At 69.9% G+C, this 57671-nt stretch carries 44 protein-coding genes (2 of these 44 running past the window's edge); 25 read left to right on the top strand and 19 right to left on the bottom strand.

Annotation, left to right across the window (positions count from 1 at the left end):
• The 3 genes in view from ACODR1_RS11230 to ACODR1_RS11220 are tightly spaced (at most 9 nt apart) and all read left to right on the top strand, a layout consistent with a single transcriptional unit that may run on beyond the window.
• Positions 1–1808 carry the 3' portion of a beta-glucosidase family protein gene (locus ACODR1_RS11230; RefSeq protein ID WP_488880514.1) on the top strand. Its footprint begins 382 nt before the window's first position, so the window shows 1808 of its 2190 coding nt (coding positions 383–2190); its start codon lies off the left edge, out of view; it ends in the stop codon at positions 1806–1808.
• A 9-nt stretch (positions 1809–1817) separates the two neighbouring features.
• Complete coding sequence (locus ACODR1_RS11225) at positions 1818–3410, top strand: carboxylesterase/lipase family protein (RefSeq protein ID WP_488880513.1); 1593 nt, start codon at positions 1818–1820, stop codon at positions 3408–3410.
• Between the two features lies 1 nt (position 3411).
• Positions 3412–3636 (top strand): hypothetical protein, encoded by a 225-nt coding sequence (locus tag ACODR1_RS11220; RefSeq protein ID WP_488880512.1) that lies wholly within the window; start codon positions 3412–3414, stop codon positions 3634–3636.
• Positions 3637–3746: 110 nt separating this feature from the next.
• Here the strand turns inward: ACODR1_RS11220 and pip are convergent, their stop codons facing one another.
• Complete coding sequence (gene pip, locus ACODR1_RS11215) at positions 3747–4838, bottom strand: prolyl aminopeptidase (protein ID WP_488880511.1); 1092 nt, start codon at positions 4836–4838, stop codon at positions 3747–3749.
• Between the two features lie 141 nt (positions 4839–4979).
• Here pip and ACODR1_RS11210 point away from each other — a divergent pair, with 141 nt between their 5' ends.
• Together ACODR1_RS11210 and ACODR1_RS11205 are read left to right on the top strand one after the other, a co-directional pair.
• On the top strand, positions 4980–5405 hold the full coding sequence (locus tag ACODR1_RS11210; protein ID WP_488880510.1) for a hypothetical protein: 426 nt from the start codon (positions 4980–4982) through the stop codon (positions 5403–5405).
• Complete coding sequence (locus tag ACODR1_RS11205) at positions 5402–6082, top strand: HTTM domain-containing protein (RefSeq protein ID WP_488880509.1); 681 nt, start codon at positions 5402–5404, stop codon at positions 6080–6082. Before ACODR1_RS11210 ends, ACODR1_RS11205 begins: the two co-directional genes overlap by 4 nt.
• Here the strand turns inward: ACODR1_RS11205 and ACODR1_RS11200 are convergent.
• A complete protein-coding gene (locus tag ACODR1_RS11200) occupies positions 6079–7230 on the bottom strand; it encodes a lactonase family protein (RefSeq protein ID WP_488880508.1) in 1152 nt (383 codons plus the stop codon). The genes ACODR1_RS11205 and ACODR1_RS11200 overlap by 4 nt on opposite strands.
• 162 nt (positions 7231–7392) lie before the next feature.
• On the opposite strand from ACODR1_RS11200, the gene ACODR1_RS11195 reads away from it, so the two are divergent.
• The 4 genes from ACODR1_RS11195 (at position 7393) to ACODR1_RS11180 (ending at position 13283) form a co-directional block, all read left to right on the top strand.
• A complete protein-coding gene (locus ACODR1_RS11195) occupies positions 7393–7974 on the top strand; it encodes an RNA polymerase sigma factor (RefSeq protein WP_101719111.1) in 582 nt (193 codons plus the stop codon).
• On the top strand, positions 7949–8899 hold the full coding sequence (locus ACODR1_RS11190) for a FecR family protein (protein ID WP_488880507.1): 951 nt from the start codon (positions 7949–7951) through the stop codon (positions 8897–8899). The genes ACODR1_RS11195 and ACODR1_RS11190 overlap by 26 nt, the downstream gene beginning before the upstream one ends.
• Positions 8900–9032: 133 nt before the next feature.
• Positions 9033–12092 carry a TonB-dependent receptor gene (locus ACODR1_RS11185; RefSeq protein WP_488880506.1) on the top strand — a complete coding sequence of 1020 codons (3060 nt, stop codon included), beginning with the start codon at positions 9033–9035 and terminating at the stop codon, positions 12090–12092.
• 90 nt (positions 12093–12182) lie between these two features.
• A complete protein-coding gene (locus ACODR1_RS11180; protein WP_488880505.1) occupies positions 12183–13283 on the top strand; it encodes a pectinesterase family protein in 1101 nt (366 codons plus the stop codon).
• A 4-nt stretch (positions 13284–13287) separates the two neighbouring features.
• On the opposite strand, the gene ACODR1_RS11175 is transcribed toward ACODR1_RS11180, so the two are convergent.
• Entirely contained in the window at positions 13288–14709 is a 1422-nt protein-coding gene (locus tag ACODR1_RS11175; RefSeq protein ID WP_488880504.1) for a helix-turn-helix domain-containing protein, read from the bottom strand.
• Positions 14710–14859: 150 nt separating this feature from the next.
• Between ACODR1_RS11175 and ACODR1_RS11170 the strand changes: the two genes are divergently transcribed.
• The 5 genes from ACODR1_RS11170 to ACODR1_RS11150 all read left to right on the top strand — a co-directional run bounded on the left by ACODR1_RS11170 (position 14860) and on the right by ACODR1_RS11150 (position 22952).
• The gene (locus tag ACODR1_RS11170) at positions 14860–16482 is read left to right on the top strand and encodes an isocitrate lyase (protein ID WP_488880503.1); all 1623 of its coding nucleotides are present in this window, start codon (positions 14860–14862) and stop codon (positions 16480–16482) included.
• Positions 16483–16543: 61 nt separating this feature from the next.
• On the top strand, positions 16544–16780 hold the full coding sequence (locus ACODR1_RS11165) for a hypothetical protein (protein ID WP_425267054.1): 237 nt from the start codon (positions 16544–16546) through the stop codon (positions 16778–16780).
• 246 nt (positions 16781–17026) lie between these two features.
• Positions 17027–18607, top strand: coding sequence for a malate synthase A (gene aceB, locus ACODR1_RS11160; protein WP_488880502.1), 1581 nt, complete (start codon positions 17027–17029; stop codon positions 18605–18607).
• Between the two features lie 142 nt (positions 18608–18749).
• Positions 18750–21074, top strand: a complete 2325-nt coding sequence (locus ACODR1_RS11155) for an acyl-CoA dehydrogenase (protein WP_488880501.1) — start codon at positions 18750–18752, stop codon at positions 21072–21074.
• Positions 21075–21110: 36 nt separating this feature from the next.
• Positions 21111–22952: an acetyl-CoA hydrolase/transferase C-terminal domain-containing protein gene (locus ACODR1_RS11150; protein ID WP_488880500.1), complete on the top strand. Its 1842-nt coding sequence runs from the start codon at positions 21111–21113 to the stop codon at positions 22950–22952.
• Between the two features lie 4 nt (positions 22953–22956).
• Here ACODR1_RS11150 and ACODR1_RS11145 read toward each other — a convergent pair whose 3' ends face one another.
• Positions 22957–23538 carry a helix-turn-helix transcriptional regulator gene (locus tag ACODR1_RS11145; RefSeq protein WP_488880499.1) on the bottom strand — a complete coding sequence of 194 codons (582 nt, stop codon included), beginning with the start codon at positions 23536–23538 and terminating at the stop codon, positions 22957–22959.
• A gap of 337 nt (positions 23539–23875) precedes the next feature.
• Here ACODR1_RS11145 and ACODR1_RS11140 point away from each other — a divergent pair, with 337 nt between their 5' ends.
• The 10 genes from ACODR1_RS11140 to ACODR1_RS11095 all read left to right on the top strand — a co-directional run bounded on the left by ACODR1_RS11140 (position 23876) and on the right by ACODR1_RS11095 (position 32585).
• Positions 23876–24547: a hypothetical protein gene (locus ACODR1_RS11140; RefSeq protein ID WP_133149277.1), complete on the top strand. Its 672-nt coding sequence runs from the start codon at positions 23876–23878 to the stop codon at positions 24545–24547.
• Positions 24548–24664: 117 nt separating this feature from the next.
• Positions 24665–25252: a hypothetical protein gene (locus ACODR1_RS11135; protein ID WP_488880498.1), complete on the top strand. Its 588-nt coding sequence runs from the start codon at positions 24665–24667 to the stop codon at positions 25250–25252.
• Between the two features lie 25 nt (positions 25253–25277).
• Entirely contained in the window at positions 25278–25841 is a 564-nt protein-coding gene (locus tag ACODR1_RS11130; protein ID WP_488880497.1) for a hypothetical protein, read from the top strand.
• A gap of 16 nt (positions 25842–25857) precedes the next feature.
• Positions 25858–26445, top strand: a complete 588-nt coding sequence (locus ACODR1_RS11125; RefSeq protein ID WP_488880496.1) for a hypothetical protein — start codon at positions 25858–25860, stop codon at positions 26443–26445.
• 3 nt (positions 26446–26448) lie between these two features.
• On the top strand, positions 26449–27015 hold the full coding sequence (locus tag ACODR1_RS11120) for a hypothetical protein (protein WP_488880495.1): 567 nt from the start codon (positions 26449–26451) through the stop codon (positions 27013–27015).
• Between the two features lie 13 nt (positions 27016–27028).
• Positions 27029–27643 carry a hypothetical protein gene (locus ACODR1_RS11115; RefSeq protein ID WP_116489833.1) on the top strand — a complete coding sequence of 205 codons (615 nt, stop codon included), beginning with the start codon at positions 27029–27031 and terminating at the stop codon, positions 27641–27643.
• Positions 27640–28215 carry a hypothetical protein gene (locus ACODR1_RS11110; protein ID WP_488880494.1) on the top strand — a complete coding sequence of 192 codons (576 nt, stop codon included), beginning with the start codon at positions 27640–27642 and terminating at the stop codon, positions 28213–28215. The genes ACODR1_RS11115 and ACODR1_RS11110 overlap by 4 nt, the downstream gene beginning before the upstream one ends.
• A gap of 42 nt (positions 28216–28257) precedes the next feature.
• Positions 28258–29067: a fimbrial biogenesis chaperone gene (locus tag ACODR1_RS11105; protein ID WP_488880493.1), complete on the top strand. Its 810-nt coding sequence runs from the start codon at positions 28258–28260 to the stop codon at positions 29065–29067.
• Positions 29033–31588, top strand: coding sequence for a fimbria/pilus outer membrane usher protein (locus ACODR1_RS11100; protein WP_488880492.1), 2556 nt, complete (start codon positions 29033–29035; stop codon positions 31586–31588). Before ACODR1_RS11105 ends, ACODR1_RS11100 begins: the two co-directional genes overlap by 35 nt.
• 1 nt (position 31589) lies before the next feature.
• Positions 31590–32585, top strand: coding sequence for a hypothetical protein (locus ACODR1_RS11095; RefSeq protein ID WP_488880491.1), 996 nt, complete (start codon positions 31590–31592; stop codon positions 32583–32585).
• 93 nt (positions 32586–32678) lie between these two features.
• Here the strand turns inward: ACODR1_RS11095 and ACODR1_RS11090 are convergent, their stop codons facing one another.
• The 15 genes from ACODR1_RS11090 to ACODR1_RS11020 all read right to left on the bottom strand — a co-directional run bounded on the left by ACODR1_RS11090 (position 32679) and on the right by ACODR1_RS11020 (position 45538).
• A complete protein-coding gene (locus tag ACODR1_RS11090) occupies positions 32679–33083 on the bottom strand; it encodes a hypothetical protein (RefSeq protein WP_488880490.1) in 405 nt (134 codons plus the stop codon).
• Positions 33084–33561: 478 nt separating this feature from the next.
• Entirely contained in the window at positions 33562–34188 is a 627-nt protein-coding gene (locus tag ACODR1_RS11085) for a helix-turn-helix transcriptional regulator (RefSeq protein ID WP_101713267.1), read from the bottom strand.
• A 291-nt stretch (positions 34189–34479) separates the two neighbouring features.
• Complete coding sequence (locus tag ACODR1_RS11080; RefSeq protein ID WP_488880489.1) at positions 34480–34986, bottom strand: A24 family peptidase; 507 nt, start codon at positions 34984–34986, stop codon at positions 34480–34482.
• Between the two features lie 22 nt (positions 34987–35008).
• Positions 35009–35524, bottom strand: a complete 516-nt coding sequence (locus tag ACODR1_RS11075) for a tetratricopeptide repeat protein (RefSeq protein ID WP_488880488.1) — start codon at positions 35522–35524, stop codon at positions 35009–35011.
• Positions 35525–35526: 2 nt separating this feature from the next.
• Entirely contained in the window at positions 35527–36486 is a 960-nt protein-coding gene (locus tag ACODR1_RS11070; RefSeq protein WP_488880487.1) for a type II secretion system F family protein, read from the bottom strand.
• A gap of 9 nt (positions 36487–36495) precedes the next feature.
• Complete coding sequence (locus ACODR1_RS11065; RefSeq protein WP_488880486.1) at positions 36496–37491, bottom strand: type II secretion system F family protein; 996 nt, start codon at positions 37489–37491, stop codon at positions 36496–36498.
• A 4-nt stretch (positions 37492–37495) separates the two neighbouring features.
• Positions 37496–38842, bottom strand: a complete 1347-nt coding sequence (locus ACODR1_RS11060) for a TadA family conjugal transfer-associated ATPase (RefSeq protein ID WP_488880485.1) — start codon at positions 38840–38842, stop codon at positions 37496–37498.
• A 3-nt stretch (positions 38843–38845) separates the two neighbouring features.
• The gene (locus ACODR1_RS11055) at positions 38846–40063 is read right to left on the bottom strand and encodes a CpaE/TadZ family protein (protein WP_488880484.1); all 1218 of its coding nucleotides are present in this window, start codon (positions 40061–40063) and stop codon (positions 38846–38848) included.
• Positions 40060–40653, bottom strand: coding sequence for a TadE/TadG family type IV pilus assembly protein (locus ACODR1_RS11050; protein ID WP_488880483.1), 594 nt, complete (start codon positions 40651–40653; stop codon positions 40060–40062). Before ACODR1_RS11050 ends, ACODR1_RS11055 begins: the two co-directional genes overlap by 4 nt.
• A complete protein-coding gene (locus ACODR1_RS11045; RefSeq protein WP_488880482.1) occupies positions 40650–41150 on the bottom strand; it encodes a TadE/TadG family type IV pilus assembly protein in 501 nt (166 codons plus the stop codon). Before ACODR1_RS11045 ends, ACODR1_RS11050 begins: the two co-directional genes overlap by 4 nt.
• Positions 41143–42627, bottom strand: coding sequence for a TadE/TadG family type IV pilus assembly protein (locus ACODR1_RS11040; protein WP_488880481.1), 1485 nt, complete (start codon positions 42625–42627; stop codon positions 41143–41145). Before ACODR1_RS11040 ends, ACODR1_RS11045 begins: the two co-directional genes overlap by 8 nt.
• A 2-nt stretch (positions 42628–42629) precedes the next feature.
• Positions 42630–42920 (bottom strand): hypothetical protein, encoded by a 291-nt coding sequence (locus tag ACODR1_RS11035; RefSeq protein WP_488880480.1) that lies wholly within the window; start codon positions 42918–42920, stop codon positions 42630–42632.
• A complete protein-coding gene (locus ACODR1_RS11030) occupies positions 42907–44292 on the bottom strand; it encodes a type II and III secretion system protein family protein (protein WP_488880479.1) in 1386 nt (461 codons plus the stop codon). Before ACODR1_RS11030 ends, ACODR1_RS11035 begins: the two co-directional genes overlap by 14 nt.
• 71 nt (positions 44293–44363) lie before the next feature.
• Positions 44364–45257, bottom strand: a complete 894-nt coding sequence (cpaB, locus tag ACODR1_RS11025) for a Flp pilus assembly protein CpaB (RefSeq protein WP_488880478.1) — start codon at positions 45255–45257, stop codon at positions 44364–44366.
• A 98-nt stretch (positions 45258–45355) separates the two neighbouring features.
• Positions 45356–45538 carry a Flp family type IVb pilin gene (locus ACODR1_RS11020; RefSeq protein ID WP_058347900.1) on the bottom strand — a complete coding sequence of 61 codons (183 nt, stop codon included), beginning with the start codon at positions 45536–45538 and terminating at the stop codon, positions 45356–45358.
• Between the two features lie 593 nt (positions 45539–46131).
• Between ACODR1_RS11020 and ACODR1_RS11015 the strand changes: the two genes are divergently transcribed.
• A protein-coding gene (locus tag ACODR1_RS11015) for a hypothetical protein (protein ID WP_488880477.1) crosses the window boundary here: on the top strand, positions 46132–57671 show its 5' portion. It continues 751 nt past the right edge of the window; only the first 11540 of its 12291 coding nucleotides appear in the window; the start codon lies at positions 46132–46134; its stop codon lies beyond the right edge, outside the window.

Raw genomic sequence — 57671 nt, 5'->3', positions numbered from 1 at the left:
ATGACGGCGGGGCGGTGGTCGGCCGCGAGGCGCGCGCCAAGGGCTTCAACGTCCAGCTGGCCGGCGGCGTCAACCTGGCCCGCGACCCGCGCAACGGCCGCAACTTCGAATATCTGGGCGAAGATCCCTGGCTGGCCGGCAACCTCGTCGCCGCCCAGATCAACGGCATCCAGGCCCAGGGCATCGTCTCGACGATCAAGCACTTCTCGCTGAACGGCCAGGAGACCAGCCGCCACTTCGCCAACTCGGTGATCGATGAGGCCGCCCATCGCGAAAGCGACCTGCTGGCCTTCCAGATCGCCATCGAAAAGAGCCAGCCGGGCTCGGTGATGTGCGCCTACAACCTCGTCAATGGCGACTACAGCTGCGGCAACCCCCACCTGCTCAACGACGTGCTGAAAGGTGACTGGGGCTACAAGGGCTGGGTGATGTCGGACTGGGGCGCGGTCCATGCCACCGACTACATCGTCAAGGGCCTGGACCAGCAGTCGGGCGAGCAACTGGACGCCAAGATCTGGTTCGGCGAGCCCTTGAAGGCCGCTGTCGAGAAGGGCGAGATCCCGGCCGCGCGCCTGTCGGACGCCACGCGCCGCATCCTGCGCTCGATGTTCGCCGCCGGCCTGTTCGACAAGCCGGTGACCCCGGGCGGCGCCATCGACTATGACGCCAATGCCGAGATTTCGCGCACGGCGGCCTCGGAAGGCATCGTGCTGCTGAAGAACCGCGAGGGCCTGCTGCCGCTGGCCAGGAGCGCCAAGACCATCGCCGTGATCGGCGGCCATGCCGACGCCGGCGTTCTGTCGGGCGGCGGCTCCTCGCAGGTCGTGCCGCCGGGCGGCGCCAAGCGCGTCGTGCCGCTGGGCGGCGAGGGTATGATGGGCGCCTTCCGCAGCCAGTATTTCAACGGCTCCTCGCCGTTGGCCGCCATCCGCAAGGCCGCGCCGGACGCCAAGGTCACCTTCGACGACGGCCGCTATGTCGCCTCGGCCGTCGCTGCGGCAAAAGCCGCCGACGTGGTGGTGGTCATGGGCAACCAGTGGATGGGCGAGGGCGAGGACGCCTTCGACCTGTCGCTGCCAAACGGCCAGGACGAACTGATCGCCGCCGTGGTCGCCGCCAACCCCAACGCCATCGTCGTGCTGCAGACCGGCGGACCGGTGTCCATGCCGTGGCTGAACGAGGCCGGCGCGGTGGTCGAGGCTTGGTACGGCGGCGCCAAGGGCGGCGAGGCCATCGCCGACGTGCTGTTCGGCGCGGTCAATCCGTCGGGGCGCCTGCCGGTGACCTTCCCGGCTTCGCTGTCGCAGTACCCGCGCGAGGCCCTGCCGGGCCGCGGCGTACCGGAGAAGACGAAGTTCGACGTCAACTACACCGAGGGCGCCGACGTCGGCTACCGCCGCTTCGCCGCCACCGGCGACAAGCCGTTGTTTCCGTTCGGCTACGGCCTGTCCTACACCTCGTTCGCCTATTCGAACCTCAAGGTCGAGGGCGGCCAGTCGGTCACCGTCAGTTTCGACGTCGCCAACACCGGCAAGGTCGAGGGCAAGGATGCTCCGCAGGTCTATCTGACCGGCGCGGCCGGCAGGCCGTTGCAGCGCCTGATCGGCTTCGACAAGGTGTCGCTGAAGCCTGGCGAGACCCGCCGCGTGACCCTGACCGCCGATCCGCGCCTGCTGGCCAGCTTCGACGCCAAGGGCCGTCGCTGGGTCGTCACGGGCGGCGACTATCAGGTGGCGGTCGGCGCTTCGGCCACGGACCTGGCCCTCAAGGGCGGGGCCAAGGTCAAGGCCCGGACGCTGAAGCCGTAAGGGAAGGGCATGGCGATGAGATCTCTGGTTTCGGGCCTGGCCCTCTCGCTGGCCATCGGCCTGCCGGCCCTGGCCGCCGGCCCGGTGGTCAAGACCACCGCCGGCCCCGTCGAGGGCGTCGAGAGCGGGACGGTGGCGGCGTTCAAGGGCGTGCCCTTCGCCGCTCCTCCCGTCGGTCCGCTGCGCTGGCGCGCGCCCCAGGCCCCCGCGGCCTGGACCGCCGTCCGTCCGGCTGCCGAATACGGCCCCGACTGCGCGCAGAACCCGTTCCCGGGCGACGCCGCGCCCCTGGGCGTCAAGCCGGCCGAGGACTGCCTCTATGTGAATGTCTGGACGCCGAAGGATGCGATCAAGGCCAAGGCTAAGAAGCCGGTCATGGTCTGGATCTACGGCGGCGGCTTCGTCAACGGCGGTTCCTCGCCCTCGGTCTATGCCGGCGATAGATTCGCCCGCGACGGCGTGGTGCTGGTCAGCTTCAACTACCGCGTCGGGCGCTTTGGCTTTTTCGCCCACCCGGCGCTGTCGGCGCAGAACGCCGACGGCGGCCTGCTCGGCAACTACGCGTTCATGGACCAGATCGCGGCCCTCAAATGGGTGCAGGCCAATATCGAAGCCTTTGGCGGCGATCCTGGCAACGTGACGATCTTCGGGGAGTCGGCCGGCGGCATGTCGGTCAACGCCCTGCTGACCACGCCCCTGGCGCAGGGCCTGTTCCACAAGGCCATCATCCAGTCGGGCGGCGGCCGGCCGCGCCTCTTGCCGTCGCTGCCGATCAAGGCCGCGCCGGGCGAGCGCTCGGCCGAGAGCGTCGGCGTCGCCTTCGCCGCCAAGGCCGGCGTGACCGGGGAGGGGGCCGAAGCCTTGGCCGCCCTGCGCGCGCTACCGGCCGACGCGGTGGTCGACGGCCTCAACATGGCCACCTCCGGCGTGCCCACCTGGAACGGCGGGCCGATGGTCGACGGCAGGATCGTCACCAAGCCGGTGCTCGACGCCTTCGCCGCAGGCGAATGGACCAAGATGCCGGTGATGGTCGGGGCCACCGGCGCTGACGGCTTCTTCTTCGGCGGCACGCGCGACCAGGTCTTCGCTCCGTTCGGCGAGCAACGGGCCGAGGCCGAGAAGCTCTACGACCCGACCGGCGACGGCGACATCAAGGTCTATGGCTGGAAGGCCGCCGGCGACCGGATGTTCATCGAGCCGGCTCGTGAGGTGGCGCGCACCCTGTCGGCGCAGGGCGCGCCGGTGTGGTCGTTCCGCTTCTCCTACGTGGCCGAGAGCCAGCGCAAGGAGTGGTGGAGCGCCCCGCACGCCACCGAGATCCCGTTCGTGTTCGATACGGTCGACGCCCGCTACGGCGCGGCCCTGACCCCAGCCGACCAGGCCGCCGCCAAGGCCGCCCACGCCTACTGGATCGCCTTCGCGGCCAAGGGCGCGCCTGAGGCTGCGGGACTGCCGGTCTGGCCGAAGTACGACGCGGCCGGCGATGCGATCATCGACTTCACCAACGACGGGGTGAAGGCGGGGCCGGATCCGCTGAAGGCGAGGCTGGATCTGGTCAAGGCCACCACGCCGCAGTCGGCGGGCCAGATGGCGAGGAAGTGACATGGCCGCCCGCCTTGCCGACGCGGTGATCGACCGCGACACCTTCCAGGCCCTGCGCCGGGCCCTGCCGGCCGCCACCAAGGCCTGCCTGCAGGAGACCTTCGGCATCAGCGAGACCACCTGGGTCAAGCTGCGCGACGGTCGTCCGGTCAAGCAGGCGACCCTGGAGCGGCTGCTGGAGCGCTATCGGCGGATGTGCGGGGAGATGGCAAGGCGGGCGGCGTAGGTGTTTGGCCCTCGTCCTTCGACAAGCTCAGGATGAGGGCCATTGATGCGGCGGCTACCTAGAAAACCTCACCCTGAGCCTGTCGAAGGGCGAGGTTTTCGTTTCTGCCGTCAGCCGCTGATCTTCGGCAACCCGTCCATGATCGCCGTGAGCGCCAGCACGGTCTGGCCCTCCATGGCGCTGTGGCCCGCATCCGTCTTCACGTAGCTGGCCGGCGGGGCGCCGATCTCGTCCAGGGCCGCGACCAGCCGCGAGGCCTGCGACAGCGGGCAGACCTGGTCGAAACGGCCATGGACGATGTGGATGTCCAGGTCCTGAAGCTTGTCCACGTTCTTCACGATGTAGTCCGGCTCGAGGAACAGGCCGTTGGCGAAGAAGTGGGCCTCGATCTGGGCGAAGCACAAAGCAAAGTCGGCCTCGCCGAACTTACCCGCGTCGGCGTTGTCGGGGATCATGTTCGAGATCGTGCCTTCCCAGACCGACCAGGCCACGGCCGCCTCGAGCTGGCGCTGACGCTCGGCCTGGCTGGTCGGCGTCATGTCGAAGATCGTCTTGTAGGCGCCCATGATGTTGCCGCGCTCTTCGACCGGGATCACCTCGACGAAGGCCTTCCACTCGTCGGGATAGGCGATGTAGGCGCCCGGCTCGGTCAGGGCATAGGGCGTGTTGGTGAAGGCCGCCGCATTGCCCTGGTACATGTAGAGCAGGTCTTCGGTCGCGCCCAGGAAGATGCCGCGCAGGATCAGCGAGGCCACCTTGTCGGCGTGGCGGATGGCGTAGGTGAGGGCGAGCGTGCTGCCCCAGCTGCCGCCGAACACGTGCATGCGGCCGGTGACGCCCAGCGCGTCGCGCAGCTTGTTGATGTCGTCGACCAGGTGGTCGGTGGTGTTGTTGGTCAGGGCCACCTGCGGGCCGGCCGAGGCAACGGTGGGCTCGCTCTTTCCGCAGCCGCGCTGGTCGAACAGGATCACGCGATAGCGCTTGGGATCGAAGAAGCGGGCCATCGGCGGGGCGCAGGCGCCGCCGGGGCCGCCGTGCAGGAACATCACCGGCTCGCCGTCGGGATTGCCGTATTCTTCCCAGTAGAGCTTGTGGTCGGGCGCGGTGTCGACCTGCAGCAGGCCGCTCTTGTTGGCGACGGGCTGATCGTACTTCCATTCACCAGTGACCTTGCTGGTGATCCGCAACCGCGAGAAATTCATAACTCGACCTTTCGTGAGGCTGTTCGCCCGTGCCGTTTAGATGCGCTCGTCACCAGCGACCGCAAGTCAAAATCGGCGGCTCTCGACAGGATCGGAGCGTCCGCGTACCCCACCGCTTCGCCCCAGCCCGAAGGAGGGACCATGGCCAATCCCTTCTCGCTGCTGCTGCCGGCGCTGGTCCCGTCCTGGAACTTCTTCGACGTCATCGCCGCCTCGCCGCGTGTCGAGTACGCCCTGGCCGGCGCCCGCGATGCAGCCCTGGACGCCTGGACCGAATTTCGTCCGCGCCCCCAGCGCCTGTCGCCCGCCGCCATGCTGGGCCGGCTGTTCTGGAACCCGCGCTGGAACGAGAGCCTCTATCTGGTCAGTTGCGCCGAGCGCCTGGTCGAGGAGCCGACGGCTCACGTCGAGGACGAGGTCTTCCGCCGGATCGCGGCTGATCTGGCGGTCCAGCCCGACGCCGCGCCCTGGCTGTCGTTCAGGCTGCTGTTCATTGATCCGACGGGCGAGCGCGAGGTGCTCTACCAGGCCGCGCCGCGGCTATTGGCGGACATCGACGTCCGATGAGCTTCGACCATGCCCTTCGCCTGACCGAGGTGCTTCTGGTCCTGGCGCTGATTCAGCAGAGCCTGGAGCACCTGCGGGCCTTTCGGCGCGAGCGGCTGCTGTTCGGCGCGCGCATCCTGCTTTGCGGTCTTGTCGTCGCGGGTCTCGCCTCGCCCTGGCCGCTGGTCGGCCTGGCGGGCCTGTCGCTGCTGATCCTCCAGCGTTTCCAGGGACCCTACAACGGCGGCAGCGACCGGCTGGGCCTGCTGGCCCTGTGGTGCGTGACCCTGGCGCGCGTGCTGCCCGTCGATCAGTGGCGCGAGCTGGCCTTCGGCTATCTTGGCGTGCAGCTGATGCTGTCCTACTTCATCTCCGGCTGGGTGAAGATCGTGAACCCCGATTGGCGCAAGGGCGTGGCCCTGCGCCAGGTGTTCGCTTTCTCGGCCTATCCCGTCGCCGAGGACCTGCGCGGCTGGGCCGACCGGCCGCGTCTGCTGCTCGTGATGTCCTGGGCGGTGATGCTGTTCGAGCTGGCCTTTCCGCTGACCCTGATCTCGCAGCCGTCGCTGATGGTCGGGCTCGTCGTCGCGGCGACCTTCCACCTGGCCAACGCCCGCCTGTTCGGCCTCAATCGCTTCTTCTGGACCTGGCTGGCGGCCTATCCGGCCATTCTCTGGCTGCAACTGCGCCTCTTCTAGCCCCAGGCGGGGAAGACCACGCAGGTGGGCCGATCGACGGTGATCGTCTGGCCGTTGGCGTGCAGGCGGCCCGACGCGTTGTTGCGTCCAAGCACTGTCACCGTTCCCGATCCCTGGTTGGCCGCCAGCAGCCAGCGGCCGGTCGGATCGAGGGCGAAGCTCCACGGCGTTTTGCCGCCGGTGGGGATGCGCTGGATCTCTCGCAGATCGCCCCTGACCTCGTCGACCTGGTAGACGACGATGACGTGCTCGACGCGGATCGAGGCGTAGACGAAGCGGCCGTCGTGGCTGACCGCCACCTCCGCGCCGTTGATCGGCGGCTCGCCGCCCGCGCGCAGGGTCTGCAACAGCTCCAGCCGGCCGCCCCGCAGGCGGTAGGCGCGCATCTCCGGCACGATTTCGCTGAGCAGGTAGAGGTAGCGGCCGCTGGTATGCAGCGCCATGTGGCGAGGGCCCGTTCCCGGCGGCAGCACGGCGGAGGCCTCGCCCGCCGGACCCAGCGTCCGTGTCGCCTCGTCGTACGGATGGACGAAGACCCGGTCCGCGCCGAGGTCGGCGACCAGCGCTTGCCGTCCCGTCGGGTCGACCATCACCGCGTGGGCGTGCGGTCCCTGCTGCTGCGGCGAGGGTCCCGAGCCAGTGTTGGCTTGAACCGAGGCCGGCGCTTCCAGTCCGCCGTCGCTGCGGACGGGCAGGGCGGCGACGTGGCCCGTGCCATAGTGCGCGACCAGGAGGCCGCCGGCCTTGTCGTCCAGCGACATGTGCGCCGGGCCGCCGCCGCCCGAGGCGACCGTTGAAATCGCGCTTAGGGCGCCCGTCGCAGGATCGGCCTTCAGGGCGTGGACCTGGCCCTGCTCGCCCGGGCCGTAGCCGGTTTCGCTGAGCGCATAGACAAGCGGGCGGTCGGGATGGGCGACGAGCCAGGTCGGTCGTTGAAGGGGCGCGACGACGCCGATCGCAGACAGGTCGCCAGTCCTGGTGTTCAGCCGGGCGGCGAAGACGCCCTGGCCGTCCTTGTCGGCCTGGGTTCCGACATAGACCAGTCGTTCTTCCCGCGTGGCCGCCTGCGCCGCCTGGGCGGCCATCAGGCCCAGTGCGCCGGCGGCGACCGCGCGGCGGGTGGGCAAGCCGTGTGTGGAATCGGTCATCGGCGTCTCCTCCATCCACGCTTGTCAGGCTTTGCAGGAGGCGTCGATAAGACCACTCGGGTTTCTTCCCCGAAGAAAATCGCATCGGGTTTGACGGAAGTTTCGTGCCCGTGCATCGCTCCCTCCAGAACAACTCGAACAATGAGTGGTGGGACGGAAACGGTGTCGGAGGGGCGTGCGCGCGTCGTGGCTTGGATAGGGCGGGAGATCCTGCCCCACGAAGCCGACCTGCGCGCCTGGCTGCGGCGAGCCTTCGCCACGGCCGGCGACGTCGACGACATCGTGCAGGAGACCTATTGCCGCCTGGCGGGGCTCTCCCACGTGGACCACATCGGCGAGCCGCGGGCCTATCTGTTCCAGGCCGCCCGCAGCGTCGCGCTGGAGCAGTTGCGGCGGGCGCGGGTGGTGCGCATCGACACGGTGACGGAAATCGACGCGCTGAACATCGAACTGGACGAGCCTTCGCCCGAGCGCATCGCCGGTGGGCGGCGCGAACTGGAGCGGGTGCGGCGGCTGATCGCCGCCTTGCCCGACCGCTGCCGTCGGATCTTCGAGATGCGCAAGATCGAGGGCCTGCCTCAACGCGAGATCGCCCGCCGCATGGGCGTGACCGAGAACGTGGTCGAGAACGAATCCGTGAGGGGGCTGCGCGCCATCCTCGCCGCCCTCGCCGAGGGTGAAACCGAAGAAACCGCGGCCGCGAGGAGGCCGAGTACGCATGACCGAACGCGAAAGCGCCGCTGACATCGAGGCGGCCGCCGCCCGATGGGTGGTGCGCGCCGATCGCGGGGATCTGGACCCGGCCGAGCTGGAGGCCTGGCTGGCCGGCGACACGCGCCGCCAGGGCGCCTTCGTGCGCGCCCAGGCCGCCTGGGGCCTGCTGGATCGTGGTCGCGCGCTGGACGTCGAAGAGGCGCCGCAGCGTCGCGGGGTCGATCGCCGGAGCTTGCTCGCGGGTCTTGGTATGGCGGCGGCAGCCTGCGTCGCCGTGATCGTGGCGCCGCGCCTGCTGGCCGCCCGCTATGGCACCGCCGTGGGCGAGATCCGCCGCGTGCCGCTGGCCGACGGTTCTTTGGCCGCGATCAACACCGACACCGCGCTGGAAGTGGCGATGAAGCCGCGCAAACGCGAGGTGCGCCTCGATCGGGGCGAGGCCTGGTTCCAGGTCGCCAAGGACGCCGAGCGGCCGTTCGTGGTCGAGAGCGGCCCGGTGCGGGTGAGGGCGGTCGGCACCGCCTTTTCGGTGCGTCGCCGCGACGGCGGCTGCGAGGTACTGGTCACCGAGGGCGTGGTCGAGGTCTGGTCGGAAGGGGCGGGCGAGGCCCCGCGTCGCGTGACCGCCGGCGAACGGGTTTTCGCCTCCGACAGCGCCGGCGCGGCCCGGCCCGTGCCGGCGTCGCTGGAGATCACCCGCGAGCTGGCCTGGCGCGAGGGCCAGATCGTGCTCGACGGCGAGGCCTTCGGCGCCGCCGCTGAGGAGTTCAACCGCTACAACGCCCGCAAGATCGTCATCGCCGATCCTGCCCTGGCCGACCAGAAGCTGGTCGGCTGGTTCCGCACCAACGAGCCCGAGAGCTTCGCCCGCGCCGCCGCCGCCAGCTTCGGCGCGCGTGTGACGGTGCGCGGCGACGCGATCCTCGTGCAGTCGGTCGCGCCCCTGGCGGAATAGGGATTTTGCCGTCCACGGAGGATGGCGCTCGAAAATTTTCGCCGAGCTCTGACGGAAACCGGTTTCCCGCCCATCGCTCAAGACAGGCGCTCCCAGAAGCGCCGTGCGAAACAAACAATAGGGAGGGCGCGGAATGGGTTATCCGCGAGACGTCTACGGAAAATCGGCCCTGATGCTGGCGGCGGGCGCCGCCGCGGTGCTGGCCAGCAGCCAGGCCCAGGCCCAGACGCGCAAGTTCGACGTGCCGGCCCAGGCCGCGGCCACCGGCATTCCCCAATTCGGCAAGCAGGCCGACCTGCAGATCCTGGCCCCGCAGGCGGCCGTGCAGGGCAAGCGGGTCAACGCCGTGCGCGGGACCTACACCGTCTCCGAAGGGCTTTCGCGCCTGCTCGACGGCGCCAACCTGACCGTCGTCTCCAACGACGGCCGCACCGCCGTGTTGGGCCAGAAGGGTTCGGTGCAACTGGCCTCGACCGCGCCGGTCGCCATCCCGCAGCAGTCGGATCCGGTCGGCGACACCATCGAGGAACCGGCCGCCGTCGAGGAGGTGGTCGTCACCGGCTTCCGCGCCAGCCTGGGCAGCGCGCTGAACATCAAGAAGCGCACCAGCGGCGTCGTCGACGTCATCAAGGCCGAGGACATCGCCGATTTCCCGGACGCCAACCTCGCCGAGTCCATCCAGCGCGTGCCGGGCGTGTCGATCGCCCGCGACGCCGGCGAGGGCCGCCAGATCACTGTCCGGGGCCTGGGGCCGCAGTTCACCCGCGTCCGCATCAACGGCGTCGAGGGCCAGAGCACGGCCAGCGGCACCGACAGCTCGGGCGGCGCCAACCGCAACCGCTCGTTCGACTTCAACGTCTTCGCCTCGGAGCTCTTCAACAGCATCACCGTGCGCAAGACCGCCTCGGCCTCGACCGAGGAGGGCTCGCTGGGCGCCACGGTCGACCTGCAGACCGGCCGACCGTTCGACTACAAGGGCGCGACCCTCGTGGTCTCGGCCCAGCAGGGCTACAATGACCTGTCGGAAAGCTGGGATCCGCGCTTTGCCTTGCTGGCTTCCAACACCTGGGCCGACGGCAAGCTGGGCGCCCTCTTGTCGGTGGCCTACACCGAGCGCAACCTGCTGGAAGAAGGGCACGGCTCCGGCGGCTGGCTGAACGGTACGGAGGTCGGCGGCTTCAGCCCGGCCTCGACCTTCACCCAGGCCAGCTCCGCCAGCGTCTTCACCCCGCGCTTCCCACGCTATGGCCGCCTGACGCACGACCAGAAGCGTCTCGGCGTCACCACCTCGCTGCAGTTCCGGCCCGACGAGAAGACCCTGGTCACGGCCGACTTCCTCTATTCGGACTTCAAGGCCACCCGTACCGAGAACTGGCTGGAAGCCCTGTCCTTCGCCCGTAACGCCGCCCAGGGCGGCCGCCCGGAGATCATCGTCCGCGACGGCGTGGTCAACGCCAAGGGCGACATGGTCTATGGCCTGTTCGACGACGTCGACGTCGAGAGCGAGACCCGCTTCGACAAGCTCGACACCAAATACACCCAAGGCACCTTTACGGTCGAACACCGCTTCTCGGACCGATTCAAGGTGACGAGCCTGGTCGGCTTCTCGAAGTCTGACTTCGATAATCCGATCCAGACGACCGTCATCCTCAACCGCGAGAACGCCGACGGCTTCTCGTACGACTATCGGGGCGACGCCAAGCTGCCGGCGATGAACTTCGGCTTCGATGTCAACGACCCGCTGGCCTACAACTTCGGTGCGGCGCGGTCGGAAATCCGGCTGCGGCCGCAGGGCGTGACCAACACCATTCAGACCGCCCAGCTCGACGGCGACTACGAACTGAACGACACCTTCCGCCTGAAGGCCGGGGTGAACCTGAAGAAGTACGAGTTCGACTCCTGGGCCTTGGCGCGGGTCAACGAGTCCATTGTGCCGACCCTGCCGGCCGGCGTTACCCTGGCCGGCCTGACCAACCTGGTCAGCGGTTTCGGCAAGAACCTCGGCGGTTCGGGCTATCCGACCAGCTGGGCCGCGCCGAACCTCGACGCCTTCGCCAAGCTGTTCGACATCTACAGCGGCACGGGCCTGTTCGAACTGTCGGGCGCCAGCAACTCGGCCGCGCGCGGCAACATCCGCAGCGTCGAGGAGAAGGACACCGCCGCCTACGTGCAGCTGGACTTCAACTCCGACCGCTTCGCCTGGCCGATCCGCGGCGACGTCGGCGTGCGCTACGTCAAGACCGAGCAGAGCTCGACGGGCTACCAGCTGGTGTCGGGCGCGGCCCAGCAGGCCACGGTCGACCGCGACTACGAGGACGTGCTGCCGGCCCTGAACCTGACCGCCGAGGTCACGCCCGACTTCCTGCTGCGCTTCGGCGCGGCCAAGGTCATGACCCGTCCCAACCTGGGCAGCCTGACGCCGGGCGGCAGCCTCAGCGTCGTGGGCGTGTTCAGCGTCAGCTCGGGCAACCCGTATCTCGACCCGATCCGGGCCACGACCTACGACCTGTCGGCCGAGTGGTACTTCGCCAAGGACGCCCTGCTGTCGGTCGGCCTGTTCTACAAGGACATCGACAGCTACATCCAGACGCAGCGGATCTCGCAGACCTTCGCCGCCTCGGGCCTGCCCACCAGCCTGCTAGACGGCCTGGCCGGCGTGTCGGCCAACGACACCTTCCTGTTCAGCAAGCCGGTCAACACCGAGGGCGGCCCGCTGAAGGGCATCGAGATCAGCTACCAGCAGCCGTTCAGCTTCCTGCCCGGCCCGCTGCGCCACACGGGCGCGATCTTCAACGTCACGATCGTCGACTCCAAGATCGACTACATCTCGTCGCGCTCGGCCACCGGCTTCGTGCAGAACGACCTGGTGGGCCTGTCGAAGAACGCCTTCAACGCCACCCTCTACTACGAGGACAGCAAGTTCAGCGCCCGCGTCTCCGGCGCCTATCGCGACAAGTACCTGACCGCCGTGCCCAGCGGCACGTCGACCAACGACATCGACGGGGTGCGTGACACCTTCACCGTTGACGCCTCGGCCTCGTACCAGATCAACAAGCGCCTGAAGGTCACCTTCGAGGGCTTGAACCTGACCGACGCCTTCAACGAGCAATACACCGACAGCGTGCGCGACAGCATCTACGTCTATTCGCACACCGGCCGGCAATACAACTTCGGCCTGAGGTACTCCTTCTAGGGCCGCAGCAAACCTTCCTCCTCCCAGGGGAATGTTGGGCGTCGGCCGTCCCTCCCGGCCGGCGCCCGTTCTTTTCTTTTCGAGGCTTCGATGACGATGGTTTCGCGACGGGCCGTGGCGGTCGGGCTCCTGCTGCTTCCTGGCGTCGCCTCGGCCGCGCCGCGCTATGACGCCGTGCTCAAACGCCCCGACGATCCACGTCGGTTTTCGGCTCCGACCTACGACAAGCTTTCGGCGGCCGTAGCCGCCGCGCCGGCCAGTGGGGCGCGGCCCTTCCGCATCCTGGTGGCCAAGGGCGCGTTCGACGAGCAGGTGGTCATCGACAAGCCGTTCGTGCACCTGATCGGCGAGAGCCGCACGGGCTCGATCATCACCCACCTGGCCGCCTCGGGCCTGACCGCGCCAGACGGCAAGCGCTGGGGCACGTTCCGCACGCCGACCCTGTTCGTCCGCGCGCCGGATTTCTCGGCCCGTAATCTAACGATCCGCAACGCCTTCGACGGCCTGGCCGAGATGACCAAGCCGGGCGGCCTGCACTCGCACGACGGCGGCGGTCCGCAGGCCGTGGCCCTGATGCTCGACAAGGGCAGCGACCGGGCGCGGTTCATCAAGGTCGACGTCCTCAGCTACCAGGACACCCTGTTCCCGGACGCCGGCCGCAGTCTGTTCGAGCGCTGCCTGATCGCCGGCAGTTACGACTTCATCTTTGGGGCGGGCAGGGCGTTCTTCCGGGGCTGCGAGATCCGTTCGCTGCCGCGGCCGGTCGATCCGGTCGACGGCTATGTCGTCGCGCCCAGCACGCCGATCGACCAGCCGTTCGGCTTCGTGTTCAAGAACTGCCGTCTGACCAGGGCCCGGGGCACGGCCAAGCACTCGGTCTATCTGGGTAGACCCTGGCGGCCGTCGAGCCAGTTTCCGGACGGGCGCTACGGCGATCCGAGGTTCGTCGGAGCGAGCGCCTTCATCGACTGCTGGATGGACGACCACGTGGCCCCGGAGGGCTGGACGCAGATGTGGTACACCGGCAAGGACGGCAATCCGCGCACCATGCTGCAGCCGGAGGACGCTCGTTTCTCGCAGTACGGCTCCAAGGGCCCCGGCGCGGCCGCGTTCCGGCGCGGTCGAGCCTTGAGCGCCGCCGAGGCCAGGGCGATGAGCGTCGACGCCGTGCTGGCCGGTTGGCGCGTCTGAAGCCTCAGCGCGCGAACGGGAAGGGGGTCACCGACTTGCTGGCCTCTTCCACCAGCAGGGTGCGGTTGATCGGGGCGGCGGCGCGCTGCGGACAGGCCGGCCGTTCGCAGATCCGGCACGAGGGCCCGATCTCCACAGCCAGCGGCGAGGCGATGTCGAGCCCCCGGGAGGCCGCCAGCTTGCCGGCGAACTTCAGCTCGCAGCCCAGGCCGATGACCAGCTCGTCCTCCAGCCCCGCCTGCAGGCCCGAGGTCCGCCGCACTGTGCGCGACAGGGTGAAATAGCGTTCGCCGTCGGGCGTCTCGATCACCTGGGTGACGATGCGGCCGGGGGTCTTGAAGCTGTCGTGGACGTTCCAGCGCGGGCAGGCCCCGCCGAAGCGCGAGAACGGGAAGGGGCCGGCGGCGAAGCGCTTGGAGATGTTCCCCGCTGCGTCCAGCCGCATCATGAAGAACGGAATGCCGCGGGCGCCGGGGCGGCTCAGCGTCGTCAGCCGCTGGGCGGCCTGTTCGTAGCTGACGCCGAAGCGCGGTCGCACCCGCTCGATGTCGTAACCGCTGGCCTCCATGGCCGCGTGGAACGGCTCGTAGGGCATCATGATCGCCGCGGCGAGGTAGTTGTCGAGGAATACCTTCAAGAGCTGGCGCGTGGCGCGGTCCGGCGCTGTGAAACGGTCAGCCAGGCGCGACAGGGCCTCGGGCGCCTCCATCAGGCCCAACTGGTAGCACATGGCGAAGATGCGGCTGGCCGGGGCCAGGGTCTCCGACACCATCAAGCGCTTGCGGTGGTGGTCGTAGCGGCGCAGCGAACCGGCCATGACCTCGGCCGGCATGACCCGGGTCTGGATGCCGTGGCGGGCGACCAGGCGCTCCCGCACGGCCGGTCCCAGGTCCTGCAGGTCGGCGTCCAATTGGGCGACGATGGCCTCGGCGGCCGTCTCCAGCTCGGCGAAGTGGTTGCGCTGCGAGCCGACCAGGTCGCGCACCCAGTCGGTCGGCGAGGATGAGGCCGCAGGCGTGCCGTCGGGACGCTCGAAGGCGCCCAGGTCGATCATCCTGCCGCGATCGAGATAGGCGCGGTAAAGGCGGGCCATGGCCTCGGCCAGGCCCGGCGACAGTTCGGCCACCTCGGCGGCCTCGTGGCGTCCGACGCCCAGGTCGGCGAACATCTTGTCGGCCAGCACCTCTTCCAGGCCTGCGCCGCCGCCGGGGTCGTCGGCCGACAGGGTGCGCAGATCCAGGTCGTAGGCCTCGGCCAGCCGCAGCAGCATCTGGGCCGTCACCGGTCGCTGGTTGCGTTCCAGCAGGTTCAGGTAGCTGGGCGACACGCCCAACTCGTCGGCCATGCGGCTCTGGGTGACGCCCAGGTCGCGGCGGAGGCGCTTGAGGCGGCCGCCCAGGAACAGCTTTTTGTCGGTCGTGACCATGGCTGTCACGTTGTCACGAATTTACAAAATACACAAAGTCGATTTGTGACAAATCGTCTTCAATAGGTTCGACCGCCTTGCCGCATCGGCGTTAGCTCCCTGTCACAGCTTACAGCCCGCCTCCCAACAAGCGGGCCCCGATGGGGAAGAATGACGACCATGCGCAAGACCTACGCCGAGCACCGCCAGGACCTTATCGCCCGCTATCCGCAAGGCGTGACGCCCGGCGGCGTCGCCATCGACGACATCATCCAGCTGAAGCTGCAGAACACCTTCAATACTCACCTGGACATCGCTCGCGAGATGGCCGTCGTCATGCGCGCCGACATGGCCGCCTATGACGCCGACGCCAGCAAGTTCACCCAGTCGCTGGGCTGCTGGTCGGGCTTCCACGCCCAGCAGATGATCAAGTCGGTCAAGCGCCTGCGCGGCACGACCAAGGGCGCCTACGTTTACCTGTCGGGCTGGATGGTCGCGGGTCTTCGCAACCGCTTCGGCCACCTGCCGGACCAGTCGATGCACGAGAAGACCTCGGTCGTCGACCTGATCGAGGAGATCTACGTCTCGCTGCGCCAGGCCGACGAAGTGGCGATCAACGACCTCTTCAAGGCCCTGAGGACCGCCCGCGACGCCGGCGATCAGGTCGCCGAGCAGGCCGCGATCAAGGCCATCGACACCTTCGAGACCCACGTCGTTCCGATCATCGCCGACATCGACGCCGGCTTCGGCAACGAGCACGCGACCTACCTGCTGGCCAAGGAGATGATCAAGGCCGGCGCCTGCTGCCTGCAGATCGAGAACCAGGTCAGCGACGCCAAGCAGTGCGGCCACCAGGACGGCAAGGTCACCGTGCCGCGCGAGGACTTCATCGAGAAGCTGCGCGCCTGCCGCCTGGCCTTCGAGGAACTGGGCGTCGACGAGGGCGTCATCGTCGCCCGCACCGACAGCCTGGGCGCGGGCCTGACCCAGAAGGTGCCGGTCAGCCAGGGCGCGGGCGATCTGGCCGCCGAATACATCAAGTGGCTGAAGACCGAGGCCATCACGCCCGAGAACCCGCTGCGCGACGGCGAGATGGCGATCATGAAGGACGGCGCCTTCTTCAAGCCGGTGCGCATGGCCAATGGCCTGTTCGCCTTCCAGGACGGCACCGGCCGCGCCCGCGTCATCGAGGACTGCATCGCCAACCTGACGCAAGGCGGCGCCGACCTCCTCTGGATCGAGACCGACACGCCCAATGTCGACGAGATCGCCTCGATGGTGGCCGAGGTCCGCAAGGCCGTGCCGAACGCCAAGCTGACCTACAACAACTCGCCGTCGTTCAACTGGACCCTGAACCTGCGCAAGCAGGTCCGTGCCCAGTGGATCGCCGAGGGCAAGATCCACGAGGACTCCTATCCCGACGGCAACGTCCTGATGTCGGCCGAATACGACGCCACCGATCTGGGCCGCGAGGCCGACGATCGCCTGGCCCGCTTCCAGGTCGACATCTCGGCCCGCGCCGGGGTGTTCCACAACCTGATTACCCTGCCGACCTTCCACCTGACCGCCAAGAGCGTCGACGAGCTGTCGCGCGGCTACTTCGGCGACCAGCGGATGCAGGCCTACGTCAATTCGGTGCAGCGCGAGGAGATCCGTCGCGGGGTCTCGGCCGTGAAGCACCAGCACGAGGTCGGCTCCGACCTCGGCGACACCTTCAAGGAGATGGTCGGCGGCGAGCGGGCGCTGAAGGCCGGTGGCCACGCCAACACCATGAACCAGTTCGCCGCCGAATAGTTCGGCGTCCGAAAAACACCCGCTTCACCCCCACTGGCGAAAACCTACAGGAGAGAACGCCATGACCAACGTCACGCAATTCGCTCCGGCCGCGATGCCGGACTCGACGGCCCAGGATCGCGCCGTGGATCGCCTCGCCGAGGCCTCGCACCGCCTCAACGAAGCCGTCCGCCGCGCCATCGAGGCCGGCTACTCGGTGGAACTGGTGCGCACCTCGCGCCACCATGACGGCTCGGGCAACTGGGGCGACCAGATCGTCCCGACCATCCGCGCCAACGAAGCCCCCAAGAGCGCTTAAAGACGCTCGGGCGCCTGCGGGCGAGGGGAGGCGCCTGCTTCCTCCTCTCGCCCGCCACACTGCAATCGTCATCCCGGAGGGCGCGCAAGCCCCATCCGGGACCCAGGGCCGTCGTGCGGCGTCGAGGCTTCTTCGCGGTGGCCGGCGCAGTACGGCGGTCCCTGGGCTCCGGCTTCGACTTGGGTGCGCAGACCGCATCCGATAGACCTCTCCCCAAGTCCGCGTCCAAACACCACGGAACACGCCATGCCTCTCGACATCGCCGCCAACGTTCAGATCCTCGGCCCGATCGAGGGTCGTGCGGTAGAGATCCTCACGCCTGAGGCCGTGGCCTTCGTGGCAGACCTGCACCGCCGCTTCGACGGCCGCCGCCGCGAGCTGCTGGCCGCTCGCCAGGCGCGCCAGGCCCGCTTTGACGCCGGCGAGCTGCCTGATTTCCTCAGCGAAACCTCGCACGTCCGCGCCGCCGACTGGCGCGTCGCCCCGATCCCGGCCGACCTGCTCGATCGTCGCGTCGAGATCACCGGGCCGGTCGACCGCAAAATGATCATCAACGCTCTGAACTGCGGGGCGAAGGTGTTCATGGCCGACTTCGAGGACGCCACGGCCCCCACCTGGGCCAATGTCGTCGAAGGCCAGGTCAACCTGAAGGACCGCTGGAACGGCGTCTTGGACCACGTCGATCCGAAGTCCGGAAAGGCTTACGCGCTGGGAGCCAACCCGGCCGTCCTGAAGGTCCGCCCGCGTGGCTGGCACCTTCCGGAAAGCCACCTCGAAGTCGACGGCGCGCCTGTCGCCGGCGCTCTGTTCGACTTCGGCCTCTATGTGTTCCACAACGCCAAGGCGGCCCTGGAGCGGGGCTCGGGCCCATACTTCTACCTGCCCAAGCTGGAGAGCTGCCTCGAGGCGCGTCTCTGGAACGAGGTCTTCGTCCGCGCCCAGGAGGCGCTGGGCCTGCCGGTCGGCACGTTCAAGGCCACGGTGCTGATCGAGACCATCCCGGCCGCCTTCGAGATGGACGAGATCCTGTTCGAGCTGAAGGACCACATCGTCGGCCTCAACTGCGGCCGCTGGGACTACATCTTCTCGTTCATCAAGCGCCTTGGCCGCCGCCCTGAATTCCTGACGCCGGACCGTTCGGCCATGGTCATGGGCAAGGCCTTCCTCGGCGCCTATTCGCTGAAGCTGATCCAGACCTGCCACCGTCGCGGCGCCTTCGCCATGGGCGGCATGGCCGCCCAGATCCCGGTCAAGGGCGACGAGGCCGCCAACCAGGCCGCCTTCGCCAAGGTCCGCGCCGACAAGGAGCGCGAGGCCGGCGCCGGCCATGACGGCACCTGGGTCGCCCACCCCGATCTCGTGCCGGTGGCCATGGAGGTCTTCGACCGCCTGATGCCCACGCCCAACCAGCTCGACAAGACGCTGGAGGGCCTGGAGATCACGCAAGCCCAGATGCTGGAGTTGCACGACGGCGCCTGCACCGAGGCCGGGGCCCGCGAGGCCGTCCGCGTCGGCGTGCGCTACACCCAGGCCTGGCTGGAAGGCCGCGGCGCGGTGCCGCTCTACAACCTGATGGAGGATGCGGCGACCGCCGAGATCTGCCGCACGCAGCTGTGGCAGTGGGTGCGCCTGGGCGCCGAGCTCGACGACGGCCGGGTGCTGACCTCGGAGCTGTTCGTCAGCCTGTTCACCCAGGAAATGGCCGACCTGCGACGCGAGTTCGGCTCGCCGCGGCTGGAGGAGGCCGCGCATCTCTTCACCCGCATGGTGCTGTCCGACACGCTGGAGGAGTTCCTGACCCTTCCGGCCTATGAGCTGATCGGCTGACACCGGCACGGCGGCGGCGCTCCATCCCCCCGGAGCGCCGCTGCTTGCGTCGTCTTACCGACGCTTAAGGCCCCCAGAAGCTGGAGCCATGCGAGCCCCGGCGCGTTTGACGCTCGACCAGTAACAAGGCGGGCGTCTCGTCATGACCATCTCCTCCCTGCGCCGGGATCTTCTGACCCGACCGATCTTCCAATGGGCCCAGGGCGTGCTGCCGGCCCTGTCCCAGACCGAGCGCGACGCCATCGACGCCGGCGACGTCTGGTGGGACGCGGCGCTGTTCACCGGCGATCCGGACTGGAACGAACTGCTGTCGTTCCCCAAGCCCCAGCTGCGTCCCGACGAGCAGGCCTTCATGGACGGCCCCGTCGAAAAGCTCTGCGCCATGGTCGACGAATGGACCATGACCTGGGAGACCCGCGACCTGCCGCCGGAAGTCTGGACCTTCCTGAAGGAAAACAAGTTCTTCGGGATGATCATTCCCAAACAGTACGGCGGCCTGGGCTTCTCGGCCTACGGCCACGCCGAAGTGGTGCGCCGCATCGCCAGCCGCTCGGTCTCGGCGGCGGTGACGACGATGGTCCCCAACTCGCTCGGCCCAGGCGAACTGATCATGCGGTTCGGGACCAAGGCCCAGCAGGACCACTGGCTGCCGCGCCTGGCCGACGGGCGCGAGATTCCGGCCTTCGGCCTGACCAGCCCCGAGGCGGGCTCCGACGCCTCGGCCATGGTCGACGAGGGCGTCGTCTGCCGCGGAACCTGGGAGGGACGTGAAGTCCTGGGCATCCGCCTCAACTGGCACAAGCGCTACATCACGCTGGGGCCCGTCTGCACGGTGCTGGGCCTGGCCTTCAAGCTGCGCGACCCCGACCGCCTTCTGGGCGAGGGGGAGGACATCGGCATCACCTGCGCCCTGGTGCCCGCGACCACGCCAGGCGTCGAGATCGGCCGCCGCCACCTGCCGGCCTTCCAGACGTTCCAGAACGGTCCCAACTGGGGCAAGGACGTCTTCATCCCCATGGACCTCGTCATCGGCGGCGCCGAACGGGTGGGGCAGGGGTGGAAGATGCTGATGACGGCGCTCGCGGCCGGGCGCGGGATCTCGCTGCCGGCGCTGTCGGGCGCGGCCGCCGCCTTCAGCGCCCTGACGACGGGCAGCTATGCGCGGGTTCGCCAGCAGTTCGGCGTCCCGATCGGCAAGTTCGAGGGCGTGCAGGAGCGCCTGGCCCGCATCGCCGGCAACGCCTATCTCGTCGACGGCGCCCGCCGCCTGACCTGCGCGGGCCTGGACATGGGCAAGCACCCATCGGTGATCTCGGCCTTGCTGAAGTCCGGCGCGACCGAACGGATGCGGGTGGTGGTCAACGACGCCATGGACGTCCACGGCGGCAAGGCGATCATCGAGGGGCCGCGCAACTACATGGGCGCGCAGTACCGGGCGATCCCGGTCGGCATCACCGTCGAGGGCGCCAACATCCTGACCCGCAGCCTGATGGTCTTCGGCCAGGGGGCGATCCGCGCGCACTCCTACATGCTTCGGGAAATCCTGGCCCTGGGCGAGGCCGATACCGAGAAGGGTCTGGCGGACTTCGACGAGGCGTTCTGGAGCCATGTGGCCCACGCCCTGCGCAACGGCATCCGCACCTTCGCCCGCAGCTGGACGAACGGCGCCCTGTCGCCGGCGCCGGCCGCCGGCCGCGCCAGGCGCTTCTACCGCCAGGCCGGCCGCTACAGCGCCGGCTTCGCCCTGGCCTCGGACATCGCCCTGCTCACGCTCGGCGGCGACCTCAAGCGCAAGGAGATGCTGTCGGCGCGCCTGGGCGACATTCTCTCCGAACTCTACTTCCTGTCGGGCGCGCTGAAGCGCTGGGAGGACGAGGGGCGGCAGGATGCCGACTTCCCGCTGCTGCAATGGTGCGCCGACACCGCCTTCGCCACGATCGAGCAGCGCTTCGACGAGGTGTTCGCCAACCTGCCCAACCGCCCGGCCGCCTGGCTGCTGCGTGCGGCCATCCTGCCGTTCGGCGTCCACCGGCGCGGCCCGTCGGATCGCACGACCCAGGCCTGCGCCGAACTGCTGCTGCATCCGTCCGACGCCCGCGATCGCCTCGTGGAGAACGTCTATGTCGGCGGCAAGGACCAGGCCGTCGGCCAGTTGATCGACGCCTTCGAGCGCGTGGTGGCGACCCAGCCGATCCACGATCGCCTGAAGGCCCAGAAGATCCGCGACTGGAAGCTTGCAGCCGAGCAGGGCCTGGTTTCCGCCGCCGAGATCGCCGAACTGCAGGCCGCCGACAAGGCCGTGGCCGAGGTGATCGCCGTCGACGACTTCGCCCATGATGGCCTGGCCACGCGGGGCCAGGCGCGCGCCGATGCGGTCAGCGACAAACGGGCCAGGGCCCAGGCCGACGGCGAGGTCCCCGAACGGCCCGGCCAGGGCGAGGCGCGCAGTTTCGAAGTCCGGATGTGATGGTGGCGAGCTTGAGCGCTTCAACCCGAAGGCGGGATGATCCAAGCTGACGCGATGACGCCGCGCTTCACCGATCCGGACGCGCTGGCCGATGCGATCATCGATCGCGTCGGCCGCCGCATCGTTCTTGGCCTGCCGCTGGGGCTGGGCAAGGCCAACCACGTGGTCAACGCCCTGGTCGCGCGAGCGCTGAGGGATCCGTCGGTTCACCTACACATCTTCACGGCGCTGACCCTGGAGCCGCCGCGCCCCAGGTCCGACCTTGAAAAGCGCTTCCTGGGGCCGATTATCGAGCGCACGCTCGGCGGCTATCCGCTGCTGGCCTATGCCGAGCTGCAGCGGCGCGACGCCCTGCCGCCCAACATCGAGGTCGACGAGTTCTTCTTCCAGGCCGGCACGCGCCTGAACGTTCCCAGCGCCCAGCGCAGCTATATCTCGGCCAACTACACCCATGCGGCCGGCTATCTGCGCGACCGGGGCGTCAATGTCGTCGCCCAGCTGGTGGCGGGGAGGGGCGACCGCTTCAGCCTGTCGTGCAACACCGACATCACGCTGGACCTGCTCACGGCGCGCAAGGCGGGCGACGCCGACTTCCTGCTGGTCGGCCAGGTCAATGACGAACTGCCGTTCATGCCGGGCGATGGCGACCTGCCGGCCGAGATGTTCAGTCATCTGCTCGACGGGCCGGACGTGCAGTTTCCCCTGTTCGCCCCGCCCAAGGAGCCGATCCCCGACGCTTCCTATGCGATCGGCTTCCACGCCGCCTCGCTGGTGCGTGACGGCGGCACGATCCAGATGGGCATCGGCGCGATCAGCGACGCGGTCGCCCAGGGGCTGATCGTCCGGCACCGGCGACCGGACGTCTTTGTCGACACGGTTCGGCGTCTGTCCGCCAACCAGACCGCCCCCGTCGACTGCGGGCCGTTCGAGACGGGCCTCTACGCGGCCACCGAGATGTTCGTCGACTGCCTGCTCGACCTGCGGCGGGCCGGGGTGCTCAAGCGCGAGGTCGATGGTGCGGTGCTGCATGGCGGCTTCTTCCTGGGGCCGCGCGCCTTCTACCGGGCCCTGCGCGAGATACCGCAGGACGAGCGGGCCAGGTTCCAGATGCAGGCCATCTCGGGCATCAACGAGATCTATGGCGACGAGGCGGCCCGCCGCGCGGCCCGCGTCGACGCCCGTTTCGTCAACACCGCCATGATGGCGACGCTGCTGGGCTCGGTGATCTCCGACGGCCTCGACGACGGCCGGGTCGTCAGCGGGGTGGGCGGGCAATACAACTTCGTGGCGCAGGCCTTTGCGCTTGAGGGGGCGCGTTCGATCATCACCCTGCCGGCGGTGCGCGGCAGCGGCCGCAAGGCGGCGTCGAACATCCTGTGGTCCTACGCCCACGGCACCATCCCGCGCCACCTCAAGGACGTGGTGGTCACTGAGTACGGCGTCGCCGATCTGCGGGGACGCACCGATCGCGACACCGTCGTCCGCATGCTGAATGTCTCGGACTCCCGCTTCCAGCCGGCGCTGCTCGACGCGGCCAAGAGCGCCGGCAAGTTGGAGGCGGGCTACGCCATTCCGGAGGCTTTCCGCCGTAATACGCCCGAGCGCATCGCCGAGGCGCTGAAGCCCGCCAAGGCGGCCGGGCTGGCGCCCTTGCTGCCTTTCGGTTCGGACTTCGACGAGGTGGAGGAGGGGCTGCTGCCGGTGCTTGGTCGCCTGAAGGCCGCCCAGGAGGATCCCCGCGCGCTGCTGGCCTATGTCTTCAAGGGCCTGAGCGCGCCGTCACCGCAGGAGGAACTGCGCCGCCTGGGCCTTGATCGGCCCAGGACGCTGAACGAGCGGCTGCTCGCCTGGGCCGTGCGCGGCGCGGCGGCCGGTTAGGTCTTCACGCGAAGATCTTGATCACGGTCGCCAGGATCTCTTCCTTCGAGCGCACGCCCATCTTGCCGTGAATGTGCTTGATGTGGGTGCGCACGGTCAGGACCGAGACGCCCTTCAGTTCCGCGATCCGATCGGCGCTGTGGCCGGCGATGATCTCGGCCAGGATCCTGGCCTCCATGATGCTCAGGCCGAACAGGGCGCCCAGGCGAGGCAGGTGGGCCGGAGCGTCGAAGTCCTTGAGCACGATCACCAGCGCCATCTGGTCGCCGTCCTGCACCGCGCGCATCCGCAACAGGAAGCGGCGGTCGCCGTCGTCGCTCTCTATGAAATGGCAGACCTCGTGGCCGGCCAGGGCCTCGGCCATCCGTTCCATCAGGAAATGATGCGTGCGGCGGTCGACGCCGCCGATCTTGCCGCCCCGATCGACCAGCGGGCTCTGGCCCGACAGCAGAACGGCCGCGGCGCGTGAGCGCCAGAGCACGGTGGCCGTTTGATCAATGACGATGCGAGCGATCTGGTCTTCGTCGAGACAAAAGCGCACCGCGCTCGTGTCGAAGACTGCCACTGCGGCGTGCGAGCCGTCCATCTTTCCCTCCCTCGCCAGCCTTGGCCGGCGGTGGACCCAACTGCTTTGGCTGGGCCGACTTTGTTATGCAGTTAAAGCCAACTAGGGATAACTTATCCACAACCTGGGATTACTAGATGTTGCGTAGCGTCGGTTTGTCGCATGATTTTTGAGAATGCTTATCACTGGGCTGTGGCTATATACATTTGTATTACTAAGGTCGATTTAGCTGTCCGTATTTTATTCAAATTCTCCTGACGGGTGAAACTGTATTAGCTACCCAAGGTGGGGGATTTCAGGCCCCCGGTTCTCTGCAATCGTTCATTAAGAACTTGTTAAGAGAAACGGGGTCTGGGACATGGCTGGCAAGCAACTGACGCTTCCTCGCGCCGTGCGCACCCAGCGCAAGCCGTCCTATAGGGACTGGATACTTGGCGGGAGCTTGCTGGCGGGAATGATCCTCGCCGCCAGCGTGACGGAAAGCCGGGCGCAGGTTACGGCCTATGCCGGCGGTTCGCCCCCGAACATCGTCCTGTCCATTCCGGTTACGGCTTCCGTGGGCGGTCGTTGCGGCTTCGCGCCGGGCATGGCGCCCAGCGGCTCGACCAATGTCGGCGAGGTCAACAACGCCTTCACGGCGGACTTCCCCTTTACTTTACAGTGCACGGTGCCGTTTCGCGCCGCGGTGGTCTCGAGCAACGGCGGCCTGCTGGCCTCCAGCGTCACCCCGGCGACCGGCTATACCAACCTGGCGCCCTATCTCGTCGACTTGAATCTGGTCGGCGACGCCGGGGTCGGGACGGCCAACGCCACCTGCGACACCGGCGACCTGAAGAGCACCTCGGGCGCGACCTGCGGCTTCAAGGGGCCGTCGAGCGCCAGCCAGGGCCTGCGCCTGAACGGCTCTTCCTACGACGTCTCCGGCTCGTACCTGCGGGTTCATCGCGCCGCCTATGCCGGCGCCCAGATCCTGGCGGCCGCCAACACCTATTCGGACTCGCTCACGGTGACGCTCAGCGTCTCGCCGTGACCCGCCTTCCGGGCCCGCTCCCCCGGCGGATCCGGCGTCCTTTGAAGGGGGAGGGGGTGCAAGCCCCGGAACAAGCAGAAGTCGGCCCCGCCGACGCAAGACTTTGGGAGTGAAGAGATGAAGAAGACGATCCTTCTCGGCGCCGCCGCCCTGCTGGGCCTGGCGATCGCCCCGGCCGCCATGGCCCAGACGGTCACCGGTACGGTCAACGTCACCGGCAGCGTCGCGGCCAAGTGCGTCGTCATCACCGGCGGCAGCGGCGGCACCTTCTCGGGTTCGATCCCGCTGGGCGAGCTGTCGCAGGCGGACGGCACCCTGTCGACCACCCTGTCGGGCTCGACCAACGCCAGCCCCGGCGGCTCCACCCAGTTCCGCGTGAACTGCAACACCGCCGCCCCGAAGGTGACGCTGAGCTCGACCCGTCTGTCGCTGACCCCCAGCGCGACCGCGCCGACCGGCTACACCGGCAACATCGACTATACGGCCGCGCTCGACGCCGCCCTGTCCAACAGCACGACCCAGACGGTCAGCTACGTGACCGCCGCCGCCCTGCCGGCCGCCACCGTGCAGAGCCTGTCGAGCAGCCTGGCCAACAGCGCCGGCAACCTGACGGTCAAGGCCTACGCCCTCAACACCGCCGCGGGCGCGCTGCTGATGGCCGGCAACTACCAAAGCACGATCTCGATCACCATCGAGCCCTCGTGATCGGACGTGAAAGGGAGGAAGCGCCATGCGTAGCACCTTTCTCCTGACCGTCGCTGCGGCGAGCCTCGCGCTCGCCGCCGCCTCGGGCCAGGCCCAGGCCCAGAGCGTGACCGGCACGGTCCAGGTCAACGGCACGGTGTCCAATCGCTGCCTGTTCGTGACCGACAACGTGGTCCTGGATCTGGGCGAGCTGTCGCTGCAGACCGGCGACGTCTCGGCCATCGGCCGGCTCGACGGCGTCAAGCTGACCAGCCGGACGGCCACGCTGAACGGCTGGTGCAACGGGGTTTCGGCGACCATGGCCGTCGAGGCCCAGCCGATCTTCAACACCAGCTTCACCAGCACGGCCCCGACCGGTTTCGAGCGCCGCATCGACTACACCGCCACCGCCACGGCCTCGCCTTCGGGCGGTTCGGTGTCGGCGTCGGACAGCACGCTGGCCTCCGGCGGCGGTGCGGCCAGCACCACGGGCATCTTCGCCAGCGACATCGTCGTCAGCTTCGCCGACGCGGCCACGCCCGCTGGCGGGCGACTGGTCTCCGGGTCCTATTCGGGCTCGGTCGCCGTGACGCTGGCTCCGGCCACTTGAGGGGAGAAAGGTCGTCATGATCCTGCACCGAACCTGCCTTGTCGGACTCGCGGCGACCGCTCTTCTCGCCCCGCTGGTCGGGGCGACCGGCGCCTGGGCCCAGGATCCCGTCCAGGGAACCGTCGGGCTCGACGCCCAGGTCGCCCAGGTCTGCGTGCTGGGCGCGCCCAGCCCCGGCGCCCTGGCGCTGGGCCAGATCTCGGAGAGCTCCGGCGCCCGGGTGGGCCGGCTGGCGACCATCGCCAACCAGTCAATCCAGCTGCCCGGCACCTTCTGCAACTACGCCGGCGCGGCCCTCGCGATCTCGGCCTCGCCCCTGGCGGTGACCGGGACCACGACCCAGGCCGGCTTCGTCGGCTCGGTGGACTACACCTGCACGATCAGCGCCTGGGGCGCGACGTCGGCCACGGTCCGCACCAGCACCGGAAGCACCTCGGGCGTCGGCTCGCCCTCGACCAGCAGCGCGCCGAAGGAGACCGACCTGACCCTGGTGGTCTCGGACTTCGCCACCGCCAGCGACAGCCAGCTGCAGCCGGGATCGTACCTGGCGCTCGTCACCATCACGCTCGGGCCCGACGCGGGCCTGGCCGCCTCGGGGAGCTGAACCATGCGGCGCGCTCTTCTTCTCATGGCCCTGGCGCCCCTGGCGGCGGCCGGCGCGGCGTCGGCCCAGACCTACGGGCCCTCAGACAGTGTCGGGCCGATCCAGATCACCGCCACGGTGCCCAACAACATCTGCACGATCGGCGACCTCAGCGACGGCGACAACCTGTTCGACGTCGGGGTGATGATCGACACCACAACGGGCCTCCTGCTGCCGAACCTGGCCGCGCCGCCGAAGGTGCTGACCGGCACGCAATGCGGCGCGCCCAGCCAGCTGACCATCGCCGCCACCCAGATGACGGCCCAGGCCTTCCTGACCGCGCCGCCCTCGGGCTTCTCGCGCGCGGTCGACTACACGGCCACGGCCTCGGGCTGGACCCCGGTGGACGCCAGCTACGCGACGGGCGCGGCCGCCAACGCCGGCGCGTCCCAGACCCGCGACAGCGGCGGCTCGGGCCAGATCACCATCAGCCTGTCGAACTTCGCCACGTCCGGCGGACCCAGCCTGCGGCCGGTCGCCGACGACACCTACCAGGGGGCGATCGTCGTCACCCTGGCGGCGGCGAGCTGAGGGGGAGGGCGCAATGACCAGGACCAACCGTTTCAAGGCCGCCGTCCTCGCCGGGGCCTCGGCCGTCACCCTGCTGCTGCTGGGCCAGATGGCCCGGGCGCAGGAAGACGACAACACCCGCGACTTCGTCGTGCGCGGCCAGGTGCCCAAGGTCTGCACCATCGCCTCGCCGACCATCGGCGCGGGCCAGGTGGTCAACTTCCTCAGCCTGACCGGCGGCACGCTGCAGGTCGACCAGCTGACGGATCCCGTCACCCTGTCGACCCGCGCCGCCTCGGCCCAGGTGAACTTCGCGGCGGTGTGCAACTACGCCCACCAGATCGTGCTCGAGAGCCAGAACAACGGCCTGTGGCGCTCGGAGCTGGGCCTGACCCCGGCCCCGACCGGCTTCAGCGACGCGGTGCCCTACACCGCGACCCTGGCCTGGGGCCCGGTCAACAACCGCTTCGAGGCCGACGCCAGCGCCCGTCGCATCCGCGACAGCGCCCAGCTGGTCGACCAGCCCGTCGTCGGCGACGTGACCCTGCGGCTGGATATCCAGCCCGGCGCCACGAACCTGCAGACCAATGCTCCGCTGGTGTCCGGCGTCTACCGCGACACCCTGCGACTGACGGTGGAACCCCAATGAAGACCGTCCTTCTCCTTGCCGCCGCCGCGACGCTGGGCGTCGCTGTTGCCGCCAGCGCCCAGACGCTCCCGACGGGAGACGAGGCCTCGAGCGAACTGCAGCTGATCGGCCAGGCGCCCAGCGCCTGCGTGCTGTCGCCGCCCTCGGCGGCCGCCGGCGCCAACACCAGCTTCTCCGCCCAGGGCGGCCAGGCCGGCGTGGTGCGCTTCACCCAGTTCGTCGATCCCCAGACCGCCCAGCCGCGCGACGCCTCGATCAGCCTGGCCTTTCCGGTGGTCTGCAACTCGGCCCACCGCCTGGTGGTGCGCACTGACGGCGCGGGCATGAGCCGCGTCGGCGGCGCGGCGACCGCCCCGGGCTTCCGTGATCGTCTCGACTTCCAGCTGACGGCCGACTGGGCCGGAGCCAGCGCGTCGGGCACGAGCGCGACGACCACCCCGATCAACCTGGTCACCGCCAATGGCGCGGCCGGGCAGATGAACCTCGTCCTCGCCGTCACCGGCGGCGGGACGCCGATGGTCGCCGGCGACTACGCCGGAACCCTCGTCGTCGAGCTCGAGGCCCAGAACTGAAGCCGAACAGAACGAACTGAATCCATGAGGAGCGGACACCGAATGACTCGTTCGAAAACCTTCCGAGGGCGCTTGCTGGGGGCGGCATGCGCTGGTCTCCTGGCCCTCGCGGGGCTGGCGGCGCAGGGGGCGCCTGGCCTGGGCGGAAGCGCCCTGGCCATGACCGTCCAGCCTGTCGTCATCGATCTGAAACCGACCGGTCGGGGCATGTCCCAGATCGTCACGGTGCAGAACACCTTCGCCAACCCGCTGCCGGTCGAGCTGCGCGCCGAGGAGCTGTCCTTCGACGAGAAGGGCGCTCATCCCAGCGACACCCCGACCAACGACCTGCTGATCTTTCCGCCCCAGGCGGTGATCCAGCCGGGCGAGACCCAGTCGTTCCGGATCCAGTGGGTGGGCGACCCGGCCCTGGCGCAGAGCAAGCACTACTACGTCACCGTCGCCCAGATGCCGGTGAAGCTGCCGGAGGGCCAGTCGGCCATCCAGATCCTCTACAACTTCCAGGTCCTGGCCAGTGTCGCGCCCTCGGGCGGCAAGCCGGCCCTGGCCCTGTCGAAGAGCGAGATCGGCGCGGACGCCGACGGCAAGCCCGTCCCGGTCGTCTACGTCGCCAACACGTCCAACACGCACGGATACCTGTCCCGCGGAAAGCTGAAGATCATCGAGAAGGACGCCGCGGGCAAGGCGGTCTTCTCACGGACCATTCCCGGTCCGGAGATCCAACAGACGATCGGCTTCGGCCTGATCGCCCCCGGCCAGACGCGGCGCATCGCCGTTCCCATCGAACTGCCCTTGACGGCGGCAGCAGGAGGCTCCCTTGAGGCCCAATTCTCGTCCGACGACGGGCGCTAGGTCGCGCGCCTACCGCCGCTGGCTGATGGCGGGATGCCTGGCCGGCGCGGTCCCCTTCGCCGCCCCCTTGGCCGCCATGGCCGAGCCCATCCCTTACGCCATGCTGGCCTCCACCCAGGAGCCGACCAGCGCGCCCTCGGCCGGCGCGGCCACCGCGGCCGACGCCCGCCGCCAGCTGAACCCCACGGGTCGCGACGTGACCCTGACGGTGCCGCTGAAGGACGGCGAGTTCTATGTCGGCGACATGCCGCTGGCGATCTCGGCCGACGGCCAGCTGTCGATGCCGTCCGACCGCCTGCTCAGCCTGGTGGCGCCGCTGCTCGACGCCCCCGCGGTCGGCGCGCTGCGCACGGCCTTGGCCGGTCGCAGCGTGGTCTCGCCCGAGGTGGTCGCCTCGGCCGGCATGACCATGACCTACGACCCCCGGGCGCTCGAACTGCGGATGAACATTCCGCCCGAGCTGAAGGTGGTGCGCAGCCTGCAGGTCACGCCGATGGACCGCATGGGCCTTGGCTCCTACGTCGCCCCGGCCGGCTTCAGCGGCTATCTGAACATCCGCGGCTCGGTCGACTACGTCGAGCAGGGCTTCGACGAAGGCTTCGGCGACCCGACCTTCCTGCTCGACAGCGCCGTGCGCCTGAACGGCGTGGTGTTCGAGAACGAGGCCGTCTGGCAGCCGGGCGGAAATGAGGACTTCCAGCGACTGGGCACGCGTTTCGTCTATGACGACGTCAAGAACGTGCTGCGCTGGACCGCCGGCGACCTGCAGGCCGTCGGCCGCGGCTTCCAGGCCGCGCCCGACATGGCGGGGATCTCGATCTTCCGCTCCTACAGCGTGCTGCAGCCGCAGACGATCGCCCGGCCGCGTGGTCGCGAGAGCTTCACCCTGGCGCGGAGCTCCGACGTCAGCGTGATCCTCAACAACCAGCTGACCCGGCGCATCCGCCTGGATCCCGGCCGCTACAACGTGCGCGACTTCCCGTTCGCCCAGGGCGCCAACGACGTCCGCCTGGTCATCGAGGACGACACCGGCCGTCGCGAGACGTTGCAGTTCAACGTCTTCTTCGATCGCTCGCAACTGGATCCCGGGCTGTCGGAGTTCGGCCTGTTCGCCGGCGTGAAGGCCCCGTTGCTGCTCGACGGCCCCGACTACACCGAGGAGTGGACGGTCAGCGGCTTCTACCGTCGCGGCATCACCGACCGGGTGACCCTGGGCGTCAACGGCCAGGCCGACGACACCACCGTCATGATGGGCGCCGAGGGCCTGTTCGGCACCAAGGTCGGCACGCTGGGCGTCGACTTCGCGCTGTCGCACATCGACGCCTACGGTTCCGGCTATGCGGCGATCGTCAGCTTCCAGCGACTGTTCCAGTTCGCCGGCGGCCGCGCCGACGCCCTGAACCTGTCGTTCGAGACCCGTAGCCGCGAGTTCGGGCCGGTCGGGACCTTCTTCCCCGACAACCGCTACAACTACGAGATCGGGGTCGGCTATTCGCACGCCTTCAGCGACGCGATCTACGCCAGCTTCGACGGCCGCTACTCCAGCGGCCGCGACGAGTTCCCCGACGCCAGCGCCTATCGCCTGGGCATGGGCTATCGCCTGACCTCGAACCTCGCGGTCACGGCCAACCTCATGTACGACGACGTGCCCGGGCGCCGCGAAACCTCGGCCCTGATCTCGCTGTCCTGGCAGTTCTCGAACAATTCGAGCCTGCGGGCCGAGTACGACGGCCGCGAGGACCGCGCGAGGATCGCTTACCAGACGATCCACGGCCAGGGCGTGGGCTCCTACAACGCCTTCGCCGAGGTCTCGCGCTCGCCCGACGACTCCGCCTTCAACGGCAGCGTCAACTACATCGCCAACCGGGCGGAACTGGGCCTGTCGCACTTCCAGGCCTTCGAGGGGGGCGACAACGGGCGCACCTCGCTGCGGGTCGGCACCTCGATCGGCTTCGCCGACGGCGCGGTGTCGGTCGGCCGGCCGGTCTACGACAGCTTCGCCATCATCAAGGGCCACAAGAGCCTGAAGGGCGCCGACGTCGTCGTGAACCCGACCCCGTTCGGCTACACCTCGAACTCGGGCGAGCTGGGCACGGCGCTGGAAACCAATCTGGCCGCCTATGCCGAGCGGACCATCACCGTCGACGCGCCCAACGCGCCGGCCGGCTACGATCTCGGTTCCGGCTCGTTCCGGGTGTTCCCGCCGTATCGCTCGGGCTACCGCCTGGAGGTCGGCTCGGACTACTCGATCACCGCCATCGGCCGCCTGGTCGACAGCGATGGTCAGCCGCTGGCGCTGGTCTCGGGTCGTGCGGTCGAGATGACGCCCGGATCCAAGAGCGAGCCGATCACCATCTTCACCAACCGCGTTGGCCGGTTCGGCGCCTCGGGCCTGCGGCCCGGTCGCTGGCGGCTCGAAATGGGGACGACGCCCCCCACGGTCTACTATCTCGACGTCCCGGCCAGCGCCGAGGGCTTCGTCAAGACCGGCGACCTCAAGCCCAACGCGTCGGGAGGCTGACATGAAACGCCGATCGCATACCCTGCTCATCGGACTGGCCGCGGGCGTCGGCGGGGCCCTGCTGGTCTCGGGCGCGGCCCAGGCCCAGTGCGTGACCTTCGATCCCGTCGTGCTCTCGGGCAATTTCGATCCGTTCAACCCCAGCGGCACGACGGTGCAGACGGTCTCTGTCACGGCTCGCCGGCCGCCAGCTGTGGGCGGCAAGAAAACGCAGGAGGTCGATTTCATCTACTTGCGCCGGCCCGACACGCCTTCGTCCCTGACGGTCGTCCAGACCTCGACCGGTGGTCAGATCCTGGAAAATCCGCCGGGGCACGTGCTCGATCCCAACAACGTCAATCCCAACGAGGTCGAACTGAATTTCGGCGGGGTCGGCCAACCCGACGTGAAGACGTTCATGGTGACGATCACCGTGCCCAGCGGCGCCGACCTGCCTGCGGGGGCGACCGACATCTATGTCGACCAGAAATACTACTGCAAGCGGACGGGCGGCGCGGCTGACGAGTCCGGCGTGATCGCCAACTCGCTCGACATCCGCATCAACGTGCTCAGCGCCCTGCAGGCCAGTTTCGTTGGGCCGGCGCTGGACTTCGGCGAGATCGGCACGCTGACGACGGCCTCGCTGCCGTCGACGCCGAACTCGGTCAAGCAGCGCACCGGCAACGTGCGGGTGGCCAGCTCGGGGCCGTACTCGGTGGCCCTGACCTCGGCCAACCAGTTCCGGATGACCTATGCCGGCGGGAACCTGGGCACTGCCAATCAGCGGATTCCCTACCAGCTGGACTTCCTGGGCCAGTCGAAGACCACGGCCTCGCCGACCTTCAACACCGTCACCTGTTCACGGGCCGGCCTGTCGGGCCAGTACCTGGCGGTGACGCCGACTCTGCTGGAGGGCGGCGCGGGCAAGGTTCCGTCGCCGAACTACCAGGACATCCTGACGGTGACCGTGACGCCCCTGGCCGTGCCGACGGCCACCACCCCCGTCGCCTGCATGTAACCTCGGCCCAGCCTGAAAAAGCCCCGCCGGCGCGAGCCGACGGGGCTTTCTTTTTGCCGACCGCCCGGGGGGAAGGGCGGAGCAAAAACCGGGTCAGAGCGCGGTGATGTTCACCGACAGGTCGCCGACCTGGCCGGCGTCGGCTCCGGGATCCAGGCGCAGGCTGTGGCTCTGCGAGGCCGCGGTGCTCGAGCGGCTGATCAGGGTGACGCCGGTCGACGACAGTTGGATCTTCTGGCCGTCGACATAGACGGCCGCGTCGCTCAGGCCCTGAGCGTGCGTCAGGCGCACTTCGTAGCCCGAGGCGCTGTTGCAGAACTCGGTCATCCGGCCGAGGTCGGTCGGCTCGGCGCTCGAGGCGGTGGTGGCGTCAAGGCTGACGCGGCAGATGACCGGCACGTGCCCCTCAAGACGAAGCTCGTAGCTGGCCGGCGCGGCGGAAGCGGTAGTGGCGGCCAGAGCGGTGAAGGCGGCGGCCAGGATCATCGGAAAGCGCATTGCAAACCCCAGGAGTGAGGATGATGGGAGGATCATCGCGAGGGAGGGTTAAGCAGAGCGCCCTAAAGCATGGTAAACGATTTGCATAGTAAGAATGACAGGGTGTCGCACTTAAATATTGTCTAAATCTAATGTATAATTTTGATTGCGTAATGCATTTTTACTATAGGTGAAATGAGTTGCGCCGCGAGCGTGGCTGCGGCGTGGAATGTTCGGTTGTGCTGGATGTGTTGCAGGCGATCGACCGGCGCCGGGTCAGGACGAGGGGGTGCTGATGTCCTGACCCGGCGCTCGGCGGGCGGGGCGCGCCGCCGAGGATCGTCGATGGCGTTGCGGACAGCCTCGGCGAGCCGGTCATTCGTCGCGGCGGTGACAAAACGGGGGGATTTGCCCTCGCGACCTGTAAATATTAACATATACAGATCGCGTCACAATAGCTCACACTTACTAATGTCAAGAATAGTTGTCTTGCGACATCTCATTCAAGGATGTCGGCGGAAGAAATCACCGAGACCAGTTCGGCCTGGCGGTGAACGCCAACCTTGACCATGGCGGAGGCCATCTGCACGCGCAGGGTGTTGATGCTGACCTTGCGCTCGGCGGCGATCTCGGCCGGCTCGCGGCCCTGGGCCACGCGGGCGACGATCTCGGCCTCGGCCGGCGAGAAGTTGAACATCATCCGCGCGCGCTCGGCGATGTGCGGCGAGGCGCGGCCGACTTCCCGGACCGTCACCAGGGCGCAGCGGAAGCCGCTGTCGTCGGTGCTGAACGGCTCGATCAGGACCACCAGCGGCTTCTGGCTGCGCGAGCGGTGGATCAGCATGGCGCCCGAGCGACCCTGGCGCACGGCCGCGGCGATGCGGTTGTGCAGGGCCTCGGACTCGAAGCCGTTCTCGGCGGTCAGCAGGCCGCCTTTCTCCGAAAGCCCGTCGCCGTGGGCGACATAGCTCCAGGCCAGGTCGTTGGCGGCGTAGACGCAGCCCTCGCTGTCGGCGACGATGACGCCGAAGTTCACCAGGTTGAGGATCGCGTTGGCGACGTGCGACTCGAACACGCCGCGTTCGACTTCCGAATCCACCACCTCGATCATCTTGATCAGTCCCATGTGCGACGCCCCGTATGGATCGCCGTCGGTGCAGGATCAAAGTTCTGGCTCGGTCTCGCGATGAGGCTCTCGATTGCAATGCTGTCGCGATTGAAAACCATCTTGCTTTATTCTGCTCGCCGACGGCTGGTTTACTGATTGGATATTATTTCCAGCGGGCTCGCATACCCTCCATTGGGTAGTCGAAATGACTAAAAATCGAAGACAACGCTATCAAATTTGCACTATTGACGCAGTTTTCTCCTGTCAGGAGATAATCGCGCAAATACAGGATAGCGCCTTTTCTTGCTTTCAAAGTTGTAAGTGGGTGAGGCGCTGGCTGATGGCCAGCATTCCCGTGGTCGTGCCGACATGTAGCGCGCCGACCGCAATGGCCACGCCGTAGGGAACGCCGGCGCGCGTGCGGATCCAGCCGCCGAAGGCGCCGGCGTAGGGGCGGGCGGCCAGGGCTACCAGGGCCAGGGCGCCGCCGGCGATCGCCGTGGCCACCAGCAGCAGCAGCAGGTTCTCCATGCCGGCGAACAGGGCCGCGACGGCCAGCAGCTTGACGTCGCCCGCGCCGATCAGCCGCCGAGCGAACATCGGCACGCCGGCCAGCATGACCAGGCCGAAGGCGCTGAAGCTCGACAGCCAGTTGGGCGTCGACCAGGTCAGGAGCTGGGCGAACAGGAACAGCACGGCCAGCGCGGCCACGGTCCAGTTGGGGATCTTGCGGGTCCAGGCGTCCCAGCCGGCCGCTACGATGAACAGCACGGCGTAGGCGACCGAGCCGGCCAGGCGAACGAAGTCGATTTCCATCGGACGAGTCTCCAGACGGCCCTTAGGAGCCGCCGCCGGGCATGGGGACGACCTCGGCCGGCGGTCCGCCGGCCAGGGTCGTTTGCGGCTCGGCCAGGGCCTGCAGCACGCCGGCAGGAGCCTCGCGGCCTTGCAGGCGGGCCGAATAGGCCATGTTGCTGAGCACGATCCGCGAATGGGGATCGGCCTCCAACGCCCGGGCGTAATAGCGCTCGCTGAGATCGAAGCGGCCTAGCTTGTCGTAGACCACGCCTTGGGCGTTCAGCACCCGCACGTCGGTCGGCGCGCGAGTGGCGGCCAGTTGCAGCAGTTCCAGCGCCAGGGCGTAGTCGCGGGCCTTGATCGCCTCGGCCGCACGGCCGTAGAGGCGGTCCACCGCGGCGGCGGGATCGGGCGGGGGCAGGGCGGCCAGGGCGCGGATCTCGGTCTGGGCCGGCTTGGGCCCCATCAGAGCGCTGGCCAGCTGCTTGAGCGTGGCGCAGCCCGACAGCGGGACGAGCAGGGCGCAGACGGCGGAAGCGACGAGGAGCGAGCGCATCTCTAGTGCCTCTTCATGGCGGGCATGAGGTTGTGGACGACGTCGAGGCCGGCCGGCAGCAGCAGGGCGGTGATGATCACCGGCAGGATGCAGGCCACCAGCGGGATGGTCAGCAGCACCGGAATGCGCATGGCCTTCTCCTCGCCCTTCAGGAACCGCTTCTCGCGAAGCTCTCCGGAGTAGGAGCGCAGGGTCTGGGTGATGCTGGCGCCCAGGCTGTCGGTCTGGATCATCAGGGCGGCGAAGGCGCGCAGAGCGTCGACATTGACGCGATCGGCCATCCGCCGCAGGGCGTCGGCGCGGCTGCGGCCCGCCCGCAGCTCCTGCGAGACCTGGCTGAACTCGCGCGAGATCTCCGGGTGCGAGGGCTTGATCTCCTGGCTCACGCGGATGAAGGCGGCATCCACGCCGAGGCCCGCCTCGACGCAGACCACCATCAGGTCCAGGGCGTCGGGGAACTGGTGCTCGAGGCGCTCGCGGCGGCCGGTGGCCTTCAGGTCGACGAAGATCGCCGGGATGACCAGGCCCAGGCCGCACAGCAGCAGGGCCCCGGCGATCAGCGGCAGGCCGACGACGGGCTTGGCCGACAGCTTCTGGGCCAGCAGCAGGATGGCCGGCAGCCCCACGGCGCTGATCACCCGCACCAGGAAATAGCCGGGCACGGCGGCCGGACCCTCGAAGCCGGCCTCGGCCAGGGTCCGGGCCAGGCCCGTACGCTTCTCGGGCGTCTCGGCGCCCGGGGCCCGCGCCTGCACCCAGTTCATGAAAGGGGTCTTGGGCTTGGAGTCCTTGAGCAGGCCCCCGGCGGGTCCCGTGGCCAGCGCCGCGCCGCCCGCGGCTCGCTCGCGCATGCGGCGCTTCAGGGCCGCCCCGGCGTCGACCTGGCGGAACACCAGCAGGGCCATGGCGCCCACCGCCAGGAAGACGGCGACCTGCAGCCCGACGGAAAGGAAAAGGTCCATGGCGTGGCCTCAATACTTGAAGGTGACGATCCGGCGGATCATCAGCTGGCCGATGAGGTAGAGGACCACGACGCCGCCCACGACGGGCCAGAACGCCGGATCCGAGAACTTGGTGGTGTAGAACTCGGGACGGAACACGCTGACCACGCCCACGCAGAACAGCGGCAGCAGGCTGAGGATCAGCGCCGACATCCGCCCCTCGCTCGACAGGGCCCGGATGCGCTTGGCCAGCGAGGCGCGGCCGCGGATGACGCTGGCCAGGCCGTGCAGGATCTCGGCCAGGTTGCCGCCGGTCTCGCTCTGGATGGCGATGCTGACGGCGAAGAAGGCCACGTCCGGCGAACCGGTGCGCCGGGCCAGGTTCGACAGGGCGTCACGGAACTCGACGCCATAGGTCGTCTCATCCAGCACCAGGCCGAACTCGGTGCCGATCGGGTCGGGCATCTCCTGGGTGACCAGGCCCACGGCCGAGATCACCGGGTGGCCGGCGCGCAGGGCCCGGATCATCACGTCCAGGGCCAGGGGCAGCTGTTCCTCGAGCTTGGCCAGGCGTGCGGCGTGGCGCTGGACGATCCACATCGCCGCCACGGCGCTGCTGATCGCCGCGGCGCCCACGGCGGTGACCAGCACCTGCGAGACCGGGGTTTCGACCGGCTGGCCGCGCAGGAACACCAGCGCCAGCAGCCACAGGCCCGCCGCCACCGCGGCCACCACGCCCAGCACCTGCAGCGGGCCGACGGTCAGTCCCGCCTGGCGCAGGTAGAGCGTGGCGCGGCCGTGCAGCGCGCCGTAGGGCGTGCGGTCGATCCACGTGCCGCGTGGGTCGCGCACCAGCGACTCGTAGACCTTCTCCTGGCTCATGCCGGCGGCCATCAAGGTCAGGCGGCGATTGACCCGCTGGGTCTGTTCGCGCGCCGTCAACAGCAGGCCGAAGATGGTCTGGCCGGCCAGCACCGCGGCCACGAAGGCCAGCACCAGGACCATGGGAAAGAGCAGTCCCTGCATGGCGTCACCCCGAGATCCGACCAGGCGAGAAGAGGTTGGAGGGCAGCTCGACGCCGCGGGCGTGCAGCACCTCCATGAACCGCGGGCGAACCCCCGTGGCTTCGTAGTTGCCCGCCACCCGGCCGTCGGTCGTGCGACCCGCGCGCCGGAAGCGGAAGATCTCCTGCATGCAGATGACGTCCTCCTCCATGCCGGTGATCTCCGACACCGACACGATGCGGCGGTGGCCGTCCTCCATGCGCTCGGCCTGCACCACGACGTGGATGGCCGAAGCGATCTGGCCGCGCACCGAGCGGGCGGGGATGTCCAGGCCCGCCATGCCGACCATCTGCTCCACCCGCGAGAGGGCGTCGCGCGGGGTGTTGGCGTGCACGGTGGTCATCGAGCCGTCGTGGCCGGTGTTCATGGCCTGCAGCATGTCGAAGGCCTCGCCCGAGCGGACTTCGCCGACGATGATGCGGTCGGGCCGCATGCGCAGGGCGTTGCGGACCAGTTCGCGCTGCTGCACCTCGCCCTGGCCCTCGATGTTGGCGGGACGGGTCTCCAGGCGGCCGACGTGCGGCTGCTGGAGCTGCAGTTCGGCGGAGTCCTCGATGGTGATGATCCGTTCGCGCTCGTCGATATAGGCCGACATGGCGTTGAGCAGGGTGGTCTTGCCCGAGCCCGTGCCGCCCGAGATCAGCACGTTGCGGCGGGCCTGCACGATGGCTTCCAGCACCAGCGCCATTTCCTGGGTGATGCTGCCCAGTTCGACCAACCGGCTCATGGCCAGCGGCACGCGCGAGAACTTGCGGATCGAGACCAGAGGACCGTCCACGGCCAGCGGCGGGATGATGGCGTTGACGCGGCTGCCGTCGGCCAGGCGGGCGTCGACCATCGGCTGGCTCTCGTCGATGCGGCGGCCGACGGCGGCGACGATCTTGTTGATGATCCTCACCAGGTGGCGGGTGTCCTGGAACCGCACGTTGGTGCGATGCAGGCGACCCTGCCGCTCCACATAGACCGTCTCGTGGGTGTTGATCAGGATGTCGGTGACGCTGTCGTCCTTCAGCAGCGGCTCGAGCGGGCCAAGGCCCAGCAGTTCGTCCAGGATCTCGTCGACCAGCTGGTCGGTCTGGGCGGGGGTCAGCAGGCGCTTCTCGTCGGCCAGCAGGCCGCTGACCGCGCCGCGAATTTCCTGGCGCAGCGTTTCGCGCGGGGTGCGGTCCAGCAGGCTGAGGTTCAGAAGGTCGATCAGCCGCTGGTGCAGCCGGACTTTCAGGCCCAGGGCGTCGTCGATCGGCGCGGCCTGGTTGAACTCGGCGGCTGCGGCCTGGCTTTCGATCCGGCGGGTCTCTTCGCTCCAGAGCATGGCTTATCTCCCGACCTGGGCGAGGGCGACGGGCTGGGCCGGGACCAGGGTGTCGGCCAGACGGCCGATCGCGGCCTCCAGCTTGCTGCCCCGGCGCACGGCGCTCAGCGCCAGGCCCTGGTTGATCGCCTGGTGCATCAGCTTGCGGTCCTCGGGGACTACCAGGTCGAAGGGGCGGCCGATGGCCTGCTCGGCGGCCTTCAGCGACAGGCCGCTGGCGCTGTCGGGCTCGACCTGGTTGCAGACCAGGGTGAGCGGCACGTCGTCCAGCCGCTGGGCCGACAGCATGTGCAACTGGCGGCGGGTCAGGTGCACATGCGGCACCGACAGGTGGGTCACCAGCACGATCCGCTGCGACTGGCGCAGCAGGCGGTTGGTCCAGGCGGTCCACACCGTCGGCAGGTCGACCAGGGTGGTCTCGAAGTCGCGGCGCAGGGCGGCCATCAGGCCGTCGACCACGGTGGGGCTGAGGGCCTCGACCGGCATCATCTCCTGCGGGGCGCCCAGAACGGCCACGCCGCTGCGATGGGTGGGCAGGGACGAGGCGAAGGGCATTTCCTCGACCGCGCCGCCGGCCGCCAGCACCTGGCCCACCGTCACCGCGTCGCCGACGTCCAGATAGAGCGCCGCAGCCCCCATCTGCACGTCCAGGTCGGCCAGGCAGACGCCTGCGGCGCCCGTGCGGCCGGCCAGGACCACGGCCGTCTGCGCGGCCAGCGAGGTGGCGCCGACGCCGCCGCCCGCCTTCAGCACGCTGACGATCTCGCCGCTGCGCTTGTGCGCCCGGCCGGTGTCGAGCCGGCAGAAGATCCGCTCCAGCGCGATGGCCAGGGTGGTGTCGCTGACCGGCGCCGGCAGCACGTCGGCCGCGCCCTGGTGCAGCAGGCGACGGGTGGCCTCGATGTCGGCGCCGCGCATGGCCACCAGTACCTCGAAGCGCCCGGCGGCGGCGGCGATCCTCGCGCCCATCCGCTCCACCTCGGCCGGATCGGAGCCGTCGACGCCGACGATCAGCAGGTCGAAGGCGTGGGCGGCCCGCTCGGGCCAGGCGCAGTCCAGCAGCCGGAAGGTCACCGCCGGGAACATCGCCGACAGCATCGCCACCGGCGGATCCGCGCCCAGGCCCGCGCCGCACAGGCCGACGCGCCAGGCGGTCGGGCGGTGGTTGGCTGGGGGCGGCGGCGCGACCGTCTTGGGACGGCCGAAATGGAGCAGGCTCATGACAGGCTCTCTCCGCTGAGTGTCGACGTCATGGTGGGCAGGTTGAACGGGGCGACGCCGAAGATCTGCAGCGCGACGCTCGTGAAGGTGAGGTTGGCGACGCTGACGCTGACCAGCGGCTCCATGTCGGGGGCGTAGGGGTTGCCCACCTTGCCGATGCCGACATGGCGATAGGTGATGGTCACGTCCGCGGCCGTGATGTCGGGCTGGTAGGCCTGCATCTTGTTGAGGACGGCCGTGAAGGTGGTGTTGTCGAAGCCCGGCGAGCCGCCGCTGCCCTGCGTCTGGGTGCAGGTCGTGTTCGAGCCGGTGCAGCTGAAGGCCATGTCAGGCACGGTGCCGCCGCCGCCATAGGTGGCGGTGCCGTCGTAGCCAGCCATGTAGGTCGAGATCATCGGGCTGACGACGGCCAGGCGCGCGCCCTCGCGGGTCGCCGTCTTGGCGGTGTTGATGGTCCAGCCCAGCCGGCCCATGTCGATCACCGCCAGCAGCATGACGATGAAGGCGAAGCATACCAGGCCGAACTCGGTCGCCGTGGCGGCGCTTTCGTCGCGGGCCAGCCGCGATGCGGTGGTGCGGAGCCAGGTCATTCTGTCCACGCCTGCTGTGAGCTGACCGTGAACGAGGTCAGGGTGATCCCGGTCAGCGGGCCGAAGGATTCGATGTAGGGCGGCGTCGCGGCGACCTGCACGCGGGGCACGCCGGTCATGCCGTCGTAGCGACCCGAATAGGTCCCGCCGGCGTTGCTGACGCAGGTGACGGTCACCGTCACCGTGGCGTTGCTGGTCCAGGTGGCGATCAGCGGCGAGCCGGAGCCGTCCTTGGTGCCGGTGCGGGTCAGGTTCTGGACGTTGGTGACGTCGCCGGCGTTGGTCAGGCCCGCGCAGGTCATCGGCAGGCGGGCGGCGTAGCGGGCTGCGTCGCGCACCGACGAGACGGCGATGTGATAGTTCCAGAACAGCCGTCCGGCGCCGACGAAGGCGAAGCACAGCAGCACCATGAACGGCAGCACCAGGGCGAACTCGACCGCCGCCGAGCCTTCGCGCCCGGCCAGCAGTCGTCGTGCAAGGGGAGGGCGCTCAGTCATAGAGCCGCACCGAGTAGAGCATGGTCTCCGTGCCGACCGCCGAGGTGTCGGTGGTCGAGCCGATGACCTCGCCATAGATCGAGTTGCTGACGGCCGGGCCGATCAGGAACAGGTCGACATAGGCGATGACATGGACGGTGGAGCTGCCGTGAACGTTGTCGGCGTTGCAGTTGACGACGACGGCCGAGATCGTGCGGCGGTCGGGCGTGGCCTGGGCGCCGGTCGTGTTGCACTGGGGGCGGGCGTAGTCGTGCGAGCCGCTGTTGGCGGTCTGGCTAGCCGAGAACGCGCCGGCCGGGGTCGAGATCGCCCCGCTCAGCATGGCCAGTTCCCACTTGTAGACCTGGTAGCGCGTGGGGCTGGTGACGCCGGCCGCCGGGGCAGGGCCATAGGCGTTCCAGCCCGTGCCGGTCGATCCGGCCGGGACCTGCGGGATGTAGGTGGTCGGGTTGATGCCCGAATGGTTGGTGGCGAAGTATTGGGCCTTGTTCCACACGCCGCTGCCGACCACGCTCGACTGGTTGCAGTCGCGGGGAAGGCCCGTGCCGGTGCTGACCGCGGCGCTGCTGGAGCAGCTGTTGCTCGGCACGGAGACGCTCGGGTTGCAGGCGCTGTTGCCGGCATTGGTCTTTGCTCCGACCAGGGTGTTCATCGCCGGGCGGAACAGCGGGTCGTTCTTCAGCCCGCTGGCCGAGGACTTGTAGATGTCGAAGCGGACGTTGAAGTAGTCGTCGGCCGAGGCGATGTTGCCGGTCTGGGTCTGGACCACGGAGCCGAAGCACTCGGTCAGCGGCGGATAGCGGCCCATGGCGTTCTTGACGTCCGCCGCGCCCGATCCCACCGACAGGAAGCCGAAATTCCCCGGACCCCAGGCGCCGTTGCCGCCGGGCGGCGGGGTCAGGACGAAGTTCTTGCCGATATAGGTGTCGCCGTCGAACACCAGGCTGGTGGACTCGTTGGGATTGCAGATCATCAGCGGCGGCACCTTGCAGATCGCCGTGCCGTAGCCGGCCACCGCGCGGGCGGTGGCGTTGAAGCCGGCGACGCCGGTCAGGGCGCCGAACACCAGGCCGCGCGAGCGCGGGGCCAGATTGATGCGGATGAACTTGGCGGTGGCGTCCGTGGTCGCGGTGACGTCGGGATCGCGGCTGGACAGGAAGGTGATGTCGCTGGCGGCGACGGCCACGTTGCTCTCGTAGGTGTCGCCCAGGGCCTGGCGGTTGCTGACAAGGCTGCCCATGGCGGCGGTCTGGGCTCGTCCCATGGCCCCGCTCGTGCCGTCCAGCTGGCTGGCGCCGGCCAGGGCCGCAGCGTCGACCGCGTTCTCCAGCTCGGCCCGTAGGGCCAGGGCCCGGCTGACGTCGAAGGCCAGGCCTCCGATGGCCACCAGTCCGATCAGGGCCACCCCGGTGAGGGTGGCCACCGTGCCGGAACGATCCTGGGCGAAGCGACGAAGAAGGCGAGGGGCGCGCGACATGGTCAGTTGGCCGGAGACTTGGCCGCTCCCTTGTTGTCGATGCTGGAGGTGCTGGCCTGGACGGGCTGGACCACCTGGTTTTTGCCGTAGCGGGTCGCCGCCAGGGCGGCCCGGACCCCGTCGCCGCCGGGCTGCAGCACGCCTTCGTAGCGGGCTTCCGGATCGGCGATCTGGGCGGCGAGGTTGCTGCGCAGGGCGACGCCGAAGTCGGGCGACAGATCCTTGCGGGCGTCGGTGCAGCCGGCGAGGGCGATGGTGGCCGCGGCGGCCAGCAGGATCCTATTGAAGGACATGGCCTTGAGGTCCATCGACCCCTCCCTTGGCTGGTTGGGTGCTCGACTGGGTCTTGCCCAGCAGGAACAGCTCGGTGTCGGACGGCGGCACGAAGTTGTCGGCCGGCGTCGCCTGGCGGGCCCGGGTCGGACGCACCAGGTGGGGCGTGACCAGGATCACCAGTTCGGTCTGGTTGCGCTGGTAGCTCGTCGAGCGGAACAGCGAGCCCAGGATCGGCAGGTCGCCCAGCATCGGGAACTGCCGGATCTGGTCCTGGTAGTCGTCGCGGATCAGGCCCGCGATCGTGAAGGACTCGCCGTCGCGCAGCTCGACCGTGGTCTTGGCCCGCCGCACCTTGATGCCGGGGATCCGCAGGCCGTTGCTGACGAACGAGGCGTTGGGGTCGATGCTCGAGACCTCGGGATTGACCACCAGGTTCACCATGCCGTCCTGCAGGACGGTGGGGGTGAAGGCCAGGCCGATGCCGAACTGCTTGAACTCGACCGTGATCGTCGTCTGGCCGCCGCTCTGGTTCTGGGCCACGGGGACCGGGAACTCGCCCCCGGCCAGGAAGTTGGCGGTGTCGCCCGACATGGCCGTCAGGTTCGGCTCGGCCAGGGTCTTGACCAGGCCCTTGGTCTCCAGGGCGTCGAACAGCACGTCCAGGTCGACGTCGCCGGCCCGCAGCGGGAACTTCAGCAGGCCGAAGGTGTCGGTCAGCGTGGTGGCCACGCCGGTGTCGCCGGTGCCGATGACGAAGTTGTGGTAGTTCGGCGAGGCCGGATTGGCCGTGTTCATGTTCAGCCGCAGGGCCTTGGCCGTGGCGCGCTCCATCTCGACGATGCGCACCGACAGGGTGACCTGCTGGCTGCCCTGGACCGACAGCATGTTGACCACCTGGCCCGGCGCGTAGCTCTCGGCCAGGGCCGCGGCCCGGCCGGCCACGGCGCCGCTGCTGGCGGTGCCCGTCAGCACGATCGACTGGTTGCCCGAGGCGACCTTGAGGTTCTCCTCGTTGGGCAGGGCGTCGCGCATCCGCTGGCGCAGGGTCTCGACGTCGGCGCCGACCACCACGTTGGCGGCGGCGACCAGCCTGCGGCCGGGGCCGTAGGCGGTTAGCGTCGTGCCGCCCAGCTTCTTGCCGACCACATAGACCGACCGCGAGGTCAGGGGCAGCACGTCGGCGGTGTCGGGATTGCCGATCATGATGTCGGTATAGGGAGCGGGCAGCTCCAGCACCTGGGCCTTGCCGACGGCGACATTGACCTCGACCTTGCGGACGGCGACGTCGGAGAGGGCGGCGGGGGCTTGAGCCGAGGCGGTGGTCGGGACCGCCGCCAACAGGGGCAGCAGGCCGGCGGCCGCGGCCAGCAGCGAGCGTTTCAGGGTCATGTGAGCGGGTCCTGCGCCGCGCGCGTCAGCGGCGCGCCTGCGGAAGGGATGAGGAGCGGTGCGGGCCATGGTCACAGCCCCACCCGATAGCCGGTCGTCTCGACGCCGCGGGTCACGCGGACCTCGGTCGAAGACGGCGGCATGGAAGACATGGCGGGCCGCGGCGCGGCCGGGCGGCGAGGAGCAACGGCCCGGACCGGCGTGGGAGCCGGCGCGTTGACCTGGGTGGGCCCCATGCCTCGCGACAGGTCCGCCAGCGTCATGGTCCGGCGGCCCAGCGGCGCCTGGTCGGAGATCTGGCGCAGGGCCAGCGACACCGCGCCGACCGCCTGGGCCAGGGTGATGGCCTGGGCCTGGTCGGGCGTCACCTCGACGGTGATCGCCTTGACCACCACCGGCTTGTCGGCCCCCTGGTCGTCGGACTGGTCGACGCCGACGACGCGGACGTTCTCGGCCAGCACCTGGGTCAGGCTGGTCTCGGGCTGGTTGTTGTCCTTGCTGCGGGTCAGCAGCACGTCCACCCGGTCGCCCGGCAGCACGAACCCGCCGACGCCGGCGACGTCGTTGGCCCGCAGCGACACCGCCCGCATGCCTTCGCCCAGCGAACTGGCGAGGTTGGAGCGGCCGCCCGAGCCCGACACGCGGTCGGCCAGGATCGGTTCGTTGGCGGCGATGTCCTTCAGCGCGATGCGCGCGCCGCCCGGGCCGGACGCGGCCTCGGGAATGGAGCGGAAGGCGCCGGCCGGCACGGCGTCGGTCGGATAGTGCGCGACCTTCAGCACGGCGGACTGGAGCTTGAAGCCTCTCGCCAGAGGCTGCGAGGCCACGACGACGGGCGTCGAGCCGGTTTCCTTGATCACCGGGGCGTCTACGCGCCCGGCGCTCATATAGACCCGTGCGGCGAGCACGGCGCCCAGGCCCAGCACAGCGGCCGCGCCAAGGGATATGACGGTTTTCGTCTGCATTGTTGCAACCCCCTCCCCACGTCAGCGGGGAGCCTGTCCTGGCTCACCACCATGGGTCGGCGACGCGGCTTGCCGCCCCGCGCCGCCGACGACTTGGTTCAGCAGTTGGCGGCCGACGGATTGGCCACGCAGGTGGCGGCGTCCGTGATGGCCGTGCCGATGTTGGTGCCCAGCAGCACGGCGGCGACGGCGATCGCGCTGCCGATGATGGCCAGGATCAGGGCGTATTCGGCCGCGGCCGCGCCGTCTTCTTCGAAGATCAGTTCGCGCAGAGTATTCATGTCGTATCCTCCTCTAAGTTTTCTCAACCGCGCATCTTTGTTCGCGGACAAAGAAGAGGTTTCCCCCTTCGTCGTGAATTAGCGGCTTAACGGTTTGGTAAGTAAATACACCGGTCGCTTTAATACGAAATCGGTACGACGAGGCGCTCGGCGTATGTCAAACGCACTATTTTTCAGTATTTGGAGCGCAAACGTCGCGTGATTGGCGAATATGGTTTCGGGTGTATCGACTGTTTGGCCTCTGATAGGTTGTCGATGCGAACCTTTCGCTTGGTGAATAGGCGTGTTGGCTCGACCCGAGGCTGTATTACTCAATTTGGGGGCGCCGATTTGACGGGGGCGAGCGTCGGCTGACGCCTCTTCCCGGACAGCCGGTGCAGCATGCGTGTACGGCTTTATATTTTGAATTAATTGATGTTTTTCGTCTTGTGGCGCGGATTGGTGCGACAGGATGACGCCCCAGGCGCGGAATGCCCGTCAGGCGCGGTGTGCCGATTGTCACCGCCGTATCCATCAACCGCGAAGAGAAACTGCTGGTTTGTGAACTCGAATATCACCATCCAGTCACGGTTTGACGCCTGGGGGATTGGAACGTGGCGAAGAAGCAAACGATTTCCCGGCTGGCCCAGGCCGCCGCGCTCGTCGACCAGCTGATCCACGCCATCGACACCGAAGGCCTGTCGCGAAGCGAGGCCGCCTCGGCCGCCGCCCAGGTGCTGGGCCTCGTCCAGACCTTGTCCCTGCGCGGAGATCCCGACGCCGCAGCGCTCAAGGCCGCACTGGGCCGTCTGGCCGAACGCCTGGCCATGGCCAAGGACGACCCGGCCGCGCCCGAAGCGCCCGCCGCCGAGACCACGCTTGCCGGTTCGCGCTTCGCCAAGCGCCTGAAGCGCCTGGCCATGATCGTCACCGCCGGCGCGGTGCTGACCGCCCCGATGGCCGCCGCCGCGCGCGATGCGGGCGCCGGGCTGGGCCCGGCGCTGATGGGATCCTCGGCCGTCTCCATCGCCCTGATGGGCGCGCTGCCGGTCTATAATGTCGGCGACATGATCGTGAACCCGGTGTCGGGTTCCAGCGAGAAGGTGGTCGAGAAACTGACCACGGTCGCCGTCCGCACCGAGACCGGCAACATCATCCTGCTGGCGACCACGGTCGGCGACACCTTCACCGACCCGCAGACCAGCAAGGCCTACGAGGTGACGGCGGTCTCCAAGAACGCCGACAACCGGGTGATCGGGGTCACCGTCAAGGAATCCGGCACGGCCACGACCTCGAACCTGGCCGTGGTCACCAACAAGTCGACCGACATCGGCAATGTCACCACCCCGCCGGGTACTGGCGGGACCAGCGCCGGCAGTTTCGCGTTCACGCCGGCCACGGGCGACGTGAACACCTTCGCCGACTCCAAGTTCGGGGCTAATGGCGGCGACGGCCACGACGGCGGCGGCGTGCGGATCTGCATTCCGTTCATCGGCTGCGCGACCATCGGCTATCCGCCCAGCGCCGGTGGCGCCGGCCAGGCCGGGCCCACCGTCAGCCACGATCTGACCGTGGCCAACAACGGCAACATCGAGGTCGTTTCCGACAACCTGCCGGGCGTGGTGGTCTCCAGCGTGGGCGGCAACGGCGGCGACGGCGGCGACGCCTTCGGCAACCTCAAGGGCGCGCCGGGCGGCGCAGCCGGGGCCGGTGGAAACGTCACCCTCAGCAGCGCGGTGACCATCGTCACCGACGGCGTGAACGCTCACGGCATCTTCGCCCAGAGCCGCAGCGGCAAGGGCGGCCAGGGCGGCACGGGCTATATCGCCGGCGACGGCGGCACGGGCGGCTCGGCCGGCCAGGGCGGCGCGGTCACCGTCACCAACACCGGCGCCATCTACACCGGCAAGGCCGGGGCGATCGGCATCCTGGCCCAGAGCCTGGGCGGCGCGGCCGGCGGCGGCGGCGACAGCTACGGCATCATCGGCGACGCCGGCGGCGGCACGGTCGGCGGCAACGGCGGCGCGGTGCTGGTCCAGCAGGCGGGCCTGATCCAGACCAAGGGCAAGGACGCCCACGGCGTGCTGGCCCAGTCGATCGGCGGCTCGGGCGGCAATGCCGGCGACGCGGGCGGCATCGTCAGCTTCGGCGACACCGGCAAGGCCGGCGGCGTCGGCGGCAAGGCGGAGATCGTCGCCAAGACCGGATCGAGCACCAGCACCGAGGGCCAGGGCGCGCACGCCCTGTTCGCCCAGAGCGTGGGCGGCGGCGGCGGTAATGGCGGCGTCTCCATCGGCCTGGTCGCGCTCGGCTCGGGCGGCGGCGCCGGCGGCGCGGGCGGCCTGGCCAAGGTCACGGTCGAGAGCGGCGCGGCCGTATCCACCAAGGGCGCGGACGCGCACGCCGTCTTCGCTCAATCGGTGGGCGGCGGCGGCGGCAGCGCCGGCGTCAGCGGCGGCCTCGTGGCCCTGGGCGCCAAGGGCGACGCCGGCGGCATCGCCGGAACGGTCGAAGTCGACAGCAGCGGCGTGGTCTCGACCGACGGCGTCGACGCCCGCGGCATCTTCGCCCAGAGCGTTGGCGGCGGCGGCGGCGCGGCCTCGGGCACGGGCGGCCTCGTCTCGCTGGGCGGTTCCGGTGCGGCCGGCGGCGCGGGCGGCGCGGTCACCGTCGACACGGGCGTCGGCGGTTCGGTGAAGACCACCAAGCAAGGCGCCGACGCCATCTTCGCCCAGTCGGTCGGCGGGGGCGGCGGTAGCGGCTCAAGCTCTGGCGGGGTCGTGGCCCTGGGCGGCACGGCTGGCGGCGGCGGCGCGGGCGGCGCGGTCATCGTCACCAACGGCGGCGTCGTAGAGACGGCCGGCGACAAGGCGCGCGGGATCTTCGCCCAGTCGGTGGGCGGCGGCGGCGGCTCGGGCGGCGACGGCGGCGGCCTCGTCACCATCGGTGGCAAGGGTGGCGCGGCCAGCACCGGCGGCGCGGTTACGGTGAGCAACACCGGCGCGATCACCACCAAGGGCGACCTCTCCAGCGCCATCCAGGCCCAGAGCGTGGGCGGCGGCGGCGGTGACGGCGGCAGCACCGGCGGCGTCTTCCTGACCATCGGCGGCGGCGGCAATACCGGCGGCGGCTCCGGCCTCGTCACGGTCAAGCACGCGGGCGACATCTTCACCGGCGGCAACGACTCCCACGGCATCTTCGCCCAAAGCGTGGGCGGGGGCGGCGGCAGCGGCGGGTCCAGCGTCTCGATCAGCGCCTTCGCCGGCGTCGCCATCGGCGGCGATGGCTCGCTGGGCGGCGATGGCGGCAAGGTCGACATCGACCTCAGCCAGAGCACGGTGACCACCGGCGGCTCCACCAGCCTGGTGAACCCGCTGATCGTCACCGACGGCGACCGTGCGCGCGGCATCTTCGCCCAAAGCGTGGGCGGCGGTGGCGGCAATGGCGGCTTCGCGGCCCAGGTCTCGGCCGGCTACGGCGTCGGCGCCAGCGCGGCCGTCGGCGGCCGCGGCGGCAAGGGCGGCAAGGGCGGCGAGGTCGACATCGACGGCGACGTGCTGATCCTGACCAAGGGCGACTATTCCGAAGGCCTGTTCGCCCAGTCGGTGGGCGGTGGCGGCGGCTCGGGCGGCTTTGCGCTGTCCTTCGCCTTCGCGGCCGGCGAGACGGCGGCCGCGGCGTTCTCGGTCGCCCTGGGCGGCAAAGGCGGCGACGGCGGCGAAGGCGGGCTGGTCGACATCAAGTCCGGCGGCGCGATCGTCACCGAAGGCAAGTTCTCGACCGGCCTCGTCGCCCAGAGCGTCGGCGGCGGCGGCGGCAATGGCGGCTACACGGTCAGCTTCGCGGGCGCCGGGGCCGGCGCGGCTTCGGCCTCCGCGGCCGTGGGCGTCGGCGGCAGCGGCGGCAAGGGCGGCAAGGGCGGCGTGGTCGACGTCGACTTCGACGGCGCCATCACCACGGGCGACGACGACGCCATCGGCGCGCTGATCCAGTCGGTCGGCGGCGGCGGCGGCGGCGGCGGCTTCAACGTCTCGGGCGCGATCGCGGTGGCTGGGACGGCGGGCGTCGGCGCCTCGGCCGGGGTCGGCGGCAGCGGCGGCGACGGCGGCATCGCTGACTCCGCTACCGGCCGCATCGGCGGCGATGTCGCCACCAGCGGCAAGCGCTCGACGGCCGTGATCGTCCAGAGCGTGGGCGGCGGCGGCGGCAGCGGCGGCTTCAACGTCGCCGGCTCGATCGGCGGCGGCGGCACGGCCGGCGTCGGGGTTTCGGTCGGCGTCGGCGGCGCGGGCGGCAAGGGCGGCAACGCCGGGACCGCCACGGGCACGGTCGAGGGCGACATCCACACCAAGGGCGACCAGTCCGGCGGTCTGCTGGTGCAGAGCGTGGGCGGCGGCGGCGGCTCGGGCGGCTTCAACGTCTCGGGCGCCATCGGCGTGGGCCAGACGGCCGGGGCGGGGATCTCTGTCGGCGTCGGCGGCGCTGGCGGCGGCGGTGGCGACGGCATGCTGGTCGTCGCCAAGATGATCGGCGACACCCTGACCGAAGGCGCGGACGCCGACGGCGTGGTCGCCCAGAGCATCGGCGGCGGCGGCGGCAGCGGCGGCTTCAACGTCTCCGGCTCGATCGGCGGCGCGGCCACGGCGGCCGGCGGCATCAGCGTGGGCGTCGGCGGCAGCGGCGGCGACGGCGGCAAGGGCGGCGAGGTGCGTCTCGACGTCACCGGAACGACGGCCACCAAGGGCGCGCACAGCGACGCCATCATCGCCCAGAGCGTGGGCGGCGGCGGCGGCTCGGGTGGTTTCTCGATCGCCGGCGGCATCGCGCTTTCGGCCAACGGCGCCGGCACGGTCAGCGTCGCCGTGGGCGGCAGCGGCGGCAAGGGCGGCGACGCCGACAAGGTCACCCTGAAGGTCAATGACGGCGCGGCCGACCCGCTGGGCGACCTGATCGCGGCGGTCACGCAGGGCGAGGGCGCGCGCGCCATCGTCGCCCAGAGCGTGGGCGGCGGCGGCGGCAGCGGCGGCTTCTCGATCGCCGGCGGCTTCTCGGCGGCCAAGAGCGGCGCTGGCAACATCGGCGTCGGCATCGGCGGCGGCGGCGAGAAGGGCGGCGACGGCAAGGCCGTCACCGGCAAGATCACCGGCGATATCGGCACCAAGGGCGCGGACGCCTCGGGCGTGCTGGTTCAGAGCGTCGGCGGCGGCGGCGGCAGCGGCGGCTTCAACGTCACCGGCGGCATCTCGGCCTCCAAGAGCGCGGCGGGCAACATCCTGGTCGGCGTGGGCGGCTTCGGCGGCACGGGCGGCGGCGCGGGCAAGGTCGACGGTGGGGTCACCGGCGACATCGTCACCGTGGGAGATCGCGCCTTCGGGGTCAGCTACCAGAGCCTGGGCGGCGGCGGCGGCGCGGGCGCCTTCAACATCACCGGCGGGATCAGCCTGGCCGCCAGCGGCGGCGGAACCGGCACGCTGGGCGTCGGGGTCGGCGGCTTCGGCGGCGACGGCGGCAAGGCCGGCGAGGTCGACGCCTTCCTGAATGGCAACGTCTGGACCAAGGGCGACGACGCCCACGGCGTCCTGCTGCAGAGCGTGGGCGGCGGCGGCGGCTCGGGCGGCTTCAATGTCACCGGCCTGGTCAGCGCCTCGCAGGGGACCAACGGCGCCATCGGCTTCGGCATGGGCGGCTTCGGCGGCGGCGGCGGCGGCGGCGACATCGTCAAGGGCGTGCTGACCGGCGACGTCACCACCGAGGGCGACGGCTCGTTCGGGGCTATGCTGCAGAGCCTGGGCGGCGGCGGCGGCAACGGCGGCATCAATGTCAGCGGTTCGGTCGCCCTGTCGGCCGGCAACAACGCCGCGGTGGCCATCGGCCTGGGCGTCGGCGGCTTCGGCGGCGGCGCGGGCGCCGGCAAGGACGTCACGGGAACCGTCACTGGCCGCTACCAGACCTCGGGCGACGAGGCCGATGGCGTCGTGGCTCAGTCGATCGGCGGCGGCGGCGGTTCGGGCGGCCTCAACGTCTCGGGCGCGGTGGCGGTCAGCGCCGGCACGGCCGGCACGGGCTCGGTCGGCATCGGCGGTTTCGGCGGCAAGGGCGGCGCTTCGGGCGCGGTGACCCTGACCCGCGTTGGCGACACCATCACGAACGGCGCCAATTCGGACGGGATCATCGCCCAGAGCGTCGCCGGCGGCGGCGGCCAGGGCGGCATCAACGTGGCCGGCGGTCTGTCGGCGACCACCAAGGGCAGCGCCGGCAGCTTCGGCTTCGGCCTGGGCGGCTTCGGCGGCGACGGCGGCCAGGCGGGCGACGTCAAGGCCAGCGTCACCGGCAACGTCTGGGCCCAGGGCTTGGAATCCGACGTCACCACGCCCGAGCAGGTGGTCAAGATCCCGCTGCTGGGCGGGGACTTCGAGTTCACCATTCCCGCCGATCGCACGCGCCTCAACGGCTCCAACGGCGTCTTGGCCCAGAGCGTGGGCGGCGGCGGCGGTTCGGGCGGCCTCAACGTCACCGGCCAGCTGTCGCTGACCAAACCGGGCGGATCCTCGTCCAGCCGCGCTATCTCGCTCGGGGTCGGCGGCTTTGGCGGCAAGGGCGGCGACGCCGGCGAAGTCGACCTGACCATCGCCGGCCCCTCCGCGAACTACGTTCAAGTCACGGCCGTGGGCGACGACCGCTATGCGGCGGTGGCCCAGTCGATCGGGGGGGGCGGCGGCGCGGGCGGCATCAACGTCTCGGGCGGCATCGCCATGGACGGCCAGCTCGTCGCGGGCGTCGGCGGGTTCGGCGGCGACGGCGGCAAGGGCAAGGACGTCGAGGCTGACGTCACCGCCAACCTGTTCGCGGCCGGCGATCGCTCGCGCGGCCTGATGGCCCAGTCGATCGGCGGCGGCGGCGGCGCCGGCGGCATCAACATCTCCGGCGGGATCAGCGCCGACACCTCGAACGACGAGCCTTCGATCGTCTTCGGCCTTGGCGGCTTCGGCGGCGCGGGCAACATCAGCGGCGACGTCAAGGTCGCCCAGGACGGCCAGGTCTGGGTCGAGGGCGTCGACGCCATCGGCGTCCTGGTCCAGAGCGTCGCCGGCGGCGGCGGCTCGGGCGGCCTCAACGTCGCGGCCGACGTCAACATGGGCAAGTCGACCTCGTCCTCGAACGGCTTCGCCATCGCCGTCGGGGTCGGCGGCAAGGGCGGGACCGGCGCCGACGCGGGGAACGTCTCGCTCGACAGCCTCGGCGACGTCATCGTCAACGCCCGCCTGAAGGCCAATCCGGTCGCCGGCCAGGACACGCTCGAGGCCGTGGACTTCACCGGCGGCGCCAAGGGGATCATGGTCCAGTCGATCGGCGGCGGCGGCGGGGTGGGCGGCGTCAGCGCCACCGGCGCCATCGCGCCCTCCGGCAATCCGGTCGCCCTGGGCATCGGCGGTTCGGGCGGTTCGGGCGGCGACGCCGGGACGGTCACGGTCAAGCGCGGCTACGCCGCCGACGGCTCGGTCGACGCCCACCTGATCCGCACCTTCGGCTACGACTCCGACGGCCTGGTGGCCCAGAGCGTCGGCGGCGGCGGCGGCTCGGCGGGGATGAACTTCACCATCGCCGCCACCGTGGCCAACAAGACCGACAATCCGGTCGCCGCCATCATCACCGTCGGCGGCGACGGCGCGGGCGCAGGCTCGGGCAAGAAGGTCGACGTCACCCACGCCGGCAACATCGTCACCGACGGCGCCTACAGCGACGGCCTCTTGGCCCAGAGCGTCGGCGGCGGCGGCGGCTCGGGCAACTTCAACATCGGCGCCGGCGTGCTCAAGGGCGCCAACGCCCTGAACATGGCCATCGGCGGCGCCACCGGCGCGGCCGGCGACGGCGGCGAGGTCGAGGTCGACCACCTGGGGACCATCGTCACCAAGGGCGACAACTCGGTGGGCCTGCGCGCCCAGTCGATCGGCGGCGGCGGCGGCAACGCCGGCTTCGACATGGCCATGGGCGCGCTGAACAAGAACGCCGTCAGCATCACCATCGGCCGCATCGGCGGCATGGGCGGGCTCGGGGGCGACGTGAAGGTCTCGTCCGACGGGACGATCGACACGACCGGCGCGGATTCCTCGGCGATCTTCGCCCAGAGCGTCGGCGGCGGCGGCGGGGCGTCCAGCGCCATCACCGTGGGCGCCAACGGCACGCGCGGCCAGGGCGCCAACGCGGAATCGTTCAGCGGCTCGCTCAGCATCGGCCTGGACGGCGGCTTCGGGGCTGAGGGCGGCGACGTCACGGTCAGCGCCAAGGGCGCCCTGACCACGCGTGGCGACGACTCCCGCGGCATCTTCGCCCAGAGCATCGGCGGCGGCGGCGGGGCCGGCGGCTCGGCGGCCACCACCATCGTCCGGGCCTCGGGCGCGGCCGGGGTCGCGGTCGGCGGCAAGGGCGGGGTTGGCGCCCTGTCCGGCAAGGTCACGGTCGACACCGCCGCGACCATCGTCACCGAGGGCGAGCGCTCCGACGGCGTGCTGGCCCAGTCGATCGGCGGCGGCGGCGGCCTAGGCGGCATGGCCCGCACCCTGCAGTTCCAGGTCGGCGGCGCGCCGTCCGGTACGACCACCCGCACGGCCACCGTCAGCGTCGGCGGCTCGGGCGGCTCCGGCGCGGTCGGCGGCGCGGTCGAGGTCAAGAGCAGCGGCGTCATCTACACCAAGGGCGCCGACGCCTTCGGCATCCGCGCCCAGTCGATCGGCGGCGGCGGCGGCATCGGCGGCGCGGTCCTCAACGTCCGCGCCCAGGGCACGAGCAGCAACGACTCCTTCGACCTCAACATCGGCGGCTCGGGCGGAACCGGCGGCGCAGGCGGCGTCGTCGAGGTGCTCAACACCGGCCTGATCGTCACCGAGGGCCGCGGCGCGGCCGGCATCGCGGCCAACAGCATCGGCGGCGGCGGCGGCGACGGCGGCATCGTCGCCGAGGTGGTCGGCGGCTATGCCGGCGCCGACAAGCAGAGCCACCGCTACGTCATGAACATCGGCGGCTCCGGCGGCGACGGCGGCACGGGCGGCGACGTCACCGTGACCAACCGCGCCGTGGCCGGCGTCAAGGACAGCGGCACGATCTCGACCTCGGGCGAGCGCGCCTACGGCGTCTTCGCCCAGAGCCTGGGCGGCGGCGGCGGCAACGGCTCGACCATCCTGTCGCTGACGGCCCTGAAGAGCGCCGAGAACAGCGCCTCGGTTGGCCTCAACATCGGCGGCTTCGGCGGGACCGGAAACACCGCCGGCAAGGTCGTGGTCGACAACGCCGGCCTGATCCAGACCACGGGCGCCGACGCTTATGGCGTGCTGGCCCAGTCGATCGGCGGCGGCGGCGGCAACGGCGGCATGGTCATCGCCGCCAACCTGCTGATCGGCGCGCTCGGCAACGCGCCGCTCGTTTCGCTGGGCGGAATCGGCGGCGACGGCGGAGACGGCGGCGAGGTCATCGTCACCAACAGCGGCCGCATCCTGACTACCGGCGCCCGCGCCCACGGCATCGTGGCCCAGAGCATCGGCGGCGGCGGCGGCGACGCCCAGATGGGCTTCAGCCTGACCGGCGAGGCCAAGAGCCTGATCCTGTCCAACGCCCTGGCCGCCACGGTCGGCGCCGTCGGCGGCGGTTCGGGCGGACAGGGCGGGGCGGTCACCGTCAACCACTCGGGCGACATTACCGTGCTCGGCGACGGCGCCATGGCCATCAAGGCCGAGAGCATCAATGGCGGCGGCGGCACGCTGGGCCTCGACTTCTCTGGGATCATAGGCCTGCCGGGCCAGCCCTACCTCAAGCCCGACGGCTCCACCGGCCGCGTCGACCCGATGGTCGTCGCCAAGGCCGGGGCCGAGAACGTCTCCGGCGCGGCCGGCGGCCTCGTCACCGTCAAGACCACCGGCACGTTCGGCGCGGCCGGCAAGAACGGCGTGGCCTCGTTCGCCCAGTCGATCGGCGGCGGCGGCGGCGTGATCGACCTCAAGCTGCTGCTCTCTGGCCAGCTCGACGAGGTCAATGTCGACGCTCCCGTGGCCACGAAGGTCCAGCTGGCGCTCGGCGGCTCCGGCGGCCAGGACGTTGGCGGCGGCGCGATCGTCAGCGAGCACAGCGGCCAGATCGTCACCACCGGCGTCAACACGGCCGGCGTGCTGGCCCAGTCGGTCGGCGGCGGCGGCGGCCGCGCCTCGGGCGACGTTGCGGTTCCGGCCGGCGCGCTGCTGGGCGCCACGACCCTGACGCTGGGCGGCGCGAACCAGACCGGCGCGGCTGGCGGCGGCGTCTCGCGCATCCAGGGCGGCGCGGTCACCACCACGGCGGCCAGCGCCTCGGGCGCGATCCTGCAGTCCATCGGCGGCGGCGGCGGTTCGGCGGGCCTGAACCTGACGGGCGCGGGCTCGACCGGCGCGAGCGTTGTCGCCTCGCTGGGCGCGCAGGGCGGCTCGGCCCTGGACGGCGGCCGGGTCACGGGCGCCTTCACCGGCGGCGTCACCACCCTGGGCGACCATGCCCTGGGCCTGGTCGCCCAGTCGATCGGCGCGGGCGGCGGCGAGGTGCACGTGACCGGCTCGCCCAAGCTTTCGGTCACCCTGGGCGGGACCGGCGGCGCGGCCGGCGATGGCGGCGACGTCATCCTGACCAACAGCGGCGCGATCCAGACGGCCGGGGCCGGCGCCCACGGCGTCTTCCTGCAGTCGGTCGGCGGTGGCGGCGGCGCGGCCTTCGGCGGCTCCTCGGGCTCCACCGTGGCGCTCAACGCTGGCGGCGTTGGCGACGGCGGCCATGTCGACTTCCGCCAGACCGGCGACATCGTCGCGACCGGAAACGGCGCCTATGGCGTCGTCGCCCAGAGCCTGGGCGGCGGCGGCGGCTGGGTCGACGGCAAGTTCGCCGGTGCGGCCGGCGGCGCAGGGCAGGGCGGGGCGATCGATCTCGTGCTGTCCGGCCAGGTCTATGCGGGCGGAACCGACTCCACCGCCGTCTTCGCCCAGAGCCTGGGCGCGGACGGGGCGGGGAACATCGCCGTGCGCACCACCGGCTCGGTGCGTGGCGGCTCGGGAACCGGCGCGGGCGTGCAGATCAGCGGCGGCGCGGCCAACGGCCTGGCCAACACCGGCCTGATCTCGGCCGTCTCGGGCAAGGCCATCGTCTCGGGCCAGGGCGACGAGCGGGTCGACAACCGCGGCGTCGTCATCGGCGACATCGACCTGGGCGCGGGGACCAACGCCTTCGACAACCAGTCGGGCGGGGCCTTCATGGCCTTCAAGACCATCGACCTGCGCGATCCGGCCGGAACCGGTCCGCTGGCGACGTCGGGCGGCGGGATCTCGACCCTCGGCGTGTCGGCCCAGGCCGTGCCCAACGGGGCGGCGACCTTCACCAACAGCGGCGACTTCCTGATGGGCCTGTCGGCCTCGCGCGTGCCGATCGACCTGGCCGGCGGCGCGACCTTCGCCAATCTCGATGGTCTCGGCGACGCCAGGACCAACGCCTATTACGGCGCGCGGGTGATCAACACGGTCGCCCTCGACGGTCACTTCGTGCAGACGGCGACCGGCCGCTCGGTGTTCGACGTCGCCTTCGGGCCCTACGCCTCCGACCGTGTCGACGTCACCGGCGACGTCGCCCTGGCCGGGACCGGCGACGTCACCCTGACCTGGCTGCAGGACTCCAAGCCCGTGACGCTGTTCTCGGCGGGCGGCTCGGTGACTGACAACGGCTTCAAGGTCATCGACACCCTGGCCATGGACTATCGCGTCCAGGCCAGCGGCGGTGCGGTGCAGCTGGCCTTCGACACCCACTTCGACCAGGGCTTCCTGGCCCTGAACGAGCGGGCGCTGGGCAAGCACATGAACTCGGCGATCAAGGTCGGCGACTCCGGCGGCATCGGCCGCCTGATGGCCTTGATCGGCAACCTGCAGGTCGGGCAGGAGGCCGCCTACAAGGCGATCTTCGCCAACCTCAACCCCGAGCCGCACCTGGCCCCGCTGCGCAGCCAGCTGGCGTCGGCGAACGGTTTCTCGCAACAGCTGTTCGGCTGCGCCAATCCGACCTTGCAGGTCGACGGCAAGTGCAGCTGGGCGGTGATCGAGCGCGCGACCGCCGACGGCGAGCGCGACGCCGACACCCTGGCCGTCAAGGCCGAGGG

The sequence above is a fragment of the Caulobacter sp. FG7 genome (assembly GCF_057808875.1).
This window is presented reverse-complemented; position numbering and strand designations above follow the sequence as displayed.

Bases quoted from the DNA above. Each gene is read 5' to 3' on its own strand.
- ACODR1_RS11210 (WP_488880510.1), top strand. From the start codon at position 4,980: ATGGCCAATCCCTTCTCGCTGCTGCTGCCGGCGCTGGTCCCGTCCTGG.
- ACODR1_RS11150 (WP_488880500.1), top strand. From the start codon at position 21,111: ATGATCCAAGCTGACGCGATGACGCCGCGCTTCACCGATCCGGACGCG.
- ACODR1_RS11135 (WP_488880498.1), top strand. From the start codon at position 24,665: ATGAAGAAGACGATCCTTCTCGGCGCCGCCGCCCTGCTGGGCCTGGCG.
- ACODR1_RS11190 (WP_488880507.1), top strand. From the start codon at position 7,949: ATGACCGAACGCGAAAGCGCCGCTGACATCGAGGCGGCCGCCGCCCGA.
- ACODR1_RS11050 (WP_488880483.1), bottom strand. From the start codon at position 40,653: ATGACCTGGCTCCGCACCACCGCATCGCGGCTGGCCCGCGACGAAAGC.
- ACODR1_RS11035 (WP_488880480.1), bottom strand. From the start codon at position 42,920: ATGTCCTTCAATAGGATCCTGCTGGCCGCCGCGGCCACCATCGCCCTC.
- aceB (WP_488880502.1), top strand. From the start codon at position 17,027: ATGCCTCTCGACATCGCCGCCAACGTTCAGATCCTCGGCCCGATCGAG.
- ACODR1_RS11065 (WP_488880486.1), bottom strand. From the start codon at position 37,491: ATGCAGGGACTGCTCTTTCCCATGGTCCTGGTGCTGGCCTTCGTGGCC.
- ACODR1_RS11145 (WP_488880499.1), bottom strand. From the start codon at position 23,538: ATGGACGGCTCGCACGCCGCAGTGGCAGTCTTCGACACGAGCGCGGTG.
- ACODR1_RS11170 (WP_488880503.1), top strand. From the start codon at position 14,860: ATGACGACCATGCGCAAGACCTACGCCGAGCACCGCCAGGACCTTATC.
- ACODR1_RS11180 (WP_488880505.1), top strand. From the start codon at position 12,183: ATGACGATGGTTTCGCGACGGGCCGTGGCGGTCGGGCTCCTGCTGCTT.
- ACODR1_RS11165 (WP_425267054.1), top strand. From the start codon at position 16,544: ATGACCAACGTCACGCAATTCGCTCCGGCCGCGATGCCGGACTCGACG.
- ACODR1_RS11110 (WP_488880494.1), top strand. From the start codon at position 27,640: ATGAAGACCGTCCTTCTCCTTGCCGCCGCCGCGACGCTGGGCGTCGCT.
- pip (WP_488880511.1), bottom strand. From the start codon at position 4,838: ATGAATTTCTCGCGGTTGCGGATCACCAGCAAGGTCACTGGTGAATGG.
- ACODR1_RS11075 (WP_488880488.1), bottom strand. From the start codon at position 35,524: ATGCGCTCGCTCCTCGTCGCTTCCGCCGTCTGCGCCCTGCTCGTCCCG.
- ACODR1_RS11220 (WP_488880512.1), top strand. From the start codon at position 3,412: ATGGCCGCCCGCCTTGCCGACGCGGTGATCGACCGCGACACCTTCCAG.
- ACODR1_RS11055 (WP_488880484.1), bottom strand. From the start codon at position 40,063: ATGAGCCTGCTCCATTTCGGCCGTCCCAAGACGGTCGCGCCGCCGCCC.
- ACODR1_RS11040 (WP_488880481.1), bottom strand. From the start codon at position 42,627: ATGTCGCGCGCCCCTCGCCTTCTTCGTCGCTTCGCCCAGGATCGTTCC.
- ACODR1_RS11200 (WP_488880508.1), bottom strand. From the start codon at position 7,230: ATGACCGATTCCACACACGGCTTGCCCACCCGCCGCGCGGTCGCCGCC.
- ACODR1_RS11185 (WP_488880506.1), top strand. From the start codon at position 9,033: ATGGGTTATCCGCGAGACGTCTACGGAAAATCGGCCCTGATGCTGGCG.
- ACODR1_RS11105 (WP_488880493.1), top strand. From the start codon at position 28,258: ATGACTCGTTCGAAAACCTTCCGAGGGCGCTTGCTGGGGGCGGCATGC.
- ACODR1_RS11140 (WP_133149277.1), top strand. From the start codon at position 23,876: ATGGCTGGCAAGCAACTGACGCTTCCTCGCGCCGTGCGCACCCAGCGC.
- ACODR1_RS11085 (WP_101713267.1), bottom strand. From the start codon at position 34,188: ATGGGACTGATCAAGATGATCGAGGTGGTGGATTCGGAAGTCGAACGC.
- ACODR1_RS11175 (WP_488880504.1), bottom strand. From the start codon at position 14,709: ATGGTCACGACCGACAAAAAGCTGTTCCTGGGCGGCCGCCTCAAGCGC.
- ACODR1_RS11090 (WP_488880490.1), bottom strand. From the start codon at position 33,083: ATGCGCTTTCCGATGATCCTGGCCGCCGCCTTCACCGCTCTGGCCGCC.
- ACODR1_RS11205 (WP_488880509.1), top strand. From the start codon at position 5,402: ATGAGCTTCGACCATGCCCTTCGCCTGACCGAGGTGCTTCTGGTCCTG.
- ACODR1_RS11095 (WP_488880491.1), top strand. From the start codon at position 31,590: ATGAAACGCCGATCGCATACCCTGCTCATCGGACTGGCCGCGGGCGTC.
- ACODR1_RS11080 (WP_488880489.1), bottom strand. From the start codon at position 34,986: ATGGAAATCGACTTCGTTCGCCTGGCCGGCTCGGTCGCCTACGCCGTG.
- ACODR1_RS11045 (WP_488880482.1), bottom strand. From the start codon at position 41,150: ATGACTGAGCGCCCTCCCCTTGCACGACGACTGCTGGCCGGGCGCGAA.
- ACODR1_RS11030 (WP_488880479.1), bottom strand. From the start codon at position 44,292: ATGACCCTGAAACGCTCGCTGCTGGCCGCGGCCGCCGGCCTGCTGCCC.
- ACODR1_RS11070 (WP_488880487.1), bottom strand. From the start codon at position 36,486: ATGGACCTTTTCCTTTCCGTCGGGCTGCAGGTCGCCGTCTTCCTGGCG.
- ACODR1_RS11125 (WP_488880496.1), top strand. From the start codon at position 25,858: ATGATCCTGCACCGAACCTGCCTTGTCGGACTCGCGGCGACCGCTCTT.
- cpaB (WP_488880478.1), bottom strand. From the start codon at position 45,257: ATGCAGACGAAAACCGTCATATCCCTTGGCGCGGCCGCTGTGCTGGGC.
- ACODR1_RS11130 (WP_488880497.1), top strand. From the start codon at position 25,278: ATGCGTAGCACCTTTCTCCTGACCGTCGCTGCGGCGAGCCTCGCGCTC.
- ACODR1_RS11225 (WP_488880513.1), top strand. From the start codon at position 1,818: ATGGCGATGAGATCTCTGGTTTCGGGCCTGGCCCTCTCGCTGGCCATC.
- ACODR1_RS11020 (WP_058347900.1), bottom strand. From the start codon at position 45,538: ATGAATACTCTGCGCGAACTGATCTTCGAAGAAGACGGCGCGGCCGCG.
- ACODR1_RS11155 (WP_488880501.1), top strand. From the start codon at position 18,750: ATGACCATCTCCTCCCTGCGCCGGGATCTTCTGACCCGACCGATCTTC.
- ACODR1_RS11120 (WP_488880495.1), top strand. From the start codon at position 26,449: ATGCGGCGCGCTCTTCTTCTCATGGCCCTGGCGCCCCTGGCGGCGGCC.
- ACODR1_RS11115 (WP_116489833.1), top strand. From the start codon at position 27,029: ATGACCAGGACCAACCGTTTCAAGGCCGCCGTCCTCGCCGGGGCCTCG.
- ACODR1_RS11060 (WP_488880485.1), bottom strand. From the start codon at position 38,842: ATGCTCTGGAGCGAAGAGACCCGCCGGATCGAAAGCCAGGCCGCAGCC.